We start from the raw sequence: 57671 nt of genomic DNA, 5'->3' as shown, positions 1-57671 counted from the left end.
AATGCGCTCGAACAGCTTGTCAAATTGATGCCGAATGAAGCACATCGTTTGAATGACGACAAACAAGTTGAAGATGTGCCTTTGTCCGAAATCCGCAACAAGGATTGGGTACTGGTCAAGCCGGGTGAGAAAATCCCGGTCGACGGCGTCATCGTCGAAGGCCGTTCCGCAATCGATGAATCGATGCTAACGGGTGAATCGATCCCGGTTGAAAAAGAGGATGGTGACACGGTCATCGGCGGCTCGGTCAATAAAGAAGGCTCACTCGTCGTGGAAGTCGAGAAGACAGGAGAAGATTCGTATTTGTCCCAAGTCATCACGATGGTCAAAGAAGCACAGGAATCGAAGTCGAGGACGCAGGATTTAACGAATCGTGCCGCCAAATGGCTGTTTTATTTGGCGCTCACTGCCGGATTTGCCACACTGTTCGCTTGGCTCGCACTCGGCTATTCCTTTGATATTGCTATCGAACGCATGGTGACGGTCATGGTCATCACTTGTCCGCATGCACTCGGTCTCGCAGCGCCGCTCGTCGTCGCAGTATCGACATCGATTTCAGCGAAGCAAGGCTTATTAATTCGCAACCGTGCCGATTTTGAGGGCGCACGCAATTTGAACGCCGTTGTCTTCGATAAAACGGGAACCCTGACGAAGGGTGAGTTTGGGGTCACCGACATTATCGCAAGTAACGGATACAGCAAAGAACAAGTATTGCAGCTCGCCGCAGCTATCGAGCAGAACTCGGAACACCCGATTGCGACGGGAATCGTCCAATCGGCAAAAGAGCGCAACTTGGCGATCGGCAAAGTCACCGATTTCGAATCGATCACCGGTAAAGGCATACAAGGCCAACTAGAGGGCACAAAGATCAACGTCGTCAGCCCCGGCTATATTAAAGGGGAGAACTTGCCTTATGACGAATCCGTCTTTAACGCATTATCAGAAGAAGGCAAGACAGTTGTCTTCGTCTTGGCTGATAACAAGCTTGCTGGCATGATTGCTCTTGCCGATATGGTACGTGATACAGCAAAACAAGCAGTTGCGGCCTTGAAAGAAAAAGGCATCCATTCGATCATGCTGACGGGTGACAATCAAAAAGTCGCCAACTGGGTCGCCGCACAGCTCGGCATCGAGGAAGTTTACGCCGAAGTGCTGCCGGACGACAAAGCGAACCAAATCAAGAAAATCAAAGACAAAGGCTGGCGTGTTGCCATGACCGGAGACGGCGTGAACGACGCCCCAGCACTTGCGACGGCCGACCTCGGCATCGCAATCGGCGCAGGAACCGACGTTGCGATGGAAACGGCAGACGTCGTGCTCGTCAAAAGCAATCCGAACGATGTCGTCGCACTCATTGATTTGTCGAAAAAAACCTACCGTAAAATGATTCAGAACCTTTGGTGGGCAACAGGCTACAATATTTTCGCCATTCCGCTCGCGGCCGGTGTCCTGGCACCGTGGGGAATCATCGTCAGTCCAGCTGTCGGTGCCGTTTTCATGAGTTTGAGCACGGTTATCGTCGCAATCAATGCGAAACTGTTAAAAGCGTAAAGAATATGCAAAAGAGCCTATACTCTTGACAGAGTATAGGCTCTTTTAAAGTAGTTAGATAAAAATGAAAAGAAGAACGTTTTAGGCGACTTAATAGCAAATGAACGAAGCATAGTCAAAGCTAAACCCCCATTTTAATTTGGGGAAATGTCTTTTTTCGCAAAACCTCATCAAACACGAAAAAGACCACTGCCACAATTACCGCGAAGTACATAAGCGGTCCGAGAAACAGGTAAGACAAGAGGCCAAACCCCAAATGAATAAGAAAAGCGAGCGGAAGCCGGTAGCGTGTTGTCTGGGCAGTTACTAAATCAGAAAACGACGAAACCGGAATCCCGTAAACGACGCTTCCAAATAAGAAAATGACAAACAAGAAAAAAATAAACCCAAACGCTGCGAAATCCATCCCTTTATCTAGCAGCATTGAACCCATAATCATAAGTAAACCGCAAGCCGTCAAAAAAACGGAAGCGTAGAGGGCGGCCTTGCCTTTTCGAAAGAGCGCCTCGTCCTTATAGAGCTTTTTGCGAATGAACGGCAAAGATGTCAACACGATTAAACTTAGGGTGATTTTCAACTGGATCTCAAAAAAGCTGCCCCATATCACAAATGCCAAAATAGATAAAACGAGTATGTATAAAAAAGCTCTGTACATGCGGATTCCCCCTGTCCTTATTGTAACGGATGCAGGGGGTGGACAGGTGAACCGAATTGCATCTGCCTCATCTATAGTTTGACACAGGTAGCATTCTTCCTGTTGATGCTATTAGACCACTCGATCGGATAAAAATATAAGGCTTATTACTGAATTATCTGTTAAAGTAAGTTATACTAGAATTACCCATATTTTCAATAATATCTAATCTTAATAATGATTTACGCATCTATTTCATTCAACGAAAAGGGGCGATAAAATGATCTTGCATACCGAAAGCTTTGGAACTGGCGAGCCACTGGTGTTTTTACATAATGGCTTATTAACAGGGCTTACTGATTTTGAGTTTCAGCGAGATCATCTTAAAGATCGCTACCATGTTGTTTTGCCTGATCTGCGGGGGCATGGAGAATCGGTCAGCGACAAACTGGACCGATTTTTTGAAGACAATGCGGCCGATTTGGCAGAAACCTTCGACCATCTAGGCATCGAATCTGCTCATATTATCGGTGCGTCGCTCGGGGCTTTGGTCGGCATATTTTTCGCGAAACGGTACCCTGCGAAAGTGAAAAGCCTGGTAATCTCCGGCGTGATTGCCGAGAAACCAGACAATTGGCCGGAATTGCACAAGCAGGAGACTCACAAATGGCGACAAATTTTGCATTACGCAGAAGCCGTCACTTACTATAATCAAATGCACAAAGCCGATTGGCGCAAGTTCATCGAAATGGGGCAGTCCGAGGACTGGTATCCCTTTGAAGAAACGCAAGACCTGTCGGATATTGACGCACCGGTTCTATGCATGGCAGGTGAAGGAAACCCGAACGAAACGAAAAGCGTCCTGTATTACTCAGGAAAGCATGAGCATGTGCACGCCTCGGTCATTCCGTTCGCGTCTCATCTGGTTCATGCCGAACAAGCGGATTTGCATACCAAAACACTCGAATTGTTCCTAAGTCAGATCGACTAATCGGGAGAGGGGTTCGTGTCTCATGAGAAAAGTAATTTACCTGTTGGCAATGCTGTTTGTTCTCGGCGGCTGTTCAGAAGGCGACCGCTATCAATTCAATGGAAGCAGCGATAATTGGGATGTCTTTTACACGGTGGATGTGACTTCAGAAGACAGCAAAGAAGCAACCGGCAAAATCGTCTACACCGGCCAAGACCCAGTGCCTGAAACGATTATCTATTCCATCGAATCAACTGCAGGAGGAACCAGTGCCAATGTCGCTGTCGGTGAAGGGGAAGTAGTGGTCGGCAAGAGCGCCTGCGAAGGCTGTGCGGTCATCCAGCGCGGCGAGGAACTGGATGTACAGATCAAATGGGACGGCCAAGTGGAAGAAATTGCATTGACGACCGAATGACAGTGTTAGATTTTCAAACGTGAGGCACGACAGAGGAGAGTTTTCGATGAACACAACAAGAAGCCATGGGTTTCAATTTCTGGATTTTTTATTTGTGGAAGAACAAGACATTCTTCAGTTTGAGTCCATTGCAGGGTCGTTTGCAGTTGTTCGATGCGGCGGCAAAACGCTCATGGTCTACAACAAATGGCGACAGCAATGGGAATTGCCGGCTGGCGCGAGAGAAGGACAGGAAACCTCAAAAGAGTGTGCCATCCGGGAGTTATACGAAGAATCAGGACAGCAGCTTGAGGACTTGGAGTTCAAAGGCTTGCTCAAACTTCAGCACACAGATACGCAGGAAATCAAATACAATCCTGTTTTTCTCGGAACGGTAGAGAAGCTGAAGCCCTTTATTCCAAATGATGAAACAACGGAAATGAAGCTATGGGACACAAAAGAAGAAATTGGCGTACTGGATGAAATGGACATCAAAATTCTCGATTATATTTAAGGTAAACCAATACATGGAGGGTAGCGGTGTGAAAGAAGCTAAAAAATATTGGCGGGGTACGGCTGGAGTGGTCATTGAGAGTGGCAAGATCCTCATGGTGAAGTCAAAGACATCTGGCAAGTGGAGCATCCCGTCTGGAGAAATTGAAATAGGCGAATCCCCGCAGGAAGCGTGTGTGAGGGAAGTGTGGGAAGAAACGGGCTTTCACATCGATGTGAAAGAACAGCTGCATACGAAAAACGTGCAAATTGGCCAGTACGAAGTCACCAGCCATTACTTTCTGTGCAAGGTGGTCTCAGGCAATCTATGTTATCAGGACCCTGATTACGAAATCGAAGAAATTGCATGGCAAACCGAGGCAGAACTGAAAGAAGTGCTTCACGATTACCCAGAAGATCAAGAACACCTCATTGCGTTCATGAATCGCGCAGCTTCCGTCTTGTGAAATACGTGCAAGGAGTGGCATCCATGAACCGAGTAGCGGTGATGACGGTCGGCAAAACCCATAGCGGCAAAACGACATTTGCCCAAGCACTCGAGCGGCGACTGGCCAATGCCATCGTCATCGACCAGGACAATCACGCAGAAATCTTGCGGAACTATTATCCAGCGCTGGTCCCCAAGCAAGGGGCGAATGCGATCAAGTATGCCCTGACGCAGACCATCGTCGATTATGCGGTCGATCAAACCGATTGCCACATCATTTTGTGCAACGCCAATCGCAACCGAAAAGGCCGCTTGAAGCTGTTGGAGTTTTACCAAAGCAAAGGTTTCACGACTATTTTGATGAACTTTGACATCGCGGACAGTGTGCTCGAAGCGAGAATCGATCGAGCCCGGCGTGATACTTCCATCTTGCGCACTGTTGCTTCCTTTTGCGATGTGCTTGAGCGGCAACGAGTCGAATCTCTCGAGGGCCCCGGCGTTACGCCCACACCAGGCGAAGCGGATTATTTGTTTACCGTAGCGAATGAACAGCAAATCGAAGCCGCTATTTCAGCAATCCTCGAACTAGCCGCAAGGGGAGAAAGCTCATGAAGAAACTGTCGGTCGTGCTGATGTGCTTGTTCGTAGCGTTCGTTTTATCAGCGTGCCAGAACAGCTTAATTGGCGCCGAACAACGGAACGCGGACAAACTCATCTTGTACCAAATGGAGCGTTTCGGGGAATTGAGAGAAAGCACGCGTACCGAAGTGACCGATGCACAAACGATTGAGTTATTCGCCGATGCCATTTCGCGTGCCGATAAACTCCAGGGCGTGGCGGATGTAGTGGATCCGGATTTCCAACTGGACTTCGGAGGAAAGACATTCTATTTATGGGTATCAGCAGATCAAGTTTCCGTCATGGACGAGTCCGATACTCACGCGCTCTATACGTTAAAAGAAAAAGATGCCGAGGAACTCTATAGCTATCTGTCGTCAGAAAATCTGCTCGATGGATTGACTGAGCATAAGGGAGCCAGGTAAATGAAGAAGTTTTTCCTATCCACAGCTGGTGGGCTCGTTCTTGGCCTCTTCCTATCGTTCACTTTCATGGACTACGAAAGCAGCTGGATGCATCATACCCAAAGAGCGGGCGCTGACCAAGTGGTGAAAGAAATGGATTTCGATTTTGTCTTCTTTTCCACAATTCTTGTGCTCGTTATTTTCATACTCATCTTTGCAGTCTGGACTTTCATCGAAAAGAAAAAGGATGAAAGCTTCATCAGGAACTTGGAAAATGATAAAAAACGAGACAACTAAAATTTCTCTGAAGCATCTCACAGCAGATGCTTTTTTCTATGCCGTTATTTTTTCGTTCAAACGGGGATACAAGGAAAAGCAGTGAAATTCATTAGCGAAATAAGAGGAGGACCATCACATGGATAAACCGATCAAAGCGTTCGTCTTCGATGTGTATGGCACATTGTTCGACGTCATCGCCATCAAAGAGCAATGCGAAGAGGTGTTTCCCAGCCACGGCGACGCCATTAGCCAAACCTGGCGCACGAAACAAGTGGAATATTTCATGATGCGCCAGCTTATGGGAAAATATGATACCTTGTACGCCGGCACCCGCAGTGCCTTGAAATACGCGCTGGAAGACGAAGGGCTCGAAACGACAGATGACATCGAGCGGCAATTGATGGACGCTTACTTGCATTTGCCGCTTTATGAAGAATCGGAAGCGGTATTGAAACAACTACAGGACCATCAACTCGTCGTGTTCTCGAACGGTTCGCACGATATGCTCGACCCTTTGATCGAAAACGCTGGGATCAAGGACTTGCTAGACAAAGCTGTCAGTGTCGATGAGATCAAGCAGTTCAAGCCGGCACCGGCCGCGTATCAATACGTGTTGGGCCAATTGCAGCTGGAGCGCGACGAAATCCTGTTCATGTCATCAAACGGCTGGGACATCTCCGGCGCGAAAAACTTTGGCTTCCGTACCGCCTGGATCAACCGCAAAGGGGTGCCGGTCGAACAGCTTGGCTTGGAGCCGGACTATGTGTTTGAGGATCTGAACGGCTTGCTCCAATGGAAATAAAGTGCAGAAAAGGTTAAAACCGATTATTCCGGGTAAACTACTTATATAATAGAGGAGGCATTTTCATGAATAGATTACAATTAGGGGATTCAGCCCCATCATTTACATTGCCGCGCGCTGAAGGCGGAGACTACTCACTACAACAGGATTTATCTGAACGCAAAGGCTGGCGCTTCGTCATTTTCTTCAGAGGCTCATGGTGCCCAGTATGTAACGAAGAATTACAGGATATCCAGGAAAACTTGTCGTATTTTGAAGGCAAGGACATCCATTTCACGTTCGTGTCAACAGACAACCAGCAAGACCTTAACGAAATGAAAGAAAAGCACGGCTTGACCTCTCCAATCTTGGCCGATGCAACAGAAGACATCCTGAAACAATACGGTGTCTACTATCATGGAGAAGACGCGTTGTACGAAGATCACGGCATTCACGGCGAGCCAGCGTATTACTTGCTCGACGAAGAAGGCAAGCTTATGTACCAGCAGCAACAAACGAGCCCATTCGGCCGTCCGCATTCAAAAGAATTGCGTAAAATCGCTGCATACATCCGCAAAAACCTAAAATAATAGTACACAAAAGAGCTTGGAGGATATTCTCCAAGCTCTTTTTTCATGGGTCAACGCGTCTCGAGCACCGCGAAATAATTGCCTTCCGCATCTGCGAAATTGAATGTCCGGCCGGTCGGCATTTCGATGATATCGCCGACCGTGACGCCTTTATCGGCGAGTCCGTTGCGCAGCTGTTCAAACTGGTCTGCATAAAACAATAAAGACGGTGTCTCCAAGCTCAAGCCTGTATCCATCTGCTCGAGTAAATTCTTGTCTTGCAAGACGAAGCTAGTCTCTGCACCGTTGCGAGGCGCGATTTCGACCCATCGCATGCCGTCGGTTTCCGCGTCCTGTATGACCACAAAGTCCATCTTTTCTGTCCAAAATGCGACTGTTGCGTCCTGATCGCGTACATACACCATGACCTGTCCAATTTTTGAAATCATCGATTGGCCTCCTCTGAATATCATGATAAATCACGTCCCTTATACATTCGGTGGGGACGGGCAAAACCCTTCCACGAGCGAGGTGGAGCGAAACTCATTCCTTTTACCATTAAGCATACACTCCGAAAAACGCTTAAAAAAGCAAACAACTCCCGGGAAAGCTTTTAATGCTTTTCCGGGAGTTGCTTTATATGAATTCAACCAGCTGTAAAAGCCTGGTCAAAGTGCCGACTGGCCATTAGGAGTTGCCGCTGCTTTTGCCGCCTTTACGGCCTGCTTCTTCTCTGCTCATCTTATTGTCATTATTGGAGTTGTTCCCGCTAGTGGAATTCCCTCCGCTATTGCTGTTTTGTCCACCTTTAGATCCGATTTCTTCGTAGAATTCCTTGTTATGGCTGTTTGATGTTGCTTCTCCGCCTTGGCGTCCTGCTTCTTCTCTGCTCATTTTGTTTCCATCATTTTGGTTTGCCATGTTCAATTCCTCCTTGAAATAGATTGTGGTGATGTGTTGTGCGCACATTACATCTATATCCATTTATCCCATTATTAAACATTGCTTTTGTACCGAATATGAGAATCCGACTTTCTTACTTCTCCTTTTCCAAAAGGAGGCTAGCCATAAGAAATTCTTTCAATGCTCAGCCGCCTTTACTCTTCAAGCGCGCCAAAAGCAGCTGCTAGGCGGGCTGCGAAATCTTCAGGCGCTTCGACCGATTCCATGCACACGCTGATGATATGCGGATTGACGTGCTGCCACTGGCGGTAATCGGTCGGTAAGGGGATGCGGAAATCCTTCAAGGAAAAGATGAAACAAGGATATTCTTCCGGCAGCAAAAAGATTTCAGCACGATTCAAGGCTGTGCCATCCGCATTCATTTTCTCGAATGAAATATCGTGTTCGATGATGCAAGTAAAACATTGCCGATCCCGCCAAATTTTCATTTCACGGGATTTTTTAATGATTGTCTGGCTAGCTGAAACCTCGATTTCCCCACCTAAATAGGATTTGAGCTTTTCGACTGCGTTTGCTGATAAAGTCTCCATGTCCTTCTTCCTTTCTACGGGTAATGGACCCAGCTCGTGAAATCACCCCAATAGCGATTGTTTCTGCCAGCATTTGTTCAGGAAGTTTTTCGTCTCCTGAGTCGAACACATCGCTAAGTGAAGATGCAGTTCCTGGACGCCGTGCACCAAGGAACTGCCGATTCCCTGGTTGCGGAAAGAAGGGTGAACGGAGATATGGTGCACAGCGAATGTTTGTTTCTGTTTATGAATGCCGATTACCCCAACCACTTTCTCGTGATGCTGCCATACATACAAATGGCGCTCAGGAAGCACTTCATAAGCGCTGAGCAATTGCCGGACGGGAATTCCTGTGTGGACTGCCGGCAGATCGGAAAATAACAGCATTACGCCTTCCTGGTGGCATGGTTCATATTCAATCATCATTCAAACCCCTCCTTTTTAACTGTTATCCATGACAAAAATCCATAAAAAAACGCCAAAAAGAATAGAGCATTCTTTTTGGCGCTACCTCTAGCACTGTGTCTAGTGTATACAACCGGTTCGTTATTGGATTGGTTTTTAAAATCGAGTAAAACAAGAGCTAAGTTGAATGGCGGTTAATCTAGTTACACCATACCCAATATTTCCTGGGAAGTAAACAGAGTATTTGAAAAATAGTTAGAAAGAAATGATTGCGATGAATATTTATCTAAATTTTGGAAATTGCATTCATAAAAACTAGGAGCTCAAAGTTTCTTTTGGCCGTGCAAAAGATGAGGGGCAATTAATAAACCCCTCGGCCTGTCGCATTACCAGGACAGGGCCGAGGGGTTTCATATATGCTTATTTCTTGAACGTCAACAAGGCATAGCCTTTGTCTTCTTCAAAGTCCCAGTCGACATAGGTGCCGATCAACGGGCGTTTGGCGATGGCAGGCACTTCCGATTCGGCAAACAGCATATATTCCAATGGCCGTTTCGCAAGCTTCAAAGCTTCTTGGAATTCATTTTTGATCAACTCTTTCTCCAGCAAGGTGAAAATGCCGATCCGTTCGATAAGAAGCACCCGATCGCTGAGCCAATAGAAATGGGTTTTGTCCGGTTCTTTCTGTCCCGCGATGCTCAAGCGCACCACTTCTTTGCGGAGTGCTGGCTCGTCCACCTCTTCTGGCCACCGGAGTTTATGGGCTTTCGGTTCTTCCAATACCCCGAGAATCATGCCGGAATAATCGTCCAAATTCCAATCGGCGAATAATTCCACGACATCGAGGTCGGCTTCTTTCCAAAAATTCTTCTTGAACTCAGCCATCAATTCAACCATCAGTAAATCCCTGGTTTTCAACACACGGTTTTTTTCGTTTTGGTCGAGCAGGATTCTTTCCATCGGGGCTAGAAACTCCCGGATCTGGATGCACACGAAACAGTTGTAAATAATTACGTGCACGGAGCCTGGCCCTTTGCCGAAATGCTCCCGCAAGATGGTCGCAGTAAACCCGCTGATGATGGATTCTGCCGTTTTTTCCTGAGGCATATGCTCTCTCCTTTAAACGGAAGATACTATCCAACCATTTGGGCAAGTGTACAAGGCTTAGGCTAAAATAGCCAGTTCATCCGTACAATTCACCGAAATAATTGGAATAAAAGCAACAATCCATTCTGCCTCCACAAGATAACCCCGTCAGTCCTGCCCTAAATACCGGCTCAATTGCCCGGAAAACGCCTCGAGCTTTTCCGGCCGGGCAGAATAGACGCCTTTTTCGACTTGGATAAACTTCGCCGCTTTCAATAAGGCCAATTGATGGTGCAAGGTCGTCTTCGAGATATTGAAGTGAGCGCTCAATTCCTGTAAGGAAGCGGGGCCGCGGTGCAAATGATACAAAACATTCAAACGCAGCCCGTCCCCGAGCGCTTTATGCCCTTGGATCAATTCATTTGGCGGCACTTCGCGGTCGAGCAATTGCTGTTCGCTGACCGGATAGAAGAATAATTTCACATCCGCCGTCCGGATTGTCAGCAGCCACGGACGGTAAGACACATGCGGGATCAGCTTGACCGACCAAATGGCAGGCTCCGGTGCATAGTCAACACCCGCCACGCGTTCGATTTCCTTTCGCGCATTCGCCGCATCAAGCCCGCGATGCCGCTTTTCCTCAAAGTCGAGTGCCTGCAGCCATTTCGCGATATATGGCTTGTCGCTCATCCAATCCTGCCATGCGCTCAACACAGCCATAAACAATTCACTAAGCTGCGCTCTCGAATGCCGGTAAAGTTCTTGCACATAGCCGTCCAAATACGCATGCCCTTCAAATAACTCCTCATATGGAGACCACCAGCTAATGTCTTCAGGATGTTGCGCCGCCTGTTCCCGCAGAGCTTCGGCAGCCCGGCTATGGTAGGGAAGCAGCACATCATAAAATCGCTCATCGGACAGATCCGCCAGCCGATTCGAAAACTCCTCGACCGTCCGCGCACCGAGCTCGTTTTGCGCCAACAACAAGCCGTACCATAAATTCGTCTCTTGAATAGTCGCGAGTAAATCCAATAAAGAAGCAGGCATCGCTTGTGCATCACGCGCCCATTCCTCATCCAGCTCAAACGTATGGCGCAATTGCCCGTGCGTAAACCCCGCAATTCCGACTATCCATTCCCACACCGGCGACTGTTCAACAGACAAGTGAATCGTTTCTTCCGGCAACGCAGCATCCATAATCTTCATAACATCAACCTCCATTAGGTATTTTCTTTATTCTAAATGAATAGAATTTATAATTCAATATAAATTGAATATAGAGTTCTTTTTATTTCGAATCAACACGAAAACCTTTCAAAAAAGCCAGGAGAGGGGCGTGTCCAGTACGCAAGTTCTTAAAAAAATGCGCAAAAAAAAGAGCACCCGAGATTTCGGATACTCCCTGAATCACATATGAAACTTAGAAACGTCTGAAGCTGTGGAATTTAGCTCCCCAGTAAGGGCCGTTCAAGCTTTTCACTTCTGATTGAGAACCGCCAGAGTGTACGAACTGGTTGTTCCCGATGTAGATCCCAACGTGTGAGATTCCTGGACGGTAAGTGTTTGCGAAGAAGACCAAGTCTCCTGGGCGTGGGCTTGAAACTTTGTAAGACTGGGCATATTGAGAAAGCGTTGTGCGTGACACGCTTTTGCCTGCTTGTTTGAACGCATATTGTACGAATCCTGAGCAGTCAAACCCAGCTGTTGTCGTGCCGCCGAAACGGTACGGGATGCCTTTAAGCGCTAGTGCTTTAGAAACGACTGCTGAAGAAGAAACGCTAGATGAAGATGCTTGAACTACACCAGATCCTGATACTTTCGTGATCAATGAACCGTGTACCCAACCGTGCGTTCCGCCAGTGCGGACTTTATGCCAAGTACCGCTGCCGATTGTAGCAGTACGAGTGATTGTTGCAGTTGCGCCTTTAGCAGCGACTTTGATGACGCCGTGGCTTGTGCCGGCATCTCTGCGGACGTTTGTAGCGTATTTGAATTTATATGTGCTATTAGCAACTTGGACGATTGCCGGCTCAGATGCTTTCTGTGCGACTTCTGTCTGTGGCTGTTGTGCCTGTGCTGAATTTTGTGCGTCTGTTGCTGAACCAGAAAAGACCAATGCGCCTGCTGCTAGTAGTGTAAAGAATGCTTTTTTCATTAAGTCGGTACCTCCGAAGGATTATTTTTTAAATTTATGTTATGTGGAAATAAAGATTATCATTAATTTGCTCTGCCACTTACTATATAGACTGGCCCCCATAAAAACAATGTCTGTGGAGTTTCAATTAGATTACAGCAATATTACAAGTGAATGACGGCTCATAAATCCAGTCACAGCAAGGGTTTTAGGTAGTGGTAATATTTACAAGTAGATGTTTATTTCTTTGAAAATCGGGAAATGACTACGATTTTTACGTGATTGAATTCACAAAATATTACGCTCAGGCAGATTTTTGTCTAAATTTTATGCCCTTTAATTTCCAAATCGGGACTCTGAATGCCTTTATGGCAGTTTTTTAGTCAATTTAATCATATAATTATTAGAAAAATCAAAAAATATACTAATAAAGCTTTGTTACACAATTGTAATAATCCATTCATTGCTTCATTTTTGTGGGTTGGGGGTATACGAATTGTAATAGGAAAGGGAGAAGGCGGGAGATTGCGCTTCAGGCGGAAGCTTGCCCAGGGGCGGGAATCGAGCCTCCTCATTCGCTGTGCTCATTCCGGGGTCTCTCAAACCCGCTGATTCCTCGGGCGTCACCGCCTTACACTCCATCTCTAGTTTTAGAGGAATAAGGGAGTTTCATATCTCATTGATTCTAGTGGGGATGTGAAATGTGATAGGAAAGGGAGAAGGCGGGAGATTGCGCTGCAATCGGACGCTTTGGGCCCGCAGGATGCGGGTCATGCAGCTGATGCGACAGGACGTCGCGTTCTCAGCTGCCCGGAGGCATGGTCTCGACCAATTCTTCATTCACAACATTCTTACGGTAACCGCTGCTCCCACATCTGCACGGCAGATGCGTCGCAAATGAACATGCTCAGCCAAGCTTCGCATATTCATTAGTCGCCGATTTCCACTCCATCTCTAGTTTTAAAAGAGTAAGTAGGTGTCATATATCATTGATGTGTAGACATTGCTAAATAGAGAATGCAATATGATTTTTATTTCTGAACTCTTATATAGAAGAAAGTGGTGTTTAACAAACCGCAACTTGCATTCAAAAGCTTCTTCCAGCAATTCATCGCAAACTAGGTAAAGAACTCCAATAAATATCTCTAGTCACCACTAACCGCGACTCAGCGTGAAGCGCTGGGAGCAGTCTCGCATCTTGCCTACCAGCACAAACTAGATATAGTGGAATCTCATAGATCTACCCATTTCATAATGACCTGACCTAAGCGCCGGCGCGCCCAGGGGCTAGGCGTTGTGATGAGACCGATGGTCTTTCGGGCTCATCACGGTAGCCATGCCCAAAGCGCCCGAAGCGGCGTAATACAGATGAAATCTCTACCAGTACTTAAAATTATTGAATGCTAGTGCTACTTATTATTTACTGTTTTATAAAAAAAGAGGAAATACATTTCTATAGAAGGAGGCTGTCCACATGAAGAAGATTCTATCGATTGATGGCGGGGGCATACGGGGGATTTTGCCGGCGATGATGCTATGTGAGCTGGAGCGGCGGACGGGCAAACCGGTCTCCGAACAATTCGATATCTTCGTCGGCACGTCTACCGGTGCGATTCTGGCACTTGGTCTCCTAGTTCCAGATGGCAAAAAGCCACGCTACACCGCAAACGATATTCTCAAGCTCTATGAAACCGAAGCTGAGCGCATGTTCCGAAAATCTTTCCTGCACCGTGCATTCGGCGTCGTCGGGCGTTTTCTCCACACGCAGTACAGCCATAGAGAATTCGAACAAGTGCTCAAGCATTACTTCCAGGATCTAAAACTCTCCAATCTGCTTCAGCCGGCTGTTATCCCGAGCTACGACATCCACGGGCGGCACGCGCATTTCTTCAAAAGCACCGTCATTGAATTGGACGAACGCCAGCCCGACAGCGAAATCCACCACATCATTCGGGCGGCTACCGCGGCACCCAGCTATTTCGCGCCGGCGAAGATTCCGGAGTATCCGAAATCAATGTTCATCGACGGGGGCGTGTTTGCCAATGACCCGGGGCTGAGTGCTTATTCCGAAGGGCTCGAACTTTATGGAGACGACGAGGAAGACTTTTTGCTCGTGTCGCTCGGTACCGGGGAAGCGCAGCGGGAAGTGGAAGTGACCGGCTGGCGGGCTTGGTTTCATTACGGCTGGGCGCGCTCGTTATTGAAAGTCATGATGGACGGCAGTTCTGACTCAGTCGACCATCAGCTGCGCCACCTATTGGCAGATGAAGGCATCGATCAGCGCTATTACCGCTTTCAGGAAAAACTGCCGGCGGATGATTCCGGCATCGAACAACTGGACCGCGTGACGCCGGAAAACCTCGCCCGGCTGCGGCAAGTCGCCAAGCGCATGATCGATCGCCAAAGCGATGAACTCGATAAATTATGCCGCTTGTTATAACTTGTTACGGAAGTGTAATGCGTTTGTCGTGGTAATTACAAAAGCTGCTTAGTAAAATAAGCGAGGAATCATAGTGAAAAGAGGTCAACCCAATGGCGCGAAGATACGGCTATATGGACTGGATGCGGGTGGTGGCGATCGTTACGGTCGTCGGCGTGCACGTCGCATCGAAAATCATCAATAATTACACGGTCGGCGATTGGGAATGGCATTACGCAAACGCGATCGACAGCGCACTTCGCTGGTGCGTGCCGATTTTCTTCATGTTGAGCGGCGCGCTGCTGTTGACGCGCGACTCAAAAGAGCCGATTGGCGAATTCTTGCGCAAGCGGCTCGGTAAAGTGCTTTTGCCGCTTGTGTTCTGGAGCGCCGTTTATATGGCCTATAATATTTTTCAATTAGAAGAGCAATATACCCCGATGGAAATGGTCGGGGCTTTTATCTCGGATGACATCTACTACCATCTGTGGTTTCTCTACATCATCACGGGACTGTATTTGATGGCGCCGTTCCTGCGCATCCTGGTGAAGCATATGGACAAGACGATGTTCCATTATTTCTTTGCGTTCTGGTTTTTATTCTCGGCCGCGGTGCCGATCTTTACGAGGGCGACAGGCTATGAAGTGGCATTCGCAGGCCAGCTGTTTGCGCCTTATATCGGCTATTTCCTGCTGGGGGCTTACTTGGTGTTGCATCCGCTGCCCAAACGCTGGCTGCCAACACTTGGCGTGCTCGCAATCATCGGCTACGCGGTGACATTGTACGGGACGGTCTCTGCAAATACGGGGCGCGAAGCGGGAGATTTCGATGATTTCTTCTATGAACATTATTACCCGCACGCGATCTTCGTTTCGCTGTTCGTCTTCGTCGCGTTCCAGCAGCTCGGCAAGAACTTGAAATCGACGCCGCTCATTACGCGCATCAGCACAGCGACCTTTGGGGTCTATATTATCCACCCACTGATCCAGACTTATTTAAACCGATTGTTCGATTTTAATGAATCGACCATCAATGTCGGAATCGGCGTGCCGCTGTCGTGGATTGTCATCTTCATCTTGTCGTATATCATCATTCGCTTGATGCAGAAGACACCGGTTGTTAGGCGCCTAGTGCCATAGACAGCCGAATTCCATTTCTGTGCTTATGTCTATAGGACTCTATAGACGGGGGCCAGTAATTAATGTGGCATTGCACGGGAAGAAAAAATGATTAAAAATTTGACGAATTTAACAGTTTCAGTCGTATTCAATTGCCTAACATGATAAGCTGTATTTAATTGTAAGTTCAGGCTGGTTTATGGGTATAAAGGGGTGAGAGCATCAAAAAGTCGATTTGGCTGGGAGTTATTACAGCGATGGCGATTTTGCTGTCGGCATGCACACATAATGAAGTCATACGAGTCGGCGTGCCATTTACTGATGGCATGACAGAGGGTGTCTTATTCAACAAAGACATCAAAGACCGGGCTTCGGTCGTTACGCTCAGAACGATTCTGCAAAACGAAACAGAGCTTGAGTCGCTCGACCGATTGTCAGTCGAACCGCAAGCCGTCTTCACCATTGACCGCCCGGACGACGGCGTACAGGAAATCCGCCGCTTCGTTTGGTATCGCGACAATGGCCGCGCCATCATGTCCAATGAACGCAACGTCCTGTCCCACAAAGAAAACCAAGAATTCTTCAGGCTCACGGCACAACAGACGCAAGACTTGAAGAAAATTCTTCAATAGCTTTTAAAGTAAATAACATCGATGGCGAAAGTCCTGTCTTGTGCAGGGCTTTTTGTTTTGGCGAAATTAAATTCCAAGACGCGTCTGCCGGCCCTTTAAAGCCGATTCAGAAAGTGAAAATCCCTCATTCTTAAAGAAAAAACAAAGTGGACCATAAATGGAAGAAATACATATTTAGATTGTGTTCCTTATAAATGCCTACTATAATGAAATTTAAGACTATTGAATCGGTAATAAAGGTCTATGATTTATTTTTTAATATTATTTACTAGCTATAAAGTAGTTGGTTGTGGCTTTAAGTTATCAAAAAATAGAGGAGGAAAACCGAATGGACAACGTATTCCTGTTGTTGTTTTTGCTTTCCGGAGTTGCTTTAGTGGTAGGGCTGATTAAGCCGGGGCTTATATTAAGATGGCTGCCAGCACCTAACCGCAACCGCAAGAAAGTCGCCATGTATTTCATTCCTGCATTGTTGACTTCATTCGTGCTGTTTGGCGTTACAGTAGATACAGATGAAGAAAGTCTTGCAGTCGTCGAGGACGTCGAAGCAGAAGCGCCGGATGAAGAAGCGCCGGATGAAGAAGCAATAGAAGAGGAAGACACGGAATCCGCAGAGCAAGAAGCGGCAGAACGTGAAGCACAAGAGGCGGAAGAAAAAGCAGAACGTGAAGCCGAAGAAGCTGCGGCCAAAGAAGCAGAAGAACAAGCCGCAGCTGAAGCCGAACGTGAAGCAGAAGAAGCTGCAGCCCGTGAAGCCGAAGAAGAAGCAGCGCGCATCGCAGCAGAAGAGGAAGCCGCAGAACAAGCAGCTGCTGAAAAAGCCGCAGCTGAAGCCGGCAGCCTCTCCCAGCAGCAAGCCGTCGAACACGCCAAAAACTACATCAGCTATACCGCCTTCTCAAAGAGCGGCTTAGTCGAGCAATTGGAATTCGAAGGCTATAGCAATGCAGACGCTGTGTTTGCTGTGGATAAAATTGATGTCGACTGGAGAGCCCAGTCGGTCAAAAAAGCTGAAGATTACCTGGCCTATTCAGCCTTCTCCAAATCCGGCTTGATCGAACAGCTCGTCTTCGAAGGCTTCAGCAACGAAGACGCCTCCTACGCCGTCGAAAACATCACCGTCGACTGGACAGAACAAGCCGTGAAAAAAGCCCAGGAATACCTGGACTACACGCCATTCTCTAGATCCGGCCTCATCGAACAACTGGAATTCGAAGGCTTCAGCAATGGTGACGCCGTCTACGCAGTAGATACCATCGGCTTGTAAGCGAAGAAAGCTAAATCAAAAGGAGCGGTCCCAGCGACCGCTCCTTTTTTGTATGGCAATAAGCTATTAGAGATGAAAGGGGAGGAGAATCCGCTGCAGGCGGAAGATTGCTGAGGGGTCCGGCTTCAGCCGCTTCCTTCGCTTGCGCTCAGTGCAGGGTCTTCAGCTCGTCCTGATCCCTCCAGCGTCACCGCCTTTCGCTACATCTTTATAAAAATAGTGGGGACACGATTTTTCTGTAATGCAACGGAAGAAGACAACTTTAGCGAATCATCCCGAAAAATAAGCATAGAGACAGCCTTGTGAAAACTACAAACCCCATTGCATGTCACTATCGTATCGCAACGGAATCTCCAAGCAGTTCCGCGCCCAGGGTGAAGCGAAGCTATAAGACAAGCGTTCTTCTTGGCTTATGGCGAAAGCTCAACCCCAAGCGGACACTGCGACTCGACAACCAGATGCCTCAACTCAAACCCTTCTCATCTAACTATCTGAGCAGTCACCATCCCATCTCACAAAACTAATCAAATAGCTATACCTCCAACATGACCAATTATTCCTTATGCACTCTTCAAAACTTCCCAGAAAAGTAAAGGACATTACAATTGATGCAATTTTTTGTAAACGCATTCTATTCCGGAATCCGAAGTAGTATAATAAGTTTGCTTGACCATAATGGACAAAGAGGAGATGGACAGATGAGCAAGAAACTATCCTTGACGCTCGCCGCTTCGGTGCTCGCGCTTGGCAGTTTAACAGCAGGGGCTCCGGCGATTGCTGCGGGGGATTATCACGAAGTGGTGAAAGACAAAGCGCCAAAGACCGTGAAAGGCAATGGGAAGAGCTACAAAGAACGCATGGACAAATGGAAAAAGAACGGCGGCAAACCGAAAGAAGTGGAACTACAGATTCTCGGCACCTCTGATTTACATACAAACTTCGTCAACTACGATTACTACCGCGACGCTAAATCCAATTCATTATCGCTTGCGAAAACAGGCGTTTTGATTGAAGAGGCACGCGAAGAAAATGACAATACATTGTTGTTCGATAATGGCGATTTGATTCAAGGCACTCCGTTCGGCGGCTATAAAGTGAATGTTGACCCGCTCGAAGACGATGAGTTGCACCCAGCGTACGCAGCACTCGAGTCGTTGGATTTCGATGCATCGACACTTGGCAACCACGAGTTCAACTTCGGCCTCGACTATTTGGATGATGCATTAGAAGAAACGGCGTTCCCGGTACTCAACGCCAATGTATATGATGCAGAAACAGGCGAGAACCGCTTCACGCCATACACCATCGTGGATAAAAAAGTCACGGACCGTAAAGGTAAAAAGCATACGATCCAAGTCGGTGTCATCGGCGTTGTAGCGCCTGGCATCATGGGCTGGGACCGCGCGCATCTTGAAGGCGAAGTCATCGCAGAAGATGCAGCCGACACGGTGGAGAAATTCATTCCAGAAGTGAAGAAAGCGGGAGCGGATGTCGTGGTCGTTCTTTCCCACTCCGGAATGGGCGATGAAACCCATACCGATAAAGAAGACGACATCACGTATCAATTGACCGAAGTGGAAGGCGTGGATGCGATCATCACTGGCCATAACCACGACGTGTTCCCGGGATCGTTCAGCGAGCTCGAAAATGTTGATCAGGAAAAAGGCACGATCAACGGTGTCCCTGTCGTCATGCCTGGTAAATTTGGCAGCCATCTCGGCGTCATCGATTTAACGCTGGAGCCGCGCGGCAAGAAATGGCGCATCACGAACGGGGAAGCGGAATTGCGCGCCATTGATTCCACGACTGATGAAGTGGCAGAGCAAGTGATCGAAGCGGTAAAAGAAACGCACGAAGGCACAGTGGAATACATCCGCAGCCCTGTCGGCGAAACAACAGCCCCGATCAATAGCTATTTCTCACTCGTGCAAGATGACCCATCCGTGCAGATCGTCAACAATGCACAACTTTGGTACGCCGAGCAGCAACTCGCTGGAACGGAAAACGCAGAGCTTCCATTACTGTCCGCAGCAGCACCGTTTAAAGCAGGCGGGCGCAACGGCGGCGATTATTACACCAATATCGAAACCGGCGAAATCGCCATCAAAAACGTCGCGGACCTTTACGTCTATGACAACACTGTCTTCGTCTTGAAACTAACAGGCGCAGACCTCAAAGAATGGCTCGAAATGTCGGCTGGCCAGTTCAAGCAAATCGACCCGGCCGTAACGGGCGAACAAACATTTATCAATGACAACTACCGCACGTATAACTTCGATGTCATCGACGGCGTCACATACGATATCGATATCACGGAGCCGGCGAAATACGACGGAGAAGGCGCACTAGTTAATGAAAGCGCCGAACGCATCGAGAACCTTCAATACGAAGGAACAGCGATCGACCCGAACCAGGAATTCCTCGTCGTGACGAACAATTACCGGGCGAGCGGAAACTTCCCAGGTGTCCGCAATGCGACCGAATCGATCGACTTTGCTTACGAGAACCGCCAAGCAATCCAAGACTATATTTTAGAAGTCGGCACAATCGATCCATCGGCAGACGGCAACTGGCAATTTGCGCCCGTAGCAGGCAACCCGAACCTTGTGTTCGAAACTTCAAACTCAGCAAAAAGCCTGGCAGAACGCGAGCCAGCCATCCAGTATATCGAAGTCACACAAAACGGCTTCGCAAAATACGGCTACACGATCCAGTAACGCAAAACAGACCCGAGATTTTTTCTCAGGTCTGTTTTTATTTTTGTATAGAAAGAGGTCGTGGAGGGGAGATTTTGCTGCAGGCGGAAGCTTGCTGAGGGGCCCGGCTTCAGCCGCTTCCTTCGCTTTCGCTCAGTGCAGGGTCTTCAGCTCGTCCTGATCCTCCAGCGTCCTCGCCTTTCGCTGCATCTCTATCGGTTTAGTTGGACAAGAAAACTTTAGTGAATGACCCAATAAGCTAGGCGTTGATACAACTGAACGAAAACTATAGAACCAATCACATCTCACTATCATTTCCCAACAAAATCAAAAAGCAGTTCCGCGTCAAGGGTGAAGCGGAGCAATGAGCCAGGCGGTCTTCCTAGCTTATTGCAAAAGCTCACCCCCAAGCGGCGCCTGCGATTCCGCAAACGAACAATATGATTCCGCAAACGAACAATATGATTCTGCAAACAAACACTGCGATTCCGCAAACAAACACTGCGATTCCGCAAATGTACGCTGTGACAGCACAAACAAACACCTCAACTCGAATAGTTCTCATCTAACTAGCTATCTATAGTAATCACTAAGCAATCTATTTCTTAGAAATAACTCCTTCACTTCTTAACTTCCAATACGCCGCAATCCCGAAAAAGAGATAAATCACAAATACGATCGCAGTAAGCGGACCGGAAATGTTCGACAGCGTCACCATCTGATAAACAATCCACAGAAGCAGCATGATACCTACCAGGGAGCCGACGCGTTTGTACTTACGATAAACGCCCATAAATACAATCGCAGCCAATGCCCCCGTAATGAGTGCGCCGCCTATTAATAGGATATACATAATAATCGATAATTCGATACGCCAACTCTCCTTTCTTTTGCCTCTCCATACCATACCCAGTCCGGCTTTCTTCTAAAATAACGCTCCTCCTGCTAAACGGAAATAACCATATGTTTAATTCTTTTTATCTAAATTCTTATACGAAAACAGTTTTTAAATAACGATAATGCCTTCAGGAGCACATTAACTGCCAAGTTGTTTTGAAATTAATATGAAAATGGATAATATCTTACAATAGTTAAAACTAAAGTCTAATTAAATTTACCGAATCTATTCCATAATACCTAATGATTATGTATAATTAAACCACTATTTTAAATGCGAGTTTTAACTTGGATTTAACTTCTAGCCGATACAGTAGAGAAAACGGCGGAAGAGGTGGGGGCAGGATGGGAATCGTTTCGACATTCCAAGCGAACGTAAAGGGAGAGCGATCAAATATGACAACGATATTAGTGACGGGAGGAAACGGCTTTTTAGGATCGCGCTTTATCCACGAATTATTGGTTAAATACCCAGCCTACCAAGTAGTGGCGATTGACCATGAAGCGGAGAACGTTCCTGAATTATTGCGGCCGTTAGCTGCATGCAAACGTTATGTGTTCCATCAACTCGATATTCGCAATAGCGATGCGGTCGAACAAGTATTTGAGCATTACGAAATCAGCGAAGTCGTCCATTTTGCGGCAAAAACGCATGTCGGCGAATCGATGCGCAATCCAGGCATCTTTGCGGAAACCAATGTGCTCGGCACGTTCCATGTGCTTGATGCCGCCCGTAAGCAGTGGATGGATGGCCCGTTTGAACCGAAAGCGGCATACAGAGACTCGCGATTTATGCATATTTCAACGGATCAGGTATACGGGCCAAGAGCAGACGGCTTTGCGGACGAGACGTATAAATACGATCCGATCAGTCCCTATGCCGCGAGCAAGGCGAGTTCAGATTTGATGGTCAGCGGATTCCACGAGAGCTACGGGATGGATACGGTCATCTTGCAGGCGACGAATGTCTTCGGCCCGCATCAGCAAGACGACAAGCTCATTCCAATCATTTTGCAAAAAGCCTTGTCCGATAGCACCATCCCCGTTTATTCAGGCGGGGAAGATGTCCACGACTGGCTTTATATTGATGACTTTTGGCGTGCTGCCGATACCGTCTTCCATCTAGGAGAAGCTGGCGAGACCTATCTCGCTGGAGGCGATGCACCGCTCAAGACGCTCGAGATCGTAGTACAAATCTGCGAGTCGCTCGACCGTCATTTCCCGGGAAATGAAAGCTATCAAAACCGTATCCGCTTTGTGGAACCAGCAGGCGGGGCCAAGGCACCTCATCGATTTGCAGTTTCTGCAGATAAATTGAAACAACAGCTCGAGTTCGCTCCTGAGACCGGTTTTGACCAAGGCGTCCGCGAAACGATCGAATGGATGCTTTCCAAAAAGCGGCTATGGGAAGTGGTCTGATGCATCATCCAAACGACAGTTGCCCAGAGGTGTCCCATGATTCCATATGAAGCAGTTAATAAAGAAAGCTCTCGAAGGGCGAACAGGAAAGTCCAAAAAATTGCCCTCGTCCATAAACATATGAAAGCAGGCGGCGTCGAGGCATTGATCGTCCGCATGGCTCGCTGGCTTGCGGATAACGGCTATCAAGTATGTGTTTATCTCTATAGCAGCGGTGGCCCACTCCTCAAACATCTCCAACAAATCGACGGGCTCAAAGTCATCGTCCGCGACAACGGCAAAGAGCCACCGCTCGCCTTATCGGTGTTCCACCAGCTCGTGCGTTCCGAGAAATACGATTTGGCCTATTCGTTCAGCCCGTCCAGTATGCTGTTGTCTTACGCATTGCCGGCGCATGTGCGCTTATCGGGAGTCTATCAGCCAGAACTGTATAAGCTCGAACGCAATAAAAAAGTCATTCGTGCCTTGAAGACGATTGACAAAGACTTTCATCAGAAATTGGTGTTCATGAACCCGACTGTCCGGCGCTACACAGCCCGGGCGCTAGAGGCAGAAGTGCCCGAACAATTCATGCCGCCGCCCATCGAACAAGCGGCGCAGGAAGTCGATTACGGCAGCCCGCACTCGAGGCGTATTGTCTCGGTCGGAGCGATCCAAGCCTTCACGACCCATTACGCACAAGTCATTGAATTGATGGAAGAGCTGATTCAAATCGATCCGGAGTTCACCTATCATATATACGGGGACGGGCCGGACGAAGCGCGCTTACGGAAAAGCATCAGCGAATCCGAAGCGAAAGACCATATCTTTCTTCATTCGATGCCAAAAGGCGGCTGGATGGAAGACGTACTCAAAGACTGCTTTTGTTTTATCGGCTCGGGTGCCGTGATGATCCAAGCCTGCAGCTCCGGCGTTCCTGGAATCACATCCCGTGCAAACGATGCAGAAGCTTTGTCTGAAGGTTATTTTCACGACTTGCCGCCTTATGAAGTGGGCGAATCTTACTGGGAAGCGCCAGAAACGTATGAAATCGGCGAATTGGTGAAGAATCTGCTGGTGTCGGAAAATGCTTACCGAAAAACAGCAGAGCGCTGCAAGATCAAAGCACGCCAATTTGAGATCGATGCGGTGATGAATGAATTTCTCGATTTGGCGAATACTAAGCTTGGATAGGTCAAAGGACTGTATTCGAACAGCTTGAATAAATCTGAAAGTTCTTTTAAATAGAAGGCCGATGAGAATTTGATTGAAAAATATAAGATATTCACCTCAGAATAATGACATTTGGTCTAGTGAAAGGAGAAAATCTCCTGTAAGATAAATGTTAGATAATACAGGAAGGGACTCTAGTTGCTCCCTGAATAAGCAGAAAGTAGGTGAGCCAAGTGGAATTCGCTGAATACCGACACCGACTAGAAAAACAGCATGGCCAGCCGCTCGAGCAGATCATGCGCGATATTTACATCGATAAAGATTACGGGCCTGCCACTGGTGCTCAGGCACTCGGAATCTCGAGACAAGTATTCATGCATTTCGTTCATGAATTTAATCTAAAGCCTGATAAATTACAGCGCCCTAATTATACAAACTGTTCCCGATAGAAGGGGGCGGTTTTTCTTTACGAAAATATTGTCAAAAAAATACAGAATAATAAGGCTGTATAATTAATAAAGAAATAAATGAATCGGTTTAATGTTATTTATTAAAGAGTAGGTATAAATATTCAGGAAAAACTAGTCAAAAGGAATCAAAAGGGATATAATGGGTACATCTAATGAAACCACTCACATATAAATGCATAAAATAGGAGGAGTGTCCGGAGGCATGAAAGAATACGAACTCGTGAAAAAACAATTGGAAAGAGAACATAACCGAGCAATTGATGACATTATGTATGAGCATTACATCGAACAGGACTTAGGACCGGAAGTCGGTGCAAAAAAGTTGGGGATCCCATGCCGCGCGTTCGTGTATTTTGTATAGTAATGCGAGCTGCAAAAGGCCAAGTTCGAGTTGATTAAAAAAAAGCATTGAACAGCGATGAATGGATGGCTGCCCTTTGAGGGTAGCTGTTTTTTTATGGCTATTGCTAAGAAACTTGCTCAGGGATTCGGCTTTTGAAACATTTCTAGTGGTGTGAGAGGAATGGCAGAATTGGAGTGGTGTTTGCCAGATAGAGATTTCGTTCCAGGCGGAAGCTTGCTGAGGGGGGGGCGGCTTCAGCCGCTTCCCTCGCTGGCGCTCGGTCCAGGGTCTTCAGCTCGTCCTAATCCCTCCAGCGTCACCGCCTTTCACTACATCACTACTCATATAGTGGGGAACGATTGTTATAATTTGCAGTGGAAGAAGGAGACTTTAGCGAATGCCCCAAGCAACTAAGCGTTGATACAACTGAACGAAAACTATAGAATCAATCGCATCTCGCTAGCATTTCCCAACGAAATCAAAAAGCAGTTCCGCGCCAAGGATGAAGCGAAGCAATAAGACAAGTGCTCTTCTTGACTTATTGCATGAGCTCAACCCCAAGCGGACACTGCGGCTCTCACGAGCTAACAAACAAAAAACAGCTGCACCAGCCTGTTAACAAGGCGTAGGTGCAGCTGTTTTAGTTATTATTCTGTTGTTTCGTCTAACTCCAAATGCTCTTTCAAAGTCGATTGGATTTCAGCGAGTTCTGCATCATCCATCATATAATACCAAATGCCGTTGATCGTCTCGCCGTAGCCATCTTCGACAATCATCTGATCAACATTCATCACCGCGTCCTGGTAATTGCGCTGGACGTCGACCATTTCATCGAAAGTCATGTTCGTGCGGACGTTTTGCCCGAGCGCATCAAAGATGTCTTTGTAGTTCCAGAGACTGTTGATCGACGCGCCTTTTTTCATGACGCCTTGGATCACTTGTTTTTGGCGATCCTGGCGGCCGAAGTCACCGCGTGGATCTTCATAGCGCATGCGTACATAATCAAGTGCTTCTTCACCGTTCAACTCGATTTCGCCTTCCTGGAATCCATCAAACGCGAGTGAGTTGTTCACTGCGACACCATCTACAGCATCGACGATATCTTCAAAACCTTCCATATTGACCTGAACGACATAATCGATCGGGATATCAAGCAAGTTCTCTGTTGTGTCCATCGACATCTCAATGCCGCCAAACGCATAAGCGTGATTGATCTTGTCTGTCGTGCCGCGTCCGACGATTTCGGTATACGTATCACGTGGGATAGAGACCATTTTTGTTGATTCTGTTGCTGGGTTGATCGTCATGACGACCATCGTATCGGAACGTCCACGGTCATCTTCTCGTTCATCGACACCGAGTAGCAGCACCGAAAATGGATCTTGCTCATCGAACTCGACGATTTCTGTCCGTTTGACAGAAGGGGTCTTACGGTCAACAGACTCGTGGATCGTATCGAGCGTACTCGTGAAGTTCGAGTAGACGTTATAGGCGTAAACTCCGCCAGCAAGCAGCAGTAATAAAAATCCGATCAGTAAATACTTGGGCCATTTGCGTTTCTTTTTCATGTTTATCCTCCGTTAGTTCGCGATAAAATAATTGCTTAGTTCGGTTGCCCAAGTTTCAGCGCCCTTGCTATTTGGGACGGCGTCAGTCGTTAAATGTTCCTTCAAAGTGATATCATCCGTGTCCGGCCATGCATCCCAATGTTCAATATACGGGTAACCGTACAAATTGGCAAATTCCTCGAGTGCCTGAACTTGCGCGCGGTAATAACCGGCGCCGAAGATCGGCTGCGGGGCATGAAGGACGACGAGTGCTTCTGGATTGTCTTGTTCTAAACGCTCCGTAAACTCTCTCACATCTTCGCGTTCTTCTTCAATAGAAAGGCGGTCATTGTTCATCAAGGTCAATGGCTCAAGCAATGCTAAGTCGTAACCAGCAGTAAGGTCGACATACTGAAGAGCGTCAGAAGTTCCAGTGACAGCTTCGATCGACACTTCGATTGAATCACCATACGCTTCCTCTAATGAAGTCTTCAATCGTTCTGCGTAACCAGGTTCACCTGATTCGAGTGCTTCGGATCCGGTAATCAGTAATTGCAGAGTTTCGCCGTCGGAATTTTTCTGTTTAAAAAGCTCTTGAACCGATTCATCCATGTTCGAAAACAGTTCTTCGTTCACATTTTCGACACTTTTATCCTCGGCTTGTTCGTTTTCGGTGACGTTTTTGGTAGCGCTTTTATTGGTGCTTGCTTCTGCGTTCGTTCCTGAAGCGTTTTGTAGCTTGTCCTGCCAAGATAAGTAAGAAAAGACAAGGATTCCAATGCAGATGAGGGCAGCTAGAGCCCCTCCTAGTTTATACAAATTCATACTTTACTCCTTTCAATTAAACCCATTTCTATAAATTAAAGATAGCATAAATCAGTCCTTGTTCCTATATAACTTTTTGAAATTAGAAGTCCAAATGATATATTCCTGTGATATACTTTCTTATGTTGTTTAAAAATGCCATTTAATAATTTGAGATAAAAGGAGCTATTTACTGCATGGAAGAAACGATCAGTTTACAGGATTTATTTAAGACGCTTAAGAAAAATTTGGGGATCATCCTCCTGACGACGATTTTGGCCATTACGGTTGCGGGTGCTGTCTCGTTCATGTTCTTGACGCCTATCTATGAGAACTCTACACAGATCTTAGTCAACCAGGAACAAACAGAAGCATCACAAATGACCAATCAAAACATCCAAACCGATTTGCAATTGATCAATACATACTCGGTCATTATCAAAAGCCCGGCCATCCTTGACCAAGTCATTGGACAAATGAATTTGGATACGAGCGCTGAAGCTTTGACACAAAAAATTACTGTTAATACAGCAGAAAATTCTCAAGTGGTTAACGTTGTCGTGCGTGACGAAGATCCGGCACAAGCAGTCGAGATCGCCAATACGACAGCACAAGTATTCGAAAACGATATCCAAGAATTGATGAACGTCGATAACGTATCGATTTTGTCAGCAGCCGTATTAAAAGAAAACCCGAGTCCGGTCGAACCGAACCCGATTTTGAACATGGCAATTGCGGCGGTTGTTGGATTGATGCTTGGAGTTGGAATCGCCTTCTTGCGTGAATACCTCGATACGTCGATGAAAACAGAGCAAGACATTGAAGATATCCTTGGCGTACCGTTACTTGGTGTGATTTCACCAATCAAAGAAGAAGCAAAGCTTGAAGCAAAACCTGCTACTAATAGAAGAAAGGCGGCTGATCTGAATGGCTAAGAAAAAACAGCTGCAGCAAACTGCCCGTAAAGTTGTTACCTATACAACACCCCGCTCATTCGTGTCCGAGCAGTTCCGCACCTTGCGTACCAATGTCAATTTCGCATCTCCAGATGTAGAACTGCGTTCAATCGTCGTAACTTCCGCAGCACCAGGAGAAGGGAAATCAACTACTTCTGCAAACCTTGCGACTGTATTCGCTCAAGAAGGCAAGAATGTTTTGCTCGTCGACGGGGATATGCGCAAACCGACAACACATTACACATTCCATATGCCGAACACCATCGGCCTATCAAACGTGTTGACGCGTCAAGCTACTGTAGAAAATGCTATTCGCCCAACAACCATCGAGCGCTTAGACTTGATGACATGTGGTCCGATTCCGCCAAACCCCGCAGAACTGCTTGCATCAAACGCGATGGGTATGCTTATTGCGGATTTGAAAAAGCGCTATGATGTTGTCATTTTCGATGCACCGCCGGTCTTGTCTGTAACGGACGGACAAGTGCTTGCAAATAAATGTGATGGGGCGATTCTTGTCGTCAACTCTGGAACGACCGAAAAAGAAATGGCTGCCAAAGCAAAAGAAGCAATTGAAGCTTCCAACAGTAAGTTGATTGGTGCAGTACTCAATAACTTCGTACTTGCTAAAGACAGTTATTACTATCAATATTACGGAAACGCTGAGTAAAAGAGGGTTTTCCTCTTTTGCTCTTTCTTTTAATGAAAATTCTGGGTTTTTGAGCAACAGCCTGAATGGGCAATTGGATGATAAAGCTACCAATCGTGAGACTTTATATAAAGAAATTGCATTTGGGCGAACAATACAAAGGCTAAGCAACAGGAGGAGACTTGCATGATCGATACACACGCACATATTTTACCGACTTTGGACGATGGTCCGGAAACAATGGAACACACAAAGCGTCTGCTGGATATGGCGGTTAATGAACAATTGGCTGGCATCATCGCCACACCGCACGGGCATCATCCGAACTTCAAGACGGACATCCCGGCACTTCGCATGCAGTTAAAAGCGGTGAAAGATTATGTGAAACTAGCTCAATTGCCGTTGGAAATTTACAGCGGACAGGAATGCCGTTTGTCGGATAAACTGCCGGAGCGTCTCGCGAATGGCGAAGCTTTAACCTTGGCTGAATCACGTTATGTGTTATTGGAGCTTCCATCTACAGGTATCCCAGCATATACGGTACCGGTCATCCAGCAATTGATCACAACCGGTTATATCCCAATCATCGCCCACGCAGAACGCAACCAAGGAATCATTCAAAAGCCTGAGCGTTTGAAAAAGCTCTTAATTCACGGTGCAATGGCGCAAGTAACCGCTGGATCACTATCTGGTAGCTTCGGTAAGAGCATCCAAAAGACGGCTCTTCAGCTTATTGATGCTAATATGATCCATGTTTACGGGTCTGATGTCCATAGTGAAGATGTCCGTCCATTTCATTTCAATGCAGGTCTCGACGTACTTGAGAAAAAGAACCGCCATGAGATAATCGACATCCTGCTCGAGAACAATGACCGTGTACTCCTAGACCAAGACTTATACGTTGTTGAGCCACAAGACATAGAAAAGGGAAAGTGGTGGAATATATTTGCGTAAAAACTAATATTATAGTATTAATTTTACATATATACTCTATCTTTACTGGTAAATACATGTTAAAATTAGCAACGGATTTCCAAAACGTATGTATTTAGTATTGCCTAGTGAAAGGGTGGACCATATTGTCACTGAAAAACAGAATGTCATTACTCATAGTAGTCGATTCATTAATCGTTTTCTTTTCCATTTTTGTCGGCTACTATATCCTCTACCCTTACGTAGACATCTTCCAGAACCAATTCCTCTTAGCAAGCGCCTTGACAATCTTCATTGCGCACCACGTATTTGCTATGTATTTCGGCCTATATCGAAAGGTGTGGGAATACGCCTCGGTTGGCGAACTTTCTTCTATTGTCAAAGCGGTGAGCTTATCTATTCTAGCAATTGGACTTGTTCAATATCTTTATCGCGGTGATATTCTTGTAAGAGCCTTAGCGATAACTTGGATGCTGCATGTGCTTTTAATCGGCGGCTCTCGCCTTTCATGGCGGATGATGCGCGGTCGGGCTTTTAAGTTTAAACCGTCAGACCAAGATTTGAAGCGAACAATGATTGTGGGTGCAGGAAAAGCTGGAACGCTTGTTGCGCGCCAGCTATTGAACAATCCGGAAAATGGATTTTTACCTGTCTTATTCGTCGATGATGATAAAAATAAACATGGATTAGATATTTACGATGTCCGCGTAGTGGATGGTGCAACTAAAAACATTGACGCTATTGCAAAAGACAATACTGTTGAACGGATTATTGTCGCTATTCCTTCGCTTAGCAAGCAAGAATCAGCGGAATTAATTAAGCATTGTATGGATACTGGTATCAAGACCCAAACTATTCCACTTATTGAAGATATAATGACTGGCAAAGTGTCAGTTACAGATATTCAAGATGTGAAAATTGAAGATCTTCTTGGTCGTGAAGAAGTAAAGCTGGACATGAATAAAATCGCGGACCAATTAACTGATAAGACAATTTTGGTGACCGGGGCAGGCGGATCAATTGGGTCTGAAATTTGCCGTCAAATCGCTCGATTCGGACCCAAACAACTCTTATTACTGGGTCATGGTGAAAATTCCATTTATTTAATTGATATGGAGTTGCGCAAGGCTATTGGCGACGAAACTGAAATAATTCCATTAATAGCGGATATTCAAGATCGTGAACGCATTATCGCAATCATGGATGAATACAAACCGGATGTTGTGTATCACGCGGCAGCTCATAAGCATGTTCCTTTAATGGAATGGAACCCAATGGAAGCTGTGAAAAACAACATTTATGGTACTAAGAACGTTGCAGAAGCATCTCATATGGCTGGAGTGAAAAGCTTCGTCATGGTGTCGACTGATAAAGCGGTCAACCCGCCAAATGTGATGGGCGCATCAAAACGCTTCGCGGAAATGATTGTACAAAATTTAGCGAAACGAAGCGAAACTACGTTCGTCGCAGTAAGGTTTGGAAATGTACTTGGTTCTCGTGGATCAGTTATACCTCTATTCAAAAAGCAAATTGCAGATGGTGGGCCTGTGACAGTAACACATCCGGATATGACTCGTTATTTTATGACAATTCCTGAAGCTTCACGCTTAGTAATTCAGGCTGGAACACTAGCGCGTGGTGGAGAAGTGTTTGTTCTAGATATGGGTGAGCCAGTTAGAATAGTAGACTTGGCGAAAAACTTAATCCGGTTATCTGGCTACTCTGAAGATGATATTCAAATTAACTTTTCTGGAATTCGCCCCGGAGAGAAAATGTACGAAGAATTACTTGATTCGGATGAAATTCAAGATAAGCAAGTTTTTCCTAAAATTTTTATTGGCGTCGCGAACCCTGTAGCAGAACTTGAGCTCAAGTATATTATGGAAAAGTTTCATGAAATGGATGGTCATGAACTTAAAAAAATACTAGTGGACTTAGCGAACCGTAAGAACGTAGCAACTAAAGCAAAACAATTAATTTAATTTGAATTGTGAGGGAGCGTAATGGTTCAGTTGAATCGAAAAAATCAAGTTAATAAAAAAGATAAGCGAATATTCCTCTCTTCACCTCATATGAGTGATGAAGGATACGAGCAAGCTTATGTAAAAGAGGCTTTTGATACAAATTGGATTGCTCCTCTTGGAACGAATGTTGATGAATTTGAAAAAGAGTTAGCAAAAAAAGTAGGGATTAAATCGGCGGTGGCTCTATCTTCTGGGACTGCGGCAATCCACTTAGCCTTAAAAGCAGCGGGCGTTAAAAAAGGAGATATCGTCTTCTGTTCAACACTTACTTTCTCCGCTACGGCTAATCCAATCATATACGAAGGTGCTATGCCCGTGTTTATCGATAGTGATTATAAAACGTGGAATATGGATCCTGATGCTCTAGAAGAGGCGTTTGAAAAATATCCTGATGTAAAAGCAGTGATTGTAGTGCACTTGTATGGCATGTCTGCTGATATGGACCGGATTGTTGAACTATGCAATAAGTATAATGTTTCGTTGATTGAAGATGCTGCTGAATCACTTGGAACTTATTATAAAGGACAACATACCGGTACTTTCGGTAATTACGGAATATTTTCATTCAATGGGAACAAAATTATTACCACTTCTGGTGGTGGGATGCTTGTTTCTGATAATGAAGAGAGAATTCAAAAAGCGAAATTTTGGGCTACGCAATCTAGAGACCAAGCAAGACATTATCAGCACAGTGAACTTGGATATAATTACCGGATGAGTAATGTCTCTGCTGGAATAGGCCGTGGACAATTAAAAGTGCTAGAAAATCGGGTAGCTAAAAAAAATTTCATTTTGACTTATTATAAGGATAATCTAAACGACTTAGAAGGTATGCAATTGATGCCAGATAATGATTGGGATGAAGCTAATTACTGGTTAAGCGCAGCCTTATTGACTGGTGAAGTAAGACCAAATGATATTATGGAAGCTTTAGAAGCAGAAAATATAGAATCTCGCCCCGTCTGGAAGCCAATGCATATGCAACCTTATTTTAAAGATTTTGATTTTGTTGGTAAGGGGATTTTTGAAGATCTATTTATTAATGGCATTTGTTTGCCGAGTGATTCAAAAATGACATTGGAAGATTTAAAGCGTGTAGTGCTAACTGTTCGAAGAGTGTGGGGAAATAAATGATAAGAAGTAAACAGAATAGAATATACAAAAAATTTATCAAACGATTAATTGATCTTGTTTTTTCACTAATGGCAATAATAGTATTAAGCCCCGTTTATATCGTAGTTGCTCTTTTAGTAAGAGTTAATCTGGGGTCCCCGGTGATTTTTAAACATAAAAGGCCTGGTTTGAACGAAGAAGTATTTCCTATGTACAAGTTTCGTTCCATGACCAATGAGAAAGATGAAAATGGTAACTTGCTGCCTAACAATCTTCGACATACAAAGTTCGGTAAAATTCTAAGGTCTAGCTCATTGGATGAATTACCAGGGTTTTTAAATGTATTAAAGGGTGAAATGTCTCTTGTTGGACCGCGTCCGCTACTTATTGATTACTTAGATTTGTATAATGAGGAACAAAAAAAGCGGCATAATGTAAGACCTGGTTTAACTGGATATGCCCAAGTTAATGGTCGAAATACAATCGGTTGGGAAGAAAAGTTTAATCACGATCTTTTTTATGTAGAAAATGTATCCTTACTTTTAGATATAAAAATAATATTCATGACAGTAGTGAAAATTATTAAACGAAGTGATATAAATTCAAACGAAAAAACTACAATGAAAAGATTTGAAGGTAGTAAATAATCTCTCGAGAGAGTAGGTTTTAATATGTTGAGTAACGATATTTTCATTATAGGTGCTGGCACATATGGCGAAGCTATGTGTGAATTAGCAGAACATGCGGGTTATACTATAGCAGGTTTTTTTGACGAAGACGAAAGCAAAATCGGTCAGACAGTGATGGAGAGTTTGGTGATTGGGAAGTTTTCGACTTTGCCAGCGAAGTATATAAAAGGAAGAAAGTTTATCGTTGCAATCGGTAATAACGAAATTAGATGTAATTTGATGGAATTCATTAATAAGCACAATGGTGAAACCCCAACTTTAATTCATTCGTCAGCAGTAATCAGCCCCACTGCTAAAATTGGTCAGGGTGTATACATTCAAGCAAATGCCACTGTGTGGACAAAAGTAGAAATTAAAGATTATTGTATTTTAAGTCCAGGAGTAGTAATAGCACATCATACTATGGTGGAAAGAGGATGTTTGGTTTCGACTCTTACTAGTGTTGGGGCATCAATAAAGATTAAAGAAAAAGTATTTATTGGCATGGGATGTACAATCGTAACTGGGCTCAATCAAATAGGAGAGAGCACGATTATTGGAGCGGGAACTGTACTTCTTCAAGATGCAGAAAGTCATAGTGTATATGTAGGTACACCAGGAAGAAAGATAAAAAGTTTAGTTGGAATAATTTAATATTATTAGTGATTAAGCCTAGAAAAATCTGTTTTAAACTCATAATCTTTTATATTAATTGGATATGGTATTCAGAAAAGTAAAGAAATTAAAAAATAGCGATTAATTTTAAAAAACTGGTCACTGAATCATAAGTAAGAATATTGAAAGTTGAACTTTAATTCTGCGTAATTGATCCAGTCAGGTAAGGTGGGGGAAATTAATGAAAGTTTTGATTCTTTCAAATAATGATATTGGAATATTGAAATTTAGAAGAGAACTAATCCAAGAGTTAACTAAAAAAAATGAAACTTTCATAGCTATTCCTGAAGGTAACTTTAATCCCAAAATAAGAGATTTAAAAAGTGAAATTATCGATATTCCTCTTAGTAGAAGGGGCATGAACCCACTAAATGATTTTGCACTATTTATTAAATATTTTTCGTTAATAAAAAAAATTAATCCTGATGTAGTTTTAACTTACACTATAAAGCCAAATATTTATGGAGGCTTAGCAGCAAGTTTAAATAAAGCTAGGTATATTTCCAATATTACGGGTTTAGGTACTGCTGTTGAAAAAAATGGATTTCTTCAAAAAATAACAATCTTTTTGTATAGACTAGGTTTAAAACAAGCAGATACTGTTTTCTTTCAGAATAAGTCTAATAAGAACTTCTTTGATGAAAAAAAAATAGTTGCAATTAATTCTCGAATTATTCCAGGTTCAGGAGTTAATTTAGATCATTATCAAGTTTTAAAATATCCTACTACTGAAAAGACTGTGTTTTTATTTATTGGTAGAGTTATCAAGGAAAAGGGCATCGATCAATACCTAGAAGCTGCAGTATATATAAAGAAAAAATATCAAAATGTGGAATTTCATATACTAGGCGCTGCTGATGAAAAATACATAAAACTACTAGGAGAAATGAGTAGGGAAGGAACCGTAGTTTATCACGGAAGAAAAGACGATATTAGAGAATTTCATAAGATATCCCATTGTACAATTCATCCGAGTTATTATCCCGAAGGTATGTCAAATGTTTTATTAGAGAGTGCAGCAAGTGGTAGACCGATTATTACAACTAATAGGCCAGGCTGTAAGGAAGTAGTAGATGACGGGGTTAATGGATTTATTTTTAAAGAAGTTGATACTCAGGATTTAATTCAAAAGATTGAAAAGTTCATTAGTCTAGATTATAAATCTAAAAAAAATATGGGGTTAGCTGGAAGAGAAAAAGTTGAAAGAGAGTTTAGCAGAAGTATTGTAGTTGATGAGTACTTAAAAGCTATTTATAAATAAGGGGTTAACTTAATGAAAAGAAAAATTTTGTTTCTGGAATCTCGTTTTAATTCTTTTTATGGTGCACAAAAAAGCATGGTGAAACTTATAAAGAGTTTAGATAGCGAAAAATTTGAACCCACTGTAGTTACTACAGAAAATGGAATGTTAAGCAAGAATCTTAGAAAAGAAAATATACCCTTCACAATTTTGAAAATCGGACAAGAGTCTAATGTCTTCGGAGGGAAGGTTCTTAAGTACTCCGTATTTAAAAAAATGACTGTAGGATTTCAAATTTTGGTTTATAACATAAAGTTAATCAAATACATACGAAAAAATAACATAGATATTGTGTATGTAAATGATCTTAGAGCTTTAATATATTCAATTTTATCAACAAAATTATTGAGGAAAAAAAATGTGTGGTATATAAGGTCGGATATTTCGAATTCACTTTTGACAAATATTAGTTTAAGACTTTCAACTAATATAATCACTATAGCTAATGGTGTGCTTAGACACATACCTAAATCAGTAATCGATAGTCATGCAGAAAAAATTACTAATATATATACAGGATTTAGTTTTAACGAAGGAGAAACTAATGATAAAAATATATCGAAGCAAAAACTAAAGCTACCAAAAGATAAATTACTTGTAGGTTATTTAGGATCAATAAATGAAAGGAAAGGATTAGATTTTTTAATACATTCTTTCAAAGATTTAAAAAGTGACAGCAACGAACCTAATTTATTAGTCGTAGGGGATACGAGTCCAGGATACGAGTCTCAGTGGGAAGCCCTCAAAAAAACTGCAAAAGAAAATGGCGATTTTTTAATTCATTTACCTTATTCTAATGAAATAGAAAAAATCTACAGCGCAATAGATATTTTTGTCTTGCCATCACGCTCTGAGGGATTACCAAGAGTTGCTATTGAGGCTATGAGTTATAAAGTGCCGGTCATAGTTACAGATGTTGGGGGAGCTAAAGAAATAGTTGACGACAATATAGATGGACTTGTTATCGAAAAAGATAATAAAGTCGAGCTAATTAATGCGTTAGAAATTCTCTTGAAGGATCAAAATAAAAGACTTGAATTTGGTTCAAGGGGATTTCAAAAAGTTAACAATAAATTTTCTGAGAAAGAGTTTGTACAAAAAGTAAATAATTATTTTCGAGAAATTTAATTATTAAGAAAATAATTGTATGAGAGGTAATTAAGAAATGGTTTATTCATATGTAATTTATTTTGGAGTAGTTTTACTTTCAACTTTTTTTGCTTTTTTAGCTCAGTATTTTGCAAAAACCAATGATTTAAAAACAACTCCGAACCCGTTTTTTTACTGGATATCTTTATTATCGCTAGTTCTTGTAATGGGGCTAAGAAGCATGAGTGTTGGAGTAGATGGGACTAATTATTACTATAATTATTTAAAAGCTAATTCTATGGATTTATTTACATATTATCAGAATCATATAACTGAACCAGGTTTTTATTTGTTGTATAAACTATCTTTTTTATTAGGAAATCATCAATGGTTATTTGTAATAGCAGCATTTATAACTGTCTTGTTTTTTTACAAAGCTATTTGCTATCAGATAGACAAAATAAGCTTTCCCTTAGCAATATTCATTTTTGCTAGCACGCAATACTTTTATTATTTTGGTATTATGCGGATGGGTATAGCTGTTGCAATAATTGCATATGCTTACAAGTATATTTTAGAAGGTAATAATAAAAAATATATTTTATGGGTCATAGTAGCAACTACCTTCCATTATTCGGCACTCTTTGCTTTAGTAGTACTATTCTTTAATAAAAATAAAAATGGCTTTTTCAAAAAAGAAAATATCCTAAAAATAGCAGTAATTATTCCCTTAGGATTTTTGGCTGTAAGGTTTATAATCTTTCCATTCTTAACAGCAGATCGATATGCAGGTTATGTAGAGTCCTCTGGTGTCTTTGATATTGGGTTCATTACTACTTTACCATTATTAGTAATATTTTCGTTTTTCTATAATAGGCTTACAATAGCTCATCCTCATTTTCAGTTTTATTATTTTTTATTTTTAGCAAAAGTAGTTACAGAACTTTTTTCGCCAATAATCGGTACTGGAAGAATGGTATGGTATTTGAATTTTAGTATTTGTTTCTTATTTCCAATAATTTTGAAGATTAACAACGATAAAAAAATTAAGGTTTTAATTCTAATTATCGCTATCTTATACAGTGCTTTTTATAGTTATAATGCCTATTTTGGTGATTCGTGGCGTGGACAAAACATGTTTCCATATAAATTATTTTATATTACTTAAGAGCTGCGATGTAAAATTTTTACAACCAATGAAATCTTAAACTTGACGGAATTTAGAAGGTGGTTTTAGTTATGAAAAGAATATTGTTGTGTGGAGTTCCTAACTCAGGGAATTTAGGGGACAGAGTAATTGCTGAATCCATAAATTATATTTTTTCAACATCTCATAATAGTTATGAGATTCAAAATTTCGATTTAACGAATGGACTAATGAGAAAAGAACAGAAGTTAGTGAAAATTGGTTTAGCATCATCTAATTTTACTAAAAGAATGATTCCAAATTCACTTAGGAGAAGAAAAGTGATAAATGTTTATAAGAAAAATTCTTCTTTGACTATATCTATAAAAAAACATATATCTGAAACTGATGTTGTTGTCATTGGAGGAGGACACCTATTAATTGATAATTACCTTAATTTCCCAACGGCGATAGATAATATTGTGAAAGAGGCAAAAATTCAGGGTATACCTGTAATTTTTGCATTTGTTGGAGCCAAAGGGCCTTGGAGTAAAACCGCTAAGGAATTGCTTACAAGTGCATTAGAATATGCAACATACATAGTAGTTAGGGATAGGGACTCGAAAGAGTTTCTATTATCAATTAACAAAAACTTGAACGAGAAATTAGTAGCCATTTCCGATCCAGCCTTATTTGTTAAAGAAATAATTGGAGTAAGTAGTGAAGAAAAGGTGAAAACTAATATAGGATTGGGAATTATGGATCCTAATGAAATTAGAAGACATAGCAATCTTAGATGGAGTAGAAGGAAATCTGCTTTGTGGTGGAGCGAGCTAGCAAAAAACTTAGTTTCCAAAGGATATCAAGTCTCTATATTTACAAACGGTGCTGCAACAGATAACGGATTTGTTGAATACTTCATAAAAAAAGAATTAAAAGACGTGCAAGAAGTCGACTATTGTGAATATCCGACAACACATGTAATGTTACTAAATAGTATTAAAAAGCAAGACATTATCATTGCCCAAAGGTTACATGCATGTTTGCCTGCTATTTCATTAGGAAAAATTACTTTTGGTCTCGCATGGGACAGAAAGTTAGAAAATATACTAAAAGAATTGGACTTAGCAGACTTTTTAATCGATTTCAATGATTCACCAACATTAAATATGAATAAAATTGAACTACAGTTGGCAGTCAAAGATAGCGATAAATTGAAAAATGAAAATCTCATAAATGCTAAAAAAAGGGAGATGTTAGCATTTGTCAACCAAAAAATCTGACAAGGTAATTAAAGTTTTACATGTAGTTGGGGGTATGTCTGCGGGAGGACTCGAATCACTGATTATGAATATTTATAGAAATATAGATAGGAGTAAATTTCAGTTCGACTTTGCAGTTCAGGTAGATGAAAAATGTTTTTATGATGATGAAATTATTAAAATGGGTGGGAAAATTATAGTTCATCCCAAACCTAAAAATGGATTAGAAAAGTATAAAAAGGCTTTAGGGAATACGTTAGAAAACTATGGAGGATATGATGTTGTTCATAGTCATGTTCTTTTTTTCAGTGGTATAGCTTTGGAAGTAGCTAAGAAACATAATGTCCCTATCAGGATTGCCCATAGTCATAACACAAGCGATAGTAAGAAAGATACTTTTTATAGAGAAATTTACAGATCAATGATGAGAAGAAAAATAATCTCTAATGCAACTAGTATGATAGGTTGCTCTAAAGAAGCCTGCGAGTATACGTTTGGGAGGACTCAATACAAAAAAAATAAAGCCAAACATTTTCCTAATGCTATCGAAATAAGTAAATACAAAAACCTCGAATTTGAAGGTGGAAATTTAAAAAGTGAATTAGGTATAGAGGAAGACAGTATCTTAGTAGGTCATATTGGACGCTTTAGTAGACAGAAAAATCATTCCTTTCTTTTAGATGTATTTTCAAAATACGCTGAGAACGAACGAAAGGCTCATCTGATATTGGTGGGAGAAGGTGCAGAGTTAGAAAATATAAAGAACAAAATAACCGAGAATAATTTAGAAAAATGCGTTCATCTTTTAGGTATAAGAAAAGATATCCCTAACGTATTAAACTCGCTTGATTTGTTTTTGTTCCCTTCGCTATATGAAGGATTAGGTATCGTTATAGTAGAAGCTCAAGCGGCCGGGATACCTTGTCTTATTTCTGAGAATATTCCATTAGAAGCAGACATAAACATTGGCTTAATAAATAGACTTAGTTACGAAAAAGATGGTGAAAAAAAATGGGTTCATGAAATAACAAATCTAGTTGAAAAAAATAAAAGGAACTGGAGTCAAATTGAACCAGCCTTAAAGAAATCAGGTTATGATATAGAAGAAAGCGTAGAAAGGCTAACAAAAATATATACAGGTAAATATTGATGAAAAAAATTATAAAAAAAATTAATCTTTCTAAAAATAAAAAAAATATAGCAAAAATAACATCAGGAACTTTTTTGGGGCAACTGATTTCTTTGGCTAGCCTGCCAATATTGGCGAGATTATATGGAGTGGAAGTTTTCGGAACATGGGCGTTAATCACTGCTTTAGGTATGATCATTTCTTCATACTCTGATTTAGGAATGTCTAACTTGGTAATGATTGAAAAGAAAGAGAACTTAAAAAAAACTTACAGAGTAATTTCTTCTATTGCTCTCTTTTTAAGCTTAATATCTAGCTTTTTAATCACTTTGGTTTACTCTATTATTTCGGATAGTTTACTTATTTCTCCGTATCTTTTTTTTGTGATATTATTTTTATCTTCATTTTTATCACAACAAGTACAGTTATGCTATACATGGTTAAATCGCAATGAAAAATATGATGTTTTGATGAAAAATCCCCTTATTAATTATAGTATATATGGTATTAGTGGGATTGTTTTTGGAGTATTAGGATTTGTCCATTATGGATTTTATATCGCACACTTAATGGGGTCTTTTTTAACGTTTCTGAATATGAAAAAACATTTACCTCGGGGGATGTTAATATTTAATATAAAAGAGATTTTGAGCTTTATTATGGAAAACAGAAAATTTTCTATCCTACAACTACCTACAAACATAACTAATAACTTGAAGATTCAAGCTCCAACTTTATTTATTAGTTCTATATGGGGGGCAGAGATTCTTGGATACTATTCAATAACATTAAGGATTCTTCAAATGCCTGTAATACTAATAGCAAAAGCTATTGGGAGAGTATTTTTTCAAGTGATTTCGGAAATGAAGAGAACTAATAAGAAGATTGGCAATTATGTTTTAAGAAATGTGCACAAAGCAATGAAAATTGCAGTTCTGCCAATGATTGCATTAGTGGGCTTCGGTGATGTTTTAACTGTTTCATTTTTAGGTGATCAGTGGGTAATAGCTGGTGATTTTGTTAGAATTTTAGCTTTGCAATACTTTTTCATGTTTCTTCAAAGTTCTATGCAAGGGCTAGCAATAACTTTAGATAAACAACAGTACGCATTGATAGCAAACACTGTTCAAATTCTTTTTTTAGTGGTAGCAATTTTGGTCGGTCAATACTACTTCGATAGTATATATGTTGCTCTATTGTTAATAGCTATATTTACTATATTTATACAAATAGTATATTTTAGTAGTCTTTTTAAGGTTATGGAAATTTCCAGGTTTATTTATTTAAAAAAAGTTACTACAAGTATTACTATAATTTTAGTAACTTCCTTTTTTTTAAGAGGATTATTTAACTTTGCTTATGAAGTAATTACGAGATAAATTTAGATACTCATTAATTATGATAATCAATTCGATTATAGGTATCAGTGGCTTGATATTGAGATTGAAGTAAAAAAGGGATGACTAAAATGTTTAAGATTGCAGTGGCCGGAACAGGATATGTAGGTTTAGTCGCAGGTGTATGTTTCGCTGAAATGGGACATCAGGTGACCTGTGTTGATATTGACGAGCAGAAAGTGCAATTAATGAAGTCTGGTATTACACCAATTTTCGAAAGAGATCTAGAAGAACTGATGCAAAGTAATTATGCTGCTGGAAGAATCGATTACACTACTGATTTCCATTCAGCTTACAAAAATGCCGACGCAGTCTTCATCGGTGTAGGCACACCAGAAAATGAAGATGGATCTGCTAATCTTTCATACATAGCAACAGTAGCTAGACAGATTGCTGAAAATGTAGAAAAAGATTGTTTAGTAGTGGTGAAATCTACTGTTCCAGTGGGAACAAATGACAAGGTCGAACAGTTCATCAGTGATTTCTTAGTAAATGATGTACGTGTTGAAGTAGCCTCTAACCCTGAGTTTTTAGCTCAAGGATCTGCTGTTCATGACACATTACATGCTAAGCGTATTGTTATCGGGACTGAAAGCGAGTGGGCCAGAGAGTTACTTAAAGGTATTTATGAGCCCTTTAATTTACCGATTGTTGCCGTGAATAGACGTTCTGCTGAGATGATTAAGTACGCTTCTAATGATTTCCTTGCTCTTAAGATTTCATATATGAACGATATTGCAAATCTTTGTGAGTTAGTTGGTGCGGATGTTCAAGATGTGGCAGAGGGCATGAGCTTTGATGATCGTATAGGAAGTAAGTTTTTAAACGCGGGTATCGGTTATGGCGGATCATGTTTCCCTAAAGACACGAAAGCCCTGGAATACCTTGCCACTCAAAACGGTTATGATTTGAAGACAATTAAAGCTGCTATCGACATTAATAAAGATCAAAAAACTCTTCTTTATAAAAAAGCTAGTAATCGTTTGATAACGTTTAATGGATTAAAGGTAGCAGTTCTTGGATTAACCTTTAAACCCGGCACAGATGATTTGAGAGAAGCTCCTTCTCTTGAGAACGTTCCGTTACTATTAGCGCAAGGTGCTGATATCTATGCTTACGATCCAATCGGAGCAGAGAACTTTGCAAAAGTTTATCCTGAAGGTCCACACGGGAAAGGCAATATTAGGTATGTAAAAAATGCTGAAGAGGCATTAAAAGGTGCAAACGTTTGCTTCATCTTCACTGAATGGGAAGAAATTAAGTCAGTGCAACCAGAAGCATTCAAGCTATTGATGCGGACGCCATTAATCTACGATGGACGAAATCTACATGAAGTAGAACGAATGGTAAAGGCGGGAGTGGAATATCACTCAGTTGGACGTCCATCAGCTAAAAGGGTAAGTCGTGAGGAGGCGAAGGAACGTGAGTTACAAACCTCTAAGCGTGGATAAAACTTATTTAGTCACAGGCGCTGCAGGTTTTATCGGGCATTATTTATCTAAGCGTTTACTCGATAAAGGTTGCAAAGTAATCGGTCTGGATAATATGAATGATTATTACGATGTTAAATTGAAAGAACAAAGACTTGAGTTATTGGCGCCTTATGAAAAATTCACTTTTTTAAAGAATGATATCTCTAACAAAGAGACTCTGATGGAAATATTTGGTGATCACAAGCCTGATATCGTTGTGAACTTAGCAGCACAGGCTGGCGTTCGGTATTCTATCGAAAACCCAGATGCTTATATTCAAAGTAATATTATCGGATTTTACAATATTCTTGAAGCATGCAGACATTACCCGGTAGAACATCTACTCTATGCTTCCTCAAGTTCTGTATATGGCGCCAATAAGAAAGTACCTTTTGAAGAAACTGATTTCGTCGATCAGCCAGTTTCACTCTATGCTTCGACTAAAAAGTCTAATGAATTGATGGCACACACTTATAGTCATCTATATAAATTCGCTTCGACTGGGCTGAGGTTCTTTACGGTTTACGGGCCAATGGGCAGACCCGATATGGCATACTTCGGATTTACCGATAAGTTCTTTAACGAGGAAGAAATTAAAATCTATAATAATGGTGATTTTGATAACGATCTGTATCGTGATTTCACTTATATTGATGACATAGTAGAGGGAATTGAAAGACTCTTATCGAATCCACCTTCTGCTGATGGCCAAGTACCGCATAAAGTATTCAATATCGGCAACAATAATCCAGAGAAGCTAATGAAGTTTATAGGGGCGCTAGAGAAAGCATTGAGTAATACTCTCGGTGAAAAAGTTGAATTTAAAAAGAGCTTTGAACCAATCAAACCTGGCGATGTACCAGCCACTTACGCATCCACTGACCAACTACAAAAAGCAGTTGGATTTAAGCCGACTACTTCTATTGAAGACGGACTACAAAAGTTTGTAAACTGGTACTGCAAGTATTATGATGTGAAACAGATAAAAGCATAAAAAATCCCTCACCTCTGTGGAAAAGGTGAGGGATTTTTAAATAAAATAGTAATAAATACCTCAATATATTTCAGTAATTAATAGTTACATATTCCTTGGGAAAATGGTATAATTTTTACATCTTATGAAAGTATTTAAAAGATATATACAGGATTTTCTGTAAATAATTGATTAGAAGGTGCAAAGATGAAAGTGAAAAAGGCCATTATCCCAGCTGCAGGACTAGGAACGAGATTTTTACCGGCAACCAAAGCAATGCCAAAAGAAATGCTGCCAATTGTTGATAAACCAACAATTCAATATATTGTTGAGGAAGCTATTGCTTCTGGTATTGAAGACATCATCATCGTTACAGGTAAAAACAAACGTTCAATTGAAGATCATTTCGATCACGCATTCGAGCTTGAAGATACATTGATGAAAAAAGGAAAAATGGATATGCTCGATTCTGTGTTGCAAACATCAAATGTTGAAATCCACTATATTCGTCAAAAGCAACCGCTCGGCCTTGGCCATGCCATCTGGTCTGCACGTAAGTTCATCGGTGATGAGCCATTCGCAGTATTGCTTGGTGATGACATTGTAGAGCACTCTGAGCCGTGTCTAGCTCAATTGATGAACCAGTATGAACAAACTCAAAATAGCATTATCGGTGTACAGCAAGTAGCTGAGAATCAAACTAATCGCTATGGCATTATTGATCCAATCTCAATCGATAATAAGCTGATTGCTGTAAACAAATTCGTAGAGAAGCCAGCACTAGGTACAGCACCATCAAACTATGCGATTATGGGTCGTTATGTACTGACACCGGAAATCTTCCAATTCTTGGAGAAGCATGAACTCGGGGCTGGTGGAGAAATCCAGTTAACGGATGCTATACAACAGCTTAACGAAGAACAAGCAGTATATGCTTACGAATTTGAAGGCAGACGCTTTGATGTTGGAGAGAAGTTTGGCTTTATTGAAACGACAATCGAATTTGCATTGCAACGTCCAGAATTGAAAGATCAATTGCTGGAACTATTTGAGAAAAAATTAAAAGAAGCGAAATCGGGAGTGAAATGAAAGTTAGTGTCAGGAACAGTAATTGACTTACTGCTCCTAATATTGGTTCCTAAGTTCAATTACAATATAAAGTAATTTTGAAACAAATATAATTCAGGTCTTCGTTGCCCTTGTAAATCGAATATTGGTGATGGTATTGCCATCTTACTCTACACAACATCCTTTAAATAGAATCACCTGCCTATATTTTAGAGTGACTTCGGACAAAAATTAGAACTACTATAGATATGAGTGGATTACTTCTACATAATTGGTTTGCAGATTATGCTGTAGAATTAATTGATTACAGCCACTAACATGAGAACTATTGCCATCTTTTTACAGTTGAGCACTGAAGAATGTATCATTTAATGATACGGATATGCACTACTCGATAAGATACCTTTATATGATTGATGTGCACGCCTACTGGTGTGCACATTTTTTATATGAGGTATTTTTTTGTTTCAATACATCAGAATCCAAGGTTAAAAAGGGGGTGCAACGCCGGTTTAATTTCCCCATTATAGTAGGAATAAAACTTGAACTACTCTGCAGGTAGGTTAGCCGGATAAATTCCGGCTTTTTTTCTTTTCCCTAAGACTGTTTTTGATAAGTAAAAAATGCAGTGAATGGCAGTTGAAAATGTCGCTTGCCAATGCACCTTTTCCTATTCGATAAATTTTTATACGAGGTTAGAATCATCGTGCCATGCTCATATCTCCAAGAGATGACTTGGAGAAAGACTTTCGCTGAGAACTCTTCGTAAGGAAAGTAGCCGACCTCGTCTAGCACGAGCAAATCTGACCGTATCCATTTTTTGATGAGTCGGGAGGCCGTCCCTTTGGCCTCTGCCTTATAGTACTCCGCGACTAGATCGACAGCGGTAAGGAACAGAAAACTAATAACAATAGCTTTTTAGTAATCATTTCAATTCAAGCACAAAAGTTTAACGTTGTTTTAACCAATTGAATACATGCTAATTAAACAAAATGTTAAAAGGAAGATAGCTGATTGAAAATCACAAAGGAGGGGATATTTTGGGTAAGCTAAATTTGGGAATACTTATTATACTTTTGACTGTAACTATGATTTCAATGTGTTTTCAAAATGTAACCAATGCAGAATCCGAGCATTCAGTCAGAGACTTTGGTGCAACAGGAAATGGTGAAGTGGATGATACTATTGCTATTCAAAATGCTATCGATTTCGCATATTCAAATGGAAATAAAACAGTATTTTTTTCTAAAGGCATATATCTAGTTGATTCTTCAACTTCTCTAGTTGTTAAAGATGGTATTGTTTTGAAATTTGAAAATGAAGCGATATTGAAAGCGATACCAAATGCATTAGAACGTTCAGAGGTAATTAGAATTCATGATGTAAAAAATGTCAAAATACTAGGTTATCCTGAAATTATTGGAGAGCGGGATGAACATTTAGGAAGTACTGGCGAATGGGGATTTGGAGTTAGTATAAGAGGGGCAGAGAATATCTACATTGAAAATGCTAAAATATCCAACTTTTGGGGAGATGGAATTTATATAGGAAGTACCGCCAAAAAAAATTACAATATAAACATTGAAATAAATAATGTTGAGTTAACTAATAATCGTCGACAAGGGATATCAATTATTTCAGTAGAGAATTTATTAATCAAAGACGCTACGATAACAAATACAAATGGAACTAGTCCACAATGTGGTATAGATATAGAACCGAATAATGGAAATGAAAGATTAGTAGGAATAAGAATCATTAACCTATCCACGAGTAATAATGCTGGTTCTGGATTAAAGTTTTATTTAAAGCGTATCCAAAACAATACTCGTCCAATAGATATTTATGTTGATTCAAAAAAGAATATTCAAGATGGTATTTCGGTTAGAGAAATTTCCGGAGTTAACGGTATTATCAATGTTCAGGGTTACTATTATCTTTCAGATAAAGAGATAGTTGCTGAACCAACAATCAGACCTATAAATGATAGGTCTACTAGATTAGAAGGAAATGCAACTGTATACTCTATGGTTACGGCGGTAGTAGACACAAAGATTATTGGCAGTGCAAAATCAAATGCACAAGGCGTTTATTCAATGACTATTCCAAAGCAGCCTGAAGGAAAATCTATAAAGTTAATTGCTGAAGATCCATTTGGGAATTTGAGCAAAGAAATAATAGTGGTAGTGGAAAAATTTGTGGGTGAGAGACCACTACGAATTGCTGGTCAAAATCGTTATGAAACTGCTATTGAGATTTCAAAGAAGTCGTGGAATAATGCGGATACCGTATTATTAACTACTGGTGAAGATTTTCCAGATGCACTCACCGGTGGTCCACTTGGGTATAAAGAAAATGCACCGATACTATTAACAAGAAGCAAATCACTTAACAAAGAAACAGAAAATGAAATAGAACGATTAAAAGCAAAAAGAATAACAATATTGGGTAGTGAAGGAGCAGTTTCTAAAGAAATTGAGAATTTATTGCTAGACAAAGGTCTTATTGTAGAGAGACTCGGTGGAGCAAACCGTTATGCTACAGCTGCAATAATTGCGGAACGTTTAAACTCTGAAAAAGCGATTATTGGCTCTGGCCAGAATTTCCCTGATATTCTATCAATCTCTTCGTATGCCGCTAAGAATGGTATCCCTATCCTTCTAACAAAAAAAGGAATATTGCCAAAAGAAACGAAAGATGCCTTAAGGGATAAAGAAAAAACGTACGTTATTGGTGGAATTAGCGTAATCAATGAAGACTTATTAAGTGAACTCCCAGCACCTGAAAGGTACGGAGGAGCAAATCGTTACGAGACCTCTAAGGCTATAATCATGGGATTACCATTAGGTACGCAAAATAGCTTCATTGTAACTGGTATAAACTTTCCAGATGCTTTAACAGGTTCCGCACTTTCTGCAATTCAAAATGCACCGATTAAATTAGTACAAAAAGATAAAATACCAGAAATTTATCAAGATATATTAAGGGATTATAAAGCATTCACAATTTTAGGGGGTACAGGAGTTGTAGGAATGGAGGTTGAAAATCAACTGTATCAAAATTTAATTGAATAGTTTGTATTAGGAGGCCAACAGTAAGATGTTGGTCTTTATATATTTTAGAGTATCAGCTATTTTTCCAGAGAGTGTAAATGAATAAATAGAAAAAGGAAGACCTTTTCTTGTAGAATTAAGTCACCACAACCAATTCACAGAAAAGAGGCCTTCCCTATGACTCAGTTTACAACAGATACTATGCAAGCTCTAGTAAAAAAGAAGACATCTCCGAAGTTTTTCGGATGCACCTGGAGACGGCGGTGAATACACTTCTTCAAACGGAACTAACAGCGTTCCTGGATTACGAAAAATACGACCGCCTCGGGTTCAATTCGGGTAATTCGCGGAACGGCGCCTACACGCGGACACTCCATACGGAATATGGGGATTTAGAGCTTTCGATGCCACGGGACCGGAACGGCGAATTCAACCAACAGACGGTCGCACCGTACAAGCACTCAAACGATACGCTAGAAGCCTTCGTTATTCATATGTTCTAAAAAGGCGTGACAATGTCCGAGATTTCGGACCTGATCGAGAAGATGTACGGCCATCATTACACGCCGCAAACCATCTCCAATATGACGAAAGTGATGAGCGAACAGGTCGAAGCGTTTAAATCTCGTCCGTTAGAGTAGCGCTACCTTTGTGTCTATCTGGATGCAACTTACATTGTCCTCAAGCGAGACACGGTCTCCAAGGAAGCCGTCTATATTATAATTGGCATCCGAGAGGACGGCTCAAAAGCAGTGTTGGCCTATACAGTGGCACCTACGGAATCCGCATTCGTTTGGAAAGAAGTCCTGTTGGACTTGAAAGAGCGCGGTGTCGAAGAGGTACTTTTGTTTATCTCCGATGGCTTGAAAGGCATCACTGATCGCATCTTCGCGGTCTTTCCCGATGCTCAATATCAGGCGTGCTGCGTCCACTTGTCGCGTGGGATTCGCCATAAAGTTCGCGTTACCGATCGCAAGGAGATTCTGGATGATTTCAAATCGTCTACCGGGCAGAGAACCGAGAACTGGGTGAAAAAGCGTTGAAAGCCTTTGTCGATAAATGGAAAATGGCCTATCCCAAGGTGACGAAATCGTTGGAAGCGAATCCCTATATTTTCACTTTCTACAGCTTCCCAAAATTCATTTGGCGAAGCATCTATTCAACGAACCTGATCGAGTCGTTCAACAAGAACGTAAAGAAATACAGCAAGCGCAAGAAGCAATTTCCGAACGAAGATTCCTTGGATCGCTTCCTGGTTTCCCAGTTCGAAATTTATAACCAGAACTTCTCCACCCGTTGCCATATCGGATTCGATCAAGCTCGTGCAGAGCTGACTGAGATGTTCAAGCAAGTCTAATCGATATAAATACAAGAAAAGGATTTACTTATTTACACATAATTATTGACGGTCTCGATTCTTTCTAGAGATTAAATAAAAAAGCATTTACATAAATGAGTCTTACATATATTAGGGTTAATTAATTTCTCTAAAATATTTATAATAGAACACAATGACTGTTAATACTTGAAAATTCTGTTACACTGAACCTGTTCTTTAATTTAATCAATGTAGCTTCTTAAATTAGAATTTAAATAATTATTTAAACGAAGCATTTAAAGGCAATATAAGATTAAATATATGGAAAATGAAGCTTTAAATAGGTTAATTGTTCGTTAGTTTGAACTATAGTTTACCTTGCGATAGTCTTTTTAAAGGCTTTAATACAGACTAATAATGAGGTGAGTTTATGGAAATTAATATCAAAAGTTACTTAAAAAAGGCAAAAAGAAAAATTATATTCAGAAAATACGAAGCAGAACTTTTCAATAAGGATTTCACTATAATTTCTAATAATTGCTGGGGGGGGCATGTGTACCAAGATTTAGAATTAAATTATAAGTCTCCTTTTGTTGGAATGTTTTTGTATTCTAGATGTTATTTAAAGTTGTTAAAAAATCTAGAATACTACCTACGTCAAGAATTAAAATTTACTACTAGTTCGATCTATGAAGAGGCGAATGAAAAAAGAAAGAAAACCTACTATCCAATAGCTATGCTTGATGATATTGAATTGCACATGCTACATTATAAGAATGAAGAAGAAGCTCTTGCAAAGTGGAATCGTCGCAAGTCAAGAATGAATATGGACAATATGTTTGTCAAAATGAATGCTACGCAAAAAATAGATGTTGAAACAATAAAAAAATTCGATGATTTGCCATATAGAAACAAAGTTATTTTCACAGAAAAACTTTACCCTGAAATAGAGAGTGCTATTCACATTGAAAATATGAATACAAATAAAGAAATGAATCATTATATGAAATATTTTGATGTAGTAAAGTGGATCAATAACGGAAAAAAAGAAACTAAACGTTGATCTTTGCATTACTCTGAGTTGATATAAAAGTTTGTGGGAATAACAGACCATAATTTTAGTGATTAGAATGCTATCGAAACTACTGAAATCGAAAATATATGTTTAAAAGTGGTTTATTAAAATTCTTAAATTTATTTGTTTGTATCTCTCTTTATATTTTGAATTGTTCGAATACTTTATTTTTTAGTAATAATTTACCGTTGTTAAAAACTAAAGGAAAAGTTGATATTTTCAAAAACCGGTCTAAGTAGTGCTCCTATTTATTTTTTATATTACAGTCATCAAATAAATTTGAGTTCTTATATCATCTTTTATTTCTTGACTAACTGTTATAAATCTCTAAGAGTAAAATTTTTATTTAAAGAAGATTTAAATTACAAAAGCTTGCTGCATATTTTGCAGTGTGGCAACGCCGGTTTAATTTTCCCCATTATAGCCGGAATAAAATTCCTTACTTGAGCTACTTTGCAGGTGGGGTAGCCGGATAAATTCCGGCTTTTTTCTTTTCCTTCAGACGATAAGAATCACCTTTGATGTTAAAGGTCACCGAGTGGTGAAGCAGGCGGTCGAGAATGGCTGTAGCTAAGACATCATCTCCGAACACCTTTCCCCTGATTTGTTCGAGGTTAGGATCATCGCGCCGTGCTCATATCTCTTCGAGATGACCTGGAAAAAGATATTCGCTGAGAACTCGTCGAGAGGAAAGTAGCCGCCCTCGTCCAACACGATCAAATCCGGTCGTGTCCATTTCTTGATGAGACAGGAGACAGTCCCTTTGGCCTCGGCCTTGTGACATTCCGCAACCAGATCGGCTGCGGTAAGGAAGAGGACACTATAGCCTTGGGTGAGAGCTTCCAATGCAAAAGCGATCGCCAGATGCGTCTTGCCGACACCTGGCGGTCCCAGGAGAAGCCGATTTTCGCCATTCGCAATGTACCGACAGGTCAATGTTTCATTGATGCGTTGCTCATTAAGACTAGATTGGAACGCCAAATCAAAATCATGGATGGTTTTGGTGTAAGGGAGTTTCGCCCGTTGAATTCTTCGGTTCAATTCGGCGGATTCTCGGTGTTCCCATTCTCCGGAAACGACCGTGGGTAAAAAGTCGAAATATGATACATTATGGGTAGAAGCGTTCTCGACCAAATCATCGAGCTGACTGGCCGTATGCGACCAGTTCAGCTGATGAAGCCGTTCTTCCACAAGGGATTTCATTCGAAATCATCTCCTTCAAAGGCGGCGTAAGCTGCGAGGGAACGTGCTTCAACGTAAGGAGTGGAAACGCTTGAATCCTGGGTCGCCAAACCGATGGGATTCTGTTGTTTTCGCTCTTTTTCTTTTGCCTCTTGTATCCCCTCGTAATGTTCAAAGCGGACATGAGTCCGTGTTTCACCCGAAAGAATTGGGTGTTGCGCAATACATTCCACTTCATCAAAGATCTCCAATTGCTTCTCCAACGTCACCTTGATTTTCACTTGATGACCGGCATATCGAAACGGAACGGAATACTTATTCCCCAAGTAGGAGACGAAACAGTCGCGACTGACTTCACGCATTTCCCAATGCGTGGTCGGGAACAACTCCTTTGTTCCCCAAGCCTGTAGGAAAGACTGTTCCTTTTGCCAGCGCTGAACCGGCGGTTCCTGGGTCGTTTCATTCTTTTTCTTGTTCGCGGTCTGATCCAGGCATTTGCGCATGTCCTGGTTCAACGCTTCAAGTGTCGGTTCATCCGTAGTTGAAAGAAGTTACGCTTCATGTAATCGACCGTTCTTTCGACTTTCCCTTTCGTTTGGGGGCGATAGGGTTTGCACGCTTTGGGTGTGACACCGTAGTAAGCGAGAAAATCTTCAAACTTTTGGTTGAAGCGAATTTTTGCCGGTGTATGCCGGATCACCACAGTTTTCATATTGTCGTAGAGAACTTGATTCGGAATGCCGTTGAAATAGGCGAAGGCATTCATGTGGCATTTCATTAAGGTTTCCAATTTCATATCGGTTGTAAATTCGAAGTACTTCATTCGGGAATATCCCAGTACCATCAAAAACGCATAGATTTTTTGAAGGCGTCCATCGACTTCGTATAACCCGATTTCTGCCCAGTCCATCTGTGCCTGTTGCCCAGGTGGGGTCTCAAAGCGCCTTGTTGCCTGTTTCTTCGGCTGTTCCCGGTGCGGCTGCACATAATCTTTCAAGATCGTACTTTTCCCGTCAAACCCTTGCGCCCGAATCTCCTCGAGCAATACCACACAGTTGGTGGTGCCTTCCTGAATCCGTTGAAGCAGGTAAGGTTTATACGGATCTAATTTACTTGTCTGTTTCGTTCGCTTGGCGCTCCGAGGGAGCTGTTCGGCATTTATGTATTTCCGTACGGTTTTCCGGTCGAAACCGGTCTCTTTAGCGATGGCCGTTAATGACCACCCTTTTTGTTGCAGTTCCCGAATCATGAAAAATTCCTCCATTTTCAACATCGACACATACTCCTCTAAAACGTGGTACATGTCGATTATCCTTGATAAATGGGGAATTTTAAAACGGCGTTATTGGGTATTTTATCACCGGTACTGACACAGTGGTCTTTTTTGGTATAACGATCAAATATAACTACAATTAATTGTAAAAAAATGGCTCTATAATTGCTATTAAGTCTTCAATATAATATATTAAAAATAGCAAAATTTTGAAAAGAGGGGGCATTTTATGCTGAATTTAAAAAGGGTTTTCATATTAGTTTCAAGCATATTTTTTTTAGTTTGTATTTCTATGGAAACAAATGCAGAATCAATAGTTAATGTTAAAAATTTCGGGAGTATCCCAAATGATAAAATTGACGATACTCAATCGATTCAGAATGCAATTGACTCACAAAGTGAAAATGGGGGGGGGATAGTTTATTTTGAAGAAGGAGAATATCAAGTTGATGCAATGCAGTCAATAAATTTGAAGGACAATATTACTCTTGAATTTGAAGTGGGAACAATTTTAAAAGCAATTCCAAATTCAGCTGAAAGATATGAAATAATGAAAATTCACGATGTGAAAAATGTTGAATTAAAAGGTGAGGCAAAAATAGTAGGAGATAGAACTGAACATTTAGGAAGTTCTGGTGAATGGGGCTTTGGAATAAGTATTAGAGGTTCTCGGAATATTCTCATAAAAGATATTAATTTATCTGATATGTGGGGAGATGGTGTATATATTGGCAATACTTCAAAACAGAATTATAGCGAAGATATTAAAATTACTAATGTAACTATGAATAATAATAGAAGGCAAGGAATAACGATAGTGTCAGCAAAAAACTTAGAAATTGTAGATGTCGTTATAACAAATACAAATGGTACTTCTCCACAATGTGGAATAGATATCGAACCAAACAACCCAACGCAATTTCTTGAAAATATAAAAATAATAAATTTAAAAACTGATAACAATGAAGGTAGTGGATTGAAATTCTATTTTGAAAATTTCAAGTTTAACGAAAATCCAATAAGTATATTCGTAGATTCTATTTCTAATATAAAAGATGGTTTTGCAGTTAGATCACTTGAGAATATTATTGGAGATATTGAAATAGCTAAATATCATTATTTATTAGACAAAGATTCTCTAATAGCTCCTACGGTAGAACCTGTTACCGACATTTCACAAGAAGTTGTTGGGAGGGCACCAGCAGGTAGCTTTGTAACTGTTTCTGTAGGAAGTCAAGGTTTGGGTAAGGCTCAAGCCAATTCCGCTGGAGATTATACAGTCTCTATTCCAGTTCAGCAAGCAGATGCTTTAATGAGAGTAAGACTTTCAGATGCCCATGGAAACTATGTCTCGAATAAGTATATTACGGTTTTAAAAATAACAGAAACTGACAAAACTAATCGGATTTCAGGAACAAACCGCTATGATACAGCAATCGAAATCTCACAAAAAGGGTGGAACACTTCTGACAAAGTGATATTGGCAACCGCAGCAGATTTCCCGGATGCATTAGCGGGTGGGCCTTTAGCTTATAAGGAAGATGCACCGATTTTATTAACGCGTTCAGAGTCGTTAACAAAAGAAACGAAAGCTGAGATTGACCGGTTGAGTGCCAAAGAAGTAATCATTCTCGGTAGTAAAGGCGCAGTTTCTGAAAGCGTGGACTCTGAGTTGAAGAAAATGGGGCTTGCGACCAACCGGATTGGTGGCAAAAACCGTTATGAAACGGCAGCTATGATTGCGAAACATCTCAATTTCACAGAGGCTATTGTAGCTTATGGTTCGAACTTTCCTGACGTATTATCCATCTCTGCATATGCATCAAGACACGGCATTCCTATCCTATTGACTCGTCACGACAAATTGCCGATAGAAACCAAAGCTGCATTGGAGTCTATATCAAAAACGCATGTCATCGGCAGTACAGGCGTAGTTAGCACAGAAGTATTTAAAGCATTGCCGAACCCGGTGCGCTATGGTGGAAAGAACCGTTATGATACCGGATTACAAGTTAACAGCCAGTTAAAGTTGGGCACTGAAAAAGCATTCATCGCAACCGGCATGAACTTTCCGGATGCACTGGCAGGCTCTGTTTTGGCGGCGAAGAATAACGCACCTATTTTGTTAGTGAAGAAAGACACAATTCCGGCTGAGACGGCAACACAGCTCGATAGTTATAGATCCTATTCCATCTTTGGTGGTACGGGAGCGGTCGGTGAAACCGTCCTTGAGGTGTTGAATAAGCAATTGAATAATTGAGTAGTTAGGACAACAGGGGAGAGATATAAGTGTCGAGGTCGCTTGGGTACATGCCGTTCCAAGAATCAAACGAATTATTACTCCGCATAAATTGGTTGAAGCTTTGCCAGAGTTTGGCATAGCCTTCCCTGTTCTCATAAAAGTCATCTCGCTCGGATTCATGATCACGGTCGTCGGTATCTTAGACGAAGCCAGTTTGATTGCAGCATTCAATTCATGTTAAGTCGAAGCGTTTGTGGTTACTGCTTTAATGTATTGGGGAGTGGCGGCTCTGCTTGTGAAACTGACTAGAAGGTACGATTCTTATTTAATTAGTCATAGGTTGCGGGAGGATGTTGAGTTAGTTTACATCCCTGTGCACCACGCAATTTTTGAGAAGGAAAAGCCGCCAGATGGGGAGTTGACTTTAGTTTTACCCCTATGTGTGATCCATTTCTTCAATAGAGAAAGTCGTCAGTTGAAATTTCAGCTGATGACTTTTTTCTATGTATTCACTGATCTTCATCTTTGAGTATTGGTCGAAATATGGGGAAATCAGGGCAGTTGTATGTAGTGACAGATAAATAGTTCTGCAGGCCTTGGGCGGTTTCAGTTGTGGGCTGGGATGTATACCGGATCCTATGACTTTGCTAAAATAAGGCAAAGGATTGAAAAAGTGGAGGTAGACGATGCGCAAAATAAAAGTAGGGTTCATTTCGCCATACGAGGCGATGATGCCGCTGATCGACGAGCTGGCGGCGGGACAGGAAGATTTACAAATTACGCGCGCTGTCGGGAACTTGGAAGCGGGCGTGGCGCTGGCTCTGGAGATGGAGCGAAACGGTGCGGATGTGTTGATCAGCCGCGGCGGGACGGCGAAGATGATTCGTGAAGCAGTGTCGCTTCCGGTGGTGGAAATACATATCTCAGGCTATGATTTGCTGCGGTCGATTATGCTCGCAGAAGGGCATTCAAACGAGCTGAAGGCGCTGATCGGGTTTCCGAACATCACGATGGGGGCCGCCTCGATTGTCAGTTTGCTGGAGCTCAAGCTGGAAGTAGTCGTCTTGTCTTCTGCATCAGAAGTGGAAGCGGTATTGAAGCGCTTAAAAGAGCGGGGCGTCAAGCAAGTGCTCGGGGATGTTGTCACCATCGATGCGGCAGCGAAGCTAGGCTTGAACGGCTTGCTGATTCAGTCGGGGCGCGAAACATTGCTTGAGTCGTTTGAAGAGGCACGTAGGCTCTTTTGGCATGCCGAGAAAAACCAGCGGCAATTGCGGGCTTTGGAAATACTGTTGGATGGATGGCAGAAAGATGTCGTCGTTCTGGCTGAAGACGGGGAGCTATTGTTTGAGCGCTTTCCCTCTTTTCAGGAGTTGCCGCTTTCAAGTACAGAACTGATGGAACTGCGAAAGCAATTGGTGTCATCAAATAAGCCGCTCGTGAAACTGTACGCCGATTCGAAAACCTCGTTTTATGTGAGGGGGGAAGTGCTAGAGGATCGCAGCGGTTTGCTTACGGCATGGTCGTTTGAAGCTTTGTCATTCGAAACCGAGACAGATGCCCTGACGATAGCGCAGCCTGCGCAATTGCCGTTGATTGTCACAGAAAGTGCGGGAATGAAAAAGCTGCGGCAAATGATTGAATGTGATGAAGCCACGGCAAAGTCCGTCATCATTGCAGGCGAGAAAAGTACGGGAAAACAGACGCTCGCTGAATACATCCATGTTTTTCACGACAGAACCGGATTATTGCTCACGATTGATATGGATCAACTCATACGTCCTTTGCCGGAATTTACCCTGCCGGAACAATCGACTCTCGTATTGTCATACAATAAACCACCGGGACAGGAAACTATCGAACTGACACAAGATTTGATCGGTTCGTTCGGTCGCCGTGAGTTCCACATTATTGCGACGATGCCGACATTCTATGAAGGGGTAGCGGATCTACTGGAGCCGATGCTTCATGTTCAGACGCCGCCGATTAGGGAACGCCAGGACGATGTGCCGTATTTGGTGAACCAATTATTGACCGAATACCATCAACAACTTGGAACCCAGCCGGTCCGTTTGCGGGAAGATGCTATGGCACTCTTGAGCGGTCACGACTGGCCTGGAAACTTGGAGGGAATGAAAGCTTACGTTCGAAAAATAGCGCTGGCGGAAAAATCCTACGTAATTGAAAAGCAGACAATCCTGTCGCTTCCGTTTGATCAGCCAGCTGGAGAGTTCGATATGGCATTTTATTTGGATCCCCAGCACAGTCTGAAGGAGATTGAGCGATACATCATCGAGCAAGTGTTGAAAGAAGAAAATTACAATCAAACCCAGGCTGCGAAGCGATTAGGAATCAACCGGGCCACTTTATGGCGCAAACTCAAAGATTGAGTTTGCGTTTCTTTTTGATTTAAAGTGTTGCAAAATTAAACTATGTATTCATTTTAAGGTTAAATTTAATAAATAGTGTTGCATATTTAAATTATTATTCTTATAGTGGGTAATGAAAACGTTTTCTTGTTACAATTTTCAATCTTTTAAAACAAAGAAAAGAGGGGTTAACATGAAGATTAAAGCGACTTTGGACCGGATTCCTGGCGGCATGATGGTTGTGCCATTGCTCACAGCAGCCGTCATCAATACGGTAGCACCTGATTTATTGCGGATTGGCGGATTTACCCAAGCTTTGTTTGT

52 protein-coding genes and 3 pseudogenes (2 of these 55 only partly in view) are annotated in these 57671 nt (G+C 42.0%); 41 read left to right on the top strand and 14 right to left on the bottom strand.

Annotated features, from left to right (window positions below):
* Positions 1–1551, top strand: the 3' portion of a protein-coding gene (locus tag AY633_RS04275) for a heavy metal translocating P-type ATPase (protein WP_068486790.1). Its footprint begins 561 nt before the window's first position; only the last 1551 of its 2112 coding nucleotides appear in the window; its start codon lies off the left edge, out of view; the stop codon is at positions 1549–1551.
* A gap of 121 nt (positions 1552–1672) precedes the next feature.
* On the opposite strand, the gene AY633_RS04270 is transcribed toward AY633_RS04275, so the two are convergent.
* Complete coding sequence (locus tag AY633_RS04270; protein ID WP_068486788.1) at positions 1673–2206, bottom strand: hypothetical protein; 534 nt, start codon at positions 2204–2206, stop codon at positions 1673–1675.
* A gap of 259 nt (positions 2207–2465) precedes the next feature.
* Here AY633_RS04270 and AY633_RS04265 point away from each other — a divergent pair, with 259 nt between their 5' ends.
* The 9 genes from AY633_RS04265 to AY633_RS04225 all read left to right on the top strand — a co-directional run bounded on the left by AY633_RS04265 (position 2466) and on the right by AY633_RS04225 (position 7161).
* The gene (locus AY633_RS04265; RefSeq protein WP_068486786.1) at positions 2466–3176 is read left to right on the top strand and encodes an alpha/beta fold hydrolase; all 711 of its coding nucleotides are present in this window, start codon (positions 2466–2468) and stop codon (positions 3174–3176) included.
* Positions 3177–3198: 22 nt separating this feature from the next.
* Positions 3199–3570, top strand: coding sequence for a hypothetical protein (locus tag AY633_RS04260; RefSeq protein ID WP_068486784.1), 372 nt, complete (start codon positions 3199–3201; stop codon positions 3568–3570).
* 46 nt (positions 3571–3616) lie between these two features.
* Positions 3617–4063 (top strand): NUDIX domain-containing protein, encoded by a 447-nt coding sequence (locus AY633_RS04255; RefSeq protein ID WP_068486783.1) that lies wholly within the window; start codon positions 3617–3619, stop codon positions 4061–4063.
* A gap of 28 nt (positions 4064–4091) precedes the next feature.
* Positions 4092–4508 carry an NUDIX hydrolase gene (locus AY633_RS04250; RefSeq protein ID WP_068486780.1) on the top strand — a complete coding sequence of 139 codons (417 nt, stop codon included), beginning with the start codon at positions 4092–4094 and terminating at the stop codon, positions 4506–4508.
* 23 nt (positions 4509–4531) lie between these two features.
* Entirely contained in the window at positions 4532–5101 is a 570-nt protein-coding gene (locus AY633_RS04245) for an AAA family ATPase (protein WP_068486779.1), read from the top strand.
* Positions 5098–5532 (top strand): hypothetical protein, encoded by a 435-nt coding sequence (locus AY633_RS04240; protein WP_068486778.1) that lies wholly within the window; start codon positions 5098–5100, stop codon positions 5530–5532. Before AY633_RS04245 ends, AY633_RS04240 begins: the two co-directional genes overlap by 4 nt.
* Complete coding sequence (locus AY633_RS04235; protein ID WP_068486776.1) at positions 5533–5808, top strand: hypothetical protein; 276 nt, start codon at positions 5533–5535, stop codon at positions 5806–5808. It begins immediately after the preceding gene.
* A gap of 118 nt (positions 5809–5926) precedes the next feature.
* Positions 5927–6592, top strand: a complete 666-nt coding sequence (locus AY633_RS04230; protein WP_068486775.1) for a haloacid dehalogenase type II — start codon at positions 5927–5929, stop codon at positions 6590–6592.
* A 65-nt stretch (positions 6593–6657) separates the two neighbouring features.
* On the top strand, positions 6658–7161 hold the full coding sequence (locus AY633_RS04225) for a peroxiredoxin family protein (RefSeq protein WP_068486773.1): 504 nt from the start codon (positions 6658–6660) through the stop codon (positions 7159–7161).
* Between the two features lie 50 nt (positions 7162–7211).
* Here AY633_RS04225 and AY633_RS04220 read toward each other — a convergent pair whose 3' ends face one another.
* The 7 genes from AY633_RS04220 to AY633_RS04190 form a co-directional block, all read right to left on the bottom strand.
* Positions 7212–7589, bottom strand: a complete 378-nt coding sequence (locus AY633_RS04220; protein WP_068486772.1) for a VOC family protein — start codon at positions 7587–7589, stop codon at positions 7212–7214.
* 238 nt (positions 7590–7827) lie between these two features.
* Positions 7828–8061, bottom strand: coding sequence for a KGG domain-containing protein (locus tag AY633_RS04215; protein ID WP_068486771.1), 234 nt, complete (start codon positions 8059–8061; stop codon positions 7828–7830).
* Positions 8062–8237: 176 nt separating this feature from the next.
* A complete protein-coding gene (locus AY633_RS04210; RefSeq protein ID WP_068486769.1) occupies positions 8238–8633 on the bottom strand; it encodes a hypothetical protein in 396 nt (131 codons plus the stop codon).
* Between the two features lie 42 nt (positions 8634–8675).
* Positions 8676–9038, bottom strand: coding sequence for a GNAT family N-acetyltransferase (locus tag AY633_RS04205; RefSeq protein WP_068486767.1), 363 nt, complete (start codon positions 9036–9038; stop codon positions 8676–8678).
* Positions 9039–9437: 399 nt separating this feature from the next.
* Positions 9438–10124 carry a Na-translocating system protein MpsC family protein gene (locus AY633_RS04200; RefSeq protein ID WP_068486765.1) on the bottom strand — a complete coding sequence of 229 codons (687 nt, stop codon included), beginning with the start codon at positions 10122–10124 and terminating at the stop codon, positions 9438–9440.
* Positions 10125–10271: 147 nt separating this feature from the next.
* Positions 10272–11309: an ArsR/SmtB family transcription factor gene (locus tag AY633_RS04195; protein ID WP_068486762.1), complete on the bottom strand. Its 1038-nt coding sequence runs from the start codon at positions 11307–11309 to the stop codon at positions 10272–10274.
* 214 nt (positions 11310–11523) lie between these two features.
* A complete protein-coding gene (locus AY633_RS04190; RefSeq protein ID WP_068486760.1) occupies positions 11524–12258 on the bottom strand; it encodes a C40 family peptidase in 735 nt (244 codons plus the stop codon).
* Between the two features lie 1453 nt (positions 12259–13711).
* Here AY633_RS04190 and AY633_RS04185 point away from each other — a divergent pair.
* The 5 genes from AY633_RS04185 (at position 13712) to AY633_RS04165 (ending at position 20390) form a co-directional block, all read left to right on the top strand.
* The gene (locus AY633_RS04185; RefSeq protein ID WP_068486758.1) at positions 13712–14677 is read left to right on the top strand and encodes a patatin-like phospholipase family protein; all 966 of its coding nucleotides are present in this window, start codon (positions 13712–13714) and stop codon (positions 14675–14677) included.
* A 92-nt stretch (positions 14678–14769) separates the two neighbouring features.
* Complete coding sequence (locus tag AY633_RS04180) at positions 14770–15795, top strand: acyltransferase (RefSeq protein ID WP_068486756.1); 1026 nt, start codon at positions 14770–14772, stop codon at positions 15793–15795.
* A gap of 236 nt (positions 15796–16031) precedes the next feature.
* Positions 16032–16406 (top strand): hypothetical protein, encoded by a 375-nt coding sequence (locus AY633_RS04175; RefSeq protein WP_068486754.1) that lies wholly within the window; start codon positions 16032–16034, stop codon positions 16404–16406.
* 328 nt (positions 16407–16734) lie between these two features.
* The gene (locus AY633_RS04170; protein WP_082799181.1) at positions 16735–17673 is read left to right on the top strand and encodes an Ltp family lipoprotein; all 939 of its coding nucleotides are present in this window, start codon (positions 16735–16737) and stop codon (positions 17671–17673) included.
* Between the two features lie 698 nt (positions 17674–18371).
* Positions 18372–20390, top strand: coding sequence for a bifunctional 2',3'-cyclic-nucleotide 2'-phosphodiesterase/3'-nucleotidase (locus AY633_RS04165; protein WP_068486753.1), 2019 nt, complete (start codon positions 18372–18374; stop codon positions 20388–20390).
* A 577-nt stretch (positions 20391–20967) separates the two neighbouring features.
* Here AY633_RS04165 and AY633_RS04160 read toward each other — a convergent pair.
* Complete coding sequence (locus tag AY633_RS04160) at positions 20968–21222, bottom strand: hypothetical protein (RefSeq protein ID WP_186008743.1); 255 nt, start codon at positions 21220–21222, stop codon at positions 20968–20970.
* 440 nt (positions 21223–21662) lie between these two features.
* On the opposite strand from AY633_RS04160, the gene AY633_RS04155 reads away from it, so the two are divergent.
* The 4 genes from AY633_RS04155 (at position 21663) to AY633_RS16545 (ending at position 24668) form a co-directional block, all read left to right on the top strand.
* Entirely contained in the window at positions 21663–22685 is a 1023-nt protein-coding gene (locus AY633_RS04155; RefSeq protein ID WP_186008742.1) for a dTDP-glucose 4,6-dehydratase, read from the top strand.
* Between the two features lie 120 nt (positions 22686–22805).
* Positions 22806–23858 (top strand): glycosyltransferase, encoded by a 1053-nt coding sequence (locus AY633_RS04150; RefSeq protein WP_186008741.1) that lies wholly within the window; start codon positions 22806–22808, stop codon positions 23856–23858.
* 203 nt (positions 23859–24061) lie between these two features.
* On the top strand, positions 24062–24286 hold the full coding sequence (locus AY633_RS04145; RefSeq protein WP_186008740.1) for a hypothetical protein: 225 nt from the start codon (positions 24062–24064) through the stop codon (positions 24284–24286).
* A 223-nt stretch (positions 24287–24509) separates the two neighbouring features.
* Positions 24510–24668: a hypothetical protein gene (locus tag AY633_RS16545; protein WP_186008739.1), complete on the top strand. Its 159-nt coding sequence runs from the start codon at positions 24510–24512 to the stop codon at positions 24666–24668.
* A gap of 629 nt (positions 24669–25297) precedes the next feature.
* Here the strand turns inward: AY633_RS16545 and AY633_RS04140 are convergent.
* Complete coding sequence (locus AY633_RS04140) at positions 25298–26218, bottom strand: LCP family glycopolymer transferase (protein ID WP_068486746.1); 921 nt, start codon at positions 26216–26218, stop codon at positions 25298–25300.
* Between the two features lie 12 nt (positions 26219–26230).
* Positions 26231–27022, bottom strand: a complete 792-nt coding sequence (locus tag AY633_RS04135) for an SGNH/GDSL hydrolase family protein (RefSeq protein ID WP_068486744.1) — start codon at positions 27020–27022, stop codon at positions 26231–26233.
* Positions 27023–27198: 176 nt separating this feature from the next.
* Here AY633_RS04135 and AY633_RS04130 point away from each other — a divergent pair, with 176 nt between their 5' ends.
* The 16 genes from AY633_RS04130 (at position 27199) to galU (ending at position 44856) form a co-directional block, all read left to right on the top strand.
* Positions 27199–27936, top strand: coding sequence for a YveK family protein (locus AY633_RS04130; protein WP_068486742.1), 738 nt, complete (start codon positions 27199–27201; stop codon positions 27934–27936).
* Complete coding sequence (locus AY633_RS04125) at positions 27929–28627, top strand: CpsD/CapB family tyrosine-protein kinase (protein WP_068486741.1); 699 nt, start codon at positions 27929–27931, stop codon at positions 28625–28627. Before AY633_RS04130 ends, AY633_RS04125 begins: the two co-directional genes overlap by 8 nt.
* Positions 28628–28792: 165 nt before the next feature.
* Positions 28793–29560 (top strand): tyrosine-protein phosphatase, encoded by a 768-nt coding sequence (locus AY633_RS04120; RefSeq protein ID WP_068486740.1) that lies wholly within the window; start codon positions 28793–28795, stop codon positions 29558–29560.
* A gap of 125 nt (positions 29561–29685) precedes the next feature.
* Positions 29686–31521, top strand: a complete 1836-nt coding sequence (locus AY633_RS04115) for a polysaccharide biosynthesis protein (protein WP_068486739.1) — start codon at positions 29686–29688, stop codon at positions 31519–31521.
* A 21-nt stretch (positions 31522–31542) separates the two neighbouring features.
* The gene (locus AY633_RS04110) at positions 31543–32697 is read left to right on the top strand and encodes a DegT/DnrJ/EryC1/StrS family aminotransferase (RefSeq protein ID WP_068486738.1); all 1155 of its coding nucleotides are present in this window, start codon (positions 31543–31545) and stop codon (positions 32695–32697) included.
* Positions 32694–33323, top strand: coding sequence for a sugar transferase (locus tag AY633_RS04105; protein ID WP_390176111.1), 630 nt, complete (start codon positions 32694–32696; stop codon positions 33321–33323). The genes AY633_RS04110 and AY633_RS04105 overlap by 4 nt, the downstream gene beginning before the upstream one ends.
* A 24-nt stretch (positions 33324–33347) precedes the next feature.
* Positions 33348–33998 carry a NeuD/PglB/VioB family sugar acetyltransferase gene (locus tag AY633_RS04100; protein WP_068486737.1) on the top strand — a complete coding sequence of 217 codons (651 nt, stop codon included), beginning with the start codon at positions 33348–33350 and terminating at the stop codon, positions 33996–33998.
* A 202-nt stretch (positions 33999–34200) separates the two neighbouring features.
* Positions 34201–35280, top strand: coding sequence for a glycosyltransferase family 4 protein (locus tag AY633_RS04095; protein WP_068486736.1), 1080 nt, complete (start codon positions 34201–34203; stop codon positions 35278–35280).
* 12 nt (positions 35281–35292) lie between these two features.
* Positions 35293–36447 (top strand): glycosyltransferase family 4 protein, encoded by a 1155-nt coding sequence (locus AY633_RS04090; protein ID WP_068486733.1) that lies wholly within the window; start codon positions 35293–35295, stop codon positions 36445–36447.
* A 37-nt stretch (positions 36448–36484) separates the two neighbouring features.
* Positions 36485–37576: an EpsG family protein gene (locus AY633_RS04085; protein WP_068486730.1), complete on the top strand. Its 1092-nt coding sequence runs from the start codon at positions 36485–36487 to the stop codon at positions 37574–37576.
* A 71-nt stretch (positions 37577–37647) separates the two neighbouring features.
* On the top strand, positions 37648–38817 hold the full coding sequence (locus tag AY633_RS04080) for a polysaccharide pyruvyl transferase family protein (RefSeq protein ID WP_068486727.1): 1170 nt from the start codon (positions 37648–37650) through the stop codon (positions 38815–38817).
* Positions 38798–39946 (top strand): glycosyltransferase family 1 protein, encoded by a 1149-nt coding sequence (locus AY633_RS04075; RefSeq protein ID WP_068486726.1) that lies wholly within the window; start codon positions 38798–38800, stop codon positions 39944–39946. The genes AY633_RS04080 and AY633_RS04075 overlap by 20 nt, the downstream gene beginning before the upstream one ends.
* Positions 39946–41304 (top strand): oligosaccharide flippase family protein, encoded by a 1359-nt coding sequence (locus tag AY633_RS04070; protein ID WP_068486725.1) that lies wholly within the window; start codon positions 39946–39948, stop codon positions 41302–41304. Before AY633_RS04075 ends, AY633_RS04070 begins: the two co-directional genes overlap by 1 nt.
* A gap of 89 nt (positions 41305–41393) precedes the next feature.
* Positions 41394–42773 (top strand): UDP-glucose dehydrogenase family protein, encoded by a 1380-nt coding sequence (locus AY633_RS04065; RefSeq protein ID WP_068486723.1) that lies wholly within the window; start codon positions 41394–41396, stop codon positions 42771–42773.
* The gene (locus tag AY633_RS04060) at positions 42745–43788 is read left to right on the top strand and encodes a GDP-mannose 4,6-dehydratase (protein ID WP_068486721.1); all 1044 of its coding nucleotides are present in this window, start codon (positions 42745–42747) and stop codon (positions 43786–43788) included. Before AY633_RS04065 ends, AY633_RS04060 begins: the two co-directional genes overlap by 29 nt.
* Before the next feature lie 186 nt (positions 43789–43974).
* Positions 43975–44856 (top strand): UTP--glucose-1-phosphate uridylyltransferase GalU, encoded by an 882-nt coding sequence (gene galU / locus AY633_RS04055; protein WP_068486719.1) that lies wholly within the window; start codon positions 43975–43977, stop codon positions 44854–44856.
* Positions 44857–45432: 576 nt separating this feature from the next.
* Here the strand turns inward: galU and AY633_RS16905 are convergent.
* Entirely contained in the window at positions 45433–45732 is a 300-nt protein-coding gene (locus AY633_RS16905) for an ATP-binding protein (RefSeq protein WP_390176115.1), read from the bottom strand.
* Positions 45733–45875: 143 nt separating this feature from the next.
* On the opposite strand from AY633_RS16905, the gene AY633_RS04050 reads away from it, so the two are divergent.
* The 3 genes and pseudogenes from AY633_RS04050 to AY633_RS04040 all read left to right on the top strand — a co-directional run bounded on the left by AY633_RS04050 (position 45876) and on the right by AY633_RS04040 (position 50269).
* Positions 45876–47909 carry a cell wall-binding repeat-containing protein gene (locus tag AY633_RS04050; RefSeq protein WP_068486717.1) on the top strand — a complete coding sequence of 678 codons (2034 nt, stop codon included), beginning with the start codon at positions 45876–45878 and terminating at the stop codon, positions 47907–47909.
* A 156-nt stretch (positions 47910–48065) separates the two neighbouring features.
* Positions 48066–49245: pseudogene (locus tag AY633_RS04045) on the top strand (IS256 family transposase).
* Between the two features lie 391 nt (positions 49246–49636).
* On the top strand, positions 49637–50269 hold the full coding sequence (locus AY633_RS04040) for a DUF1919 domain-containing protein (RefSeq protein WP_068486716.1): 633 nt from the start codon (positions 49637–49639) through the stop codon (positions 50267–50269).
* A gap of 460 nt (positions 50270–50729) precedes the next feature.
* Here AY633_RS04040 and istB read toward each other — a convergent pair.
* Both istB and istA read right to left on the bottom strand, forming a co-directional pair.
* Positions 50730–51484 (bottom strand): annotated as a pseudogene (gene istB / locus AY633_RS04035) (IS21-like element helper ATPase IstB).
* Positions 51481–52736 (bottom strand): annotated as a pseudogene (gene istA, locus AY633_RS16900) (IS21 family transposase). Before istA ends, istB begins: the two co-directional pseudogenes overlap by 4 nt.
* Before the next feature lie 229 nt (positions 52737–52965).
* Here istA and AY633_RS04025 point away from each other — a divergent pair.
* The 3 genes from AY633_RS04025 to AY633_RS04015 form a co-directional block, all read left to right on the top strand.
* The gene (locus AY633_RS04025) at positions 52966–54996 is read left to right on the top strand and encodes a cell wall-binding repeat-containing protein (protein ID WP_068486714.1); all 2031 of its coding nucleotides are present in this window, start codon (positions 52966–52968) and stop codon (positions 54994–54996) included.
* A 668-nt stretch (positions 54997–55664) separates the two neighbouring features.
* Positions 55665–57368, top strand: a complete 1704-nt coding sequence (locus AY633_RS04020; RefSeq protein WP_068486712.1) for a sigma-54-dependent Fis family transcriptional regulator — start codon at positions 55665–55667, stop codon at positions 57366–57368.
* 172 nt (positions 57369–57540) lie between these two features.
* Positions 57541–57671, top strand: the start of a protein-coding gene (locus AY633_RS04015) for a 2-keto-3-deoxygluconate permease (RefSeq protein ID WP_068486710.1). The gene runs 862 nt beyond the window's last position; only the first 131 of its 993 coding nucleotides appear in the window; the start codon lies at positions 57541–57543; its stop codon lies off the right edge, out of view.

It is taken from the genome of Planococcus maritimus, from assembly GCF_001592825.1.
GTDB lineage: Bacteria > Bacillota > Bacilli > Bacillales_A > Planococcaceae > Planococcus > Planococcus maritimus_C.
This window is presented reverse-complemented; position numbering and strand designations above follow the sequence as displayed.

What these genes read in the sequence shown, in the direction of transcription:
- galU (WP_068486719.1), top strand. Translation starts at nt 43,975, where the DNA reads ATGAAAGTGAAAAAGGCCATTATCCCAGCTGCAGGACTAGGAACGAGA.
- AY633_RS04155 (WP_186008742.1), top strand. Translation starts at nt 21,663, where the DNA reads ATGACAACGATATTAGTGACGGGAGGAAACGGCTTTTTAGGATCGCGC.
- AY633_RS04105 (WP_390176111.1), top strand. Translation starts at nt 32,694, where the DNA reads ATGATAAGAAGTAAACAGAATAGAATATACAAAAAATTTATCAAACGA.
- AY633_RS04095 (WP_068486736.1), top strand. Translation starts at nt 34,201, where the DNA reads ATGAAAGTTTTGATTCTTTCAAATAATGATATTGGAATATTGAAATTT.
- AY633_RS16545 (WP_186008739.1), top strand. Translation starts at nt 24,510, where the DNA reads ATGAAAGAATACGAACTCGTGAAAAAACAATTGGAAAGAGAACATAAC.
- AY633_RS04220 (WP_068486772.1), bottom strand. Translation starts at nt 7,589, where the DNA reads ATGATTTCAAAAATTGGACAGGTCATGGTGTATGTACGCGATCAGGAC.
- AY633_RS04180 (WP_068486756.1), top strand. Translation starts at nt 14,770, where the DNA reads ATGGCGCGAAGATACGGCTATATGGACTGGATGCGGGTGGTGGCGATC.
- AY633_RS04165 (WP_068486753.1), top strand. Translation starts at nt 18,372, where the DNA reads ATGAGCAAGAAACTATCCTTGACGCTCGCCGCTTCGGTGCTCGCGCTT.
- AY633_RS04120 (WP_068486740.1), top strand. Translation starts at nt 28,793, where the DNA reads ATGATCGATACACACGCACATATTTTACCGACTTTGGACGATGGTCCG.
- AY633_RS04080 (WP_068486727.1), top strand. Translation starts at nt 37,648, where the DNA reads ATGAAAAGAATATTGTTGTGTGGAGTTCCTAACTCAGGGAATTTAGGG.
- AY633_RS04130 (WP_068486742.1), top strand. Translation starts at nt 27,199, where the DNA reads ATGGAAGAAACGATCAGTTTACAGGATTTATTTAAGACGCTTAAGAAA.
- AY633_RS04245 (WP_068486779.1), top strand. Translation starts at nt 4,532, where the DNA reads ATGAACCGAGTAGCGGTGATGACGGTCGGCAAAACCCATAGCGGCAAA.
- AY633_RS04110 (WP_068486738.1), top strand. Translation starts at nt 31,543, where the DNA reads ATGGTTCAGTTGAATCGAAAAAATCAAGTTAATAAAAAAGATAAGCGA.
- AY633_RS04255 (WP_068486783.1), top strand. Translation starts at nt 3,617, where the DNA reads ATGAACACAACAAGAAGCCATGGGTTTCAATTTCTGGATTTTTTATTT.
- AY633_RS04270 (WP_068486788.1), bottom strand. Translation starts at nt 2,206, where the DNA reads ATGTACAGAGCTTTTTTATACATACTCGTTTTATCTATTTTGGCATTT.
- AY633_RS04240 (WP_068486778.1), top strand. Translation starts at nt 5,098, where the DNA reads ATGAAGAAACTGTCGGTCGTGCTGATGTGCTTGTTCGTAGCGTTCGTT.
- AY633_RS04065 (WP_068486723.1), top strand. Translation starts at nt 41,394, where the DNA reads ATGTTTAAGATTGCAGTGGCCGGAACAGGATATGTAGGTTTAGTCGCA.
- AY633_RS04020 (WP_068486712.1), top strand. Translation starts at nt 55,665, where the DNA reads ATGCGCAAAATAAAAGTAGGGTTCATTTCGCCATACGAGGCGATGATG.
- AY633_RS04025 (WP_068486714.1), top strand. Translation starts at nt 52,966, where the DNA reads ATGCTGAATTTAAAAAGGGTTTTCATATTAGTTTCAAGCATATTTTTT.
- AY633_RS04225 (WP_068486773.1), top strand. Translation starts at nt 6,658, where the DNA reads ATGAATAGATTACAATTAGGGGATTCAGCCCCATCATTTACATTGCCG.
- AY633_RS04185 (WP_068486758.1), top strand. Translation starts at nt 13,712, where the DNA reads ATGAAGAAGATTCTATCGATTGATGGCGGGGGCATACGGGGGATTTTG.
- AY633_RS04235 (WP_068486776.1), top strand. Translation starts at nt 5,533, where the DNA reads ATGAAGAAGTTTTTCCTATCCACAGCTGGTGGGCTCGTTCTTGGCCTC.
- AY633_RS04195 (WP_068486762.1), bottom strand. Translation starts at nt 11,309, where the DNA reads ATGAAGATTATGGATGCTGCGTTGCCGGAAGAAACGATTCACTTGTCT.
- AY633_RS04200 (WP_068486765.1), bottom strand. Translation starts at nt 10,124, where the DNA reads ATGCCTCAGGAAAAAACGGCAGAATCCATCATCAGCGGGTTTACTGCG.
- AY633_RS04160 (WP_186008743.1), bottom strand. Translation starts at nt 21,222, where the DNA reads ATGTATATCCTATTAATAGGCGGCGCACTCATTACGGGGGCATTGGCT.
- AY633_RS04205 (WP_068486767.1), bottom strand. Translation starts at nt 9,038, where the DNA reads ATGATGATTGAATATGAACCATGCCACCAGGAAGGCGTAATGCTGTTA.
- AY633_RS04190 (WP_068486760.1), bottom strand. Translation starts at nt 12,258, where the DNA reads ATGAAAAAAGCATTCTTTACACTACTAGCAGCAGGCGCATTGGTCTTT.
- AY633_RS04260 (WP_068486784.1), top strand. Translation starts at nt 3,199, where the DNA reads ATGAGAAAAGTAATTTACCTGTTGGCAATGCTGTTTGTTCTCGGCGGC.
- AY633_RS04265 (WP_068486786.1), top strand. Translation starts at nt 2,466, where the DNA reads ATGATCTTGCATACCGAAAGCTTTGGAACTGGCGAGCCACTGGTGTTT.
- AY633_RS04085 (WP_068486730.1), top strand. Translation starts at nt 36,485, where the DNA reads ATGGTTTATTCATATGTAATTTATTTTGGAGTAGTTTTACTTTCAACT.
- AY633_RS04125 (WP_068486741.1), top strand. Translation starts at nt 27,929, where the DNA reads ATGGCTAAGAAAAAACAGCTGCAGCAAACTGCCCGTAAAGTTGTTACC.
- AY633_RS04170 (WP_082799181.1), top strand. Translation starts at nt 16,735, where the DNA reads ATGGACAACGTATTCCTGTTGTTGTTTTTGCTTTCCGGAGTTGCTTTA.
- AY633_RS04100 (WP_068486737.1), top strand. Translation starts at nt 33,348, where the DNA reads ATGTTGAGTAACGATATTTTCATTATAGGTGCTGGCACATATGGCGAA.
- AY633_RS04070 (WP_068486725.1), top strand. Translation starts at nt 39,946, where the DNA reads ATGAAAAAAATTATAAAAAAAATTAATCTTTCTAAAAATAAAAAAAAT.
- AY633_RS04210 (WP_068486769.1), bottom strand. Translation starts at nt 8,633, where the DNA reads ATGGAGACTTTATCAGCAAACGCAGTCGAAAAGCTCAAATCCTATTTA.
- AY633_RS04215 (WP_068486771.1), bottom strand. Translation starts at nt 8,061, where the DNA reads ATGGCAAACCAAAATGATGGAAACAAAATGAGCAGAGAAGAAGCAGGA.
- AY633_RS04135 (WP_068486744.1), bottom strand. Translation starts at nt 27,022, where the DNA reads ATGAATTTGTATAAACTAGGAGGGGCTCTAGCTGCCCTCATCTGCATT.
- AY633_RS04175 (WP_068486754.1), top strand. Translation starts at nt 16,032, where the DNA reads ATGGCGATTTTGCTGTCGGCATGCACACATAATGAAGTCATACGAGTC.
- AY633_RS04150 (WP_186008741.1), top strand. Translation starts at nt 22,806, where the DNA reads ATGAAAGCAGGCGGCGTCGAGGCATTGATCGTCCGCATGGCTCGCTGG.
- AY633_RS04140 (WP_068486746.1), bottom strand. Translation starts at nt 26,218, where the DNA reads ATGAAAAAGAAACGCAAATGGCCCAAGTATTTACTGATCGGATTTTTA.
- AY633_RS04230 (WP_068486775.1), top strand. Translation starts at nt 5,927, where the DNA reads ATGGATAAACCGATCAAAGCGTTCGTCTTCGATGTGTATGGCACATTG.
- AY633_RS04090 (WP_068486733.1), top strand. Translation starts at nt 35,293, where the DNA reads ATGAAAAGAAAAATTTTGTTTCTGGAATCTCGTTTTAATTCTTTTTAT.
- AY633_RS04040 (WP_068486716.1), top strand. Translation starts at nt 49,637, where the DNA reads ATGGAAATTAATATCAAAAGTTACTTAAAAAAGGCAAAAAGAAAAATT.